The following is a 57,671-nucleotide window of genomic DNA, read 5'->3' on the forward strand; positions in this document are numbered from 1 at the left end:
CCGGTAGGATCAATGTTAGTGAGCGGATTATTATGCACATACGTATACAGATTCAAAGATAGTGGGTTTTCAAGCTCCCCCTCGTAGCTATCTTCATTCATAAAACTGTATAAGCCGGAAAGCAGAGGTATGGGCTTTCCGGCTAAATCAAATTACTTGTATTTTGTTGTTCAAGTGTAGGCACTTATTCATTATTGTTAATCTGCTATTCGACACTGAAAACCTTCCAAGTCTTACTCGGCTTCAATACGAAGAATATTCTCAATTGCGGAGATCCCATGGCCTATCCCATTCTAAAACAACATCAGAACAATAAGTTTTACAAGAACGGCTGATATTGACCTTCTGGACTCAACTTATTTTTCATAATTCGGACAAGGCTCACAACGAGAATTTACTCCGTAATTCGGCAACAACCTTTTGTAATAATTCCCTTTCTTGAGATTTAATATCCATCACTATCGTTATCGCTTCATCTAATAAATTGGGTTTATTCGTTATTGAATATTTCAAAAGAAGATTTCTTGCACTCAACGCTATTTTAGCTAATTTTTCAAAGTCTTCTATGCATGCCGTTTCTTCGTTTAATGCTTCAATATTTTTTAAGTATATAATTCTGCGGAGCATAATCGCTTTATGTTCCCACAACAAATGCAGCGGACGAATATCATAATATGTTCGCTTTTCGCGCAATTCCACCAAGTATTTAGCTATGTATTCATAGACCTCTAGCCCTAACGCAAACTGTGTTTGTTTATATCGATATGATGATGCCAAATAATCTTCCAAGTACCGAATGATCCGTTTCATATCAAACTGCGGCTTGCCATTCGAATAATTGAAAAGGTTAAAATAATAGGCCTGTATAGGCACACCTTTTTGTTGCAAAAAAGCTGTTTCTAGTTCGTCAAAAGTAATTTCGTAATCGGTATAGTGCTTCTTACCTATGAAACGAGTGTAAAAGATGTTTTGGGAAGTGTCATACCCATAGACTAGTATATTATGATCATAATTTGATACCAGGTATCTTTCAGAGTGCGGGATATAGTAGTCGTTCAGGATAGCTTCTACGTATTCGTTTCGATTAATCGCATCAATGATAAATCGTATTACTCCCCCGGGATATATTCGCACTACATCTTCCAAGAAGTCGTCATATTGCGAGAAATATGTTTCATGGAAAAAATCAAGTTGCGACAACCTATTTGTAGGTAAGTCATGAAAACATTTCAATTGAATGAAATTACTCAAAAACCAACCTTCATATTGTTCCTTTGTATCAACCATTGATAAATAATGAGCATGATGGTAATAAGAAATGATTGGCGGGTCAAATACCTCTAGAACTTTCCTCACTACTTCCACTTCCTTTTGTCAAGTTCATGAAATTCGAAAGCGCATTCGTAATAGCAAGGGCTGCATACAACAATGATGTTCAATCAGGCAAGGTTGTCTCTTTCGATGTTCTGCTTATCTACATGAACGGGAAGCCGGACAGATCCAACCAAGCATATCGTTGCGTACTCATTGTAAATAGATTCGATCTTGTCCCTCAAACGATCATAAGTCGTTGACTTATCAATCCCCTTTGCATCCTGCAATTTTGTTTGATCCCTAATTTAACGAGTATTCTTAATTTTATAATAAGTATAGCTTTTTCACAACCACTTTGTGTTCAACCTTCGCTTTCATAAATGGGCTGGTACTGGATAGCAGAAGATTTGCGTGTCAACCGAGAATAGCCTGCTTTTATTCGACATGCAAAATACCGAGAAGTCTCGCTTTTTCAAGAGGTTTTTTTTCGTTCTCCGAACGAATTGTATTGTCATCAGCGAAATAGTGAACATCGAATTGTTCGTGCATTTTGGGGATCTCTCGATATGGGTAGAGAAATGCCTTCTTCGTCTTCACCAGAAACAAGCGCCCTACCGGGGAATTAGCCGCTAACCGCCCAAGAGAATTAGACTGTGCTCCTTCTTCATTCTTATCTTTAGCCAAAGCGTTGGAGGCTGATGTTGCGCTTGCATAAGCAGGTGTGGACGATAATCCAATGACAGACAGCGCTGTCCCCCCGGCTACTTCGACTGCTGCCTTCTTCATCGCTTCCTTGGACGCTTCACTCAGCGCTTTCACCAGCATCTCATCGATCACGCTTTGCGCTTTGGCTGCTAATACTTCTCCTTCCGCCCTGGCGCCAAGTGCAGCGACATGACGAGCCCATGTTAGCACAGTTGGGACTTGCGCAGTGCCGGTCGCTTCCGCAACGAGCAGGGAATCGGCGACGGCCGAGACGGGTGTCGATACAGCACCTGTTTCAGCCATGACGCTTGTGGCCATGACAGCTGTTCTGGCCGTATTCGCTGCCGCGACCATACCGGAGGCCGTCTCCGACAAGGTGCCAATCGCAGGCGCCGTAATGGGCGCAGCCGCTCCCTCGCTCATGAGCGTGATGAGCAGCAGCCCGGTCACCAGGACAACCACCGATACGACGACGACGGTTTCTGTGGGATGATCGACCACGTATTGGGCGACTTCTTTCAATATGTGGAGATTAGCTTGATTGACTTCCTTGAATGTAAAGGCGGAGATCTGAATGAGATCCGGCAGCGCGCCTGATGCATAAGCGCCTTTCATCGTTCGGTTCAGCTTAAGCAGGTTGATCTGCGACTGCACCTTCACAAGGGCTGGCAATTGGATAGACTGCTGGTAGTATGTCTCGTCGCAGCACAAGAAGTAGCGGTCGCCGGGCTTTCCCATGAGCCTCGAATACATCACATCGCGAATCCCCGCAACACTCGCCTTGCCTTCCAGCTCGGAAGATATCGATTCGGCACGAACCTGAAGCAGCGGAACCTTTTTCAAGTCCAGCCCCTTCAAGGTTCCTCTCGGCCTGTAATCCCCGATATCGCTGCCGACAGGCGCCAATTGATCTGCATACGCCATAGCTTGCTTACGGACCTCGGCAGTCTCGCCGATTGTATGCGCGCGCAAGAAATTGCGGATGCAAAAAGCAGCCACTTCCCAGTCATCCACCTCTTTCCAATCCTGCTCCGGCCGTCTGAACGTGACACAGATCTCGTAGAGCAAGCATCCCGCGAACCTTCGCTCCACATGTATGTACATATCAAGAAACTCGACGTTGAGTTTCGGCAGAAGAATATGGATGAGGTAGAGGAAGATGGCCTGGAATTTATCGCTGACATAGATTTTCTTCTTTCTTCCCTGCGGATAAAACTCTCCCGGTTTGTAGATGCCGGCGAGTCCGTGCCGCCTATAGCTGTCCAGTAAACGTTGGACTTTCTGCTCTGCCGCCCGGATGCCCGGTTTGCTGTTAGGCTTGATATCGTAAAATTCGCTGCGTTCGCCAGTTTGTCTTTTGCGGCCGATGACGTCGCCATAGGCAAGGCGAGCAGGACTTACCCCTTTATAGGTGGAGATATCCGGCCAAGGCAGTCTTTTATCCGCCTGCAGCTTCTCTGCCAATCCTTTCAGGCTCTTGTGGCGCCGAACCAGCATATTCACGTAATCCTCCTTGCGGAGCGTATCCCACCAGTCATTGAACAAGCTGCTCTGAGGGGCATGCACATTCTGGACGATCGCGGAAGTTTCCTTGAGATAGTCAAGAACAATGGGCGCTTCGACGATCTTCAGCCCGAAGGCACTGGCATGGATCGGGGACATCTCATTCGGCGCGCCCGGATCTCCTGCATTCGCATAGATCGGCGCCATGCACCTGGTAACGGTTTTCATTTTCCACCTCGCCTATGTTCATGCATGCCAAGGCGGGCGGAAACAGCTAGAGCTTCCCGCCTGACAGGCACAGCCTCATCCGGCTTCTGATTAACCCTCTTCATCTTCGTCAAACTTATTCTGTATCTCAATATCTATGCCGCTGGTCGGCGTGTAATCGAACCAGCTCGCCACCAGAGACGCCGTTGCGGCGGCGGACATATCCGCATTGACTCCTTCACCGCCTGCTGTATGATCCGCACCTAAGGAGAGGAGATCATAGTCGTGGCTGCTGCCCGGATTCTTATAGACCAAATCATGGTTCCAGGCATCCTGGAATGGTGCGCCCGGCAGTACCGACAAGTCGGCCGGATAGGCGCGGTGGGTATCGTAATAATCTTCAATCAGCTTAATGACTTTCTGCATCGTATCCCAGGTCTTGCGCTGCTCCGGATGAAGCAGCGGCCGCGCATGCTTCTCCGGATTGGCAGGCGGGATGCTGGCATAATTCGTGCGGGCGAAGTTCGCTACCTCCTCCGCAATCGTCATATAAGGCGTCTTATCCTGGTCGGAGAACACGCCGGTATTGATCAGGTTGGTGAAGGACTCCTCAAAGCCCGGCCTGACCGGAATCACGATGCGCGCATAGCCTGCCCGAAGGAAATCCCGATGGTTGACGTCCGGATGCTCGAACAGCATCTTCTCCCGCGCCATGTCGTCCGAGCCCCAGAAATACGGATAAAGGAAATAAAGCAGGTTCTCCCATTCAACCGCATGGTGGAGATACTTGACGATGTCCCCGAATCCTGCCGCAGTCGCCCATTCGTCCTTCGAAAGCTGGCGGGCTGCGTCGGCGTTCGGCATTTCATCAGGAAGCTGGTGCTGTTCCATCTCCACCAGCTTCTTCAGGATCTTCCCTACTTCGGAAGGGGCGGGATCAAACTGTTCGCCAATGATCCAATGCAGCGTCTGGCGAATGAGCTCCTCACGCTCCAGGCGGCGCAGCGTCAGCGTGTCCTTGCCCGACAGCTCCATCCATAGCCGATCGCGTTCCGCTTGAAGTCTGGCGATTTCATCCTGCCATTTGGCAAACGCTGTATCGCGCAGCGCTGTCCAGCCTTTGGTCCGCCAAGCTTCGAGCGTCCCTTGCTCTCTAACAGCCCCCATCCCTACCGTAATGGTGACTCGGTTGACCTTCGAGTAGTACATGAAAAAACTGCCGTGCTTGCCGCTCCCTGAACCGGTCGAACTCCCTGTGAAGGTGCCGCCTTTCTCTGCGGAAGTGACGGTATAGGGACTAACCTGCAAACTCGTGGCTGGCGGGAACATCAAGCTGGGATTGTCAGGGCCTAACCACATGCCTTCAATTCGAACTCCGCTGCTGTCCATTCGATAGCCATCGGGAGCGGCAAACTCGAAAATTTCCATCCCCCCGTTAGGGTCTTGGAGAGAGCGAGTGATGCTAATCGGTATCGATTTCGGCGGCGGCGGTTCGATGACCGCTCCATATTTATCGGCCTCTGCCTTCCAATTGTCCTCGGTCAAGCCATCAAGCTTCAAAGTGAACACGAAGGGCTGGCGCACCCGCTCATCCAGCTCCCGCACCCGCCGATGCAGCGCCCACAGCCGGGCTCCCGGATTCGGAATGACGATGTCAAAGGTCAGACGCAGGCCATACCGAAACAGATCAGTCCGCCACTTCCGCATCATGCGGTAGTAGTCAATGCGCAGCGCGCGGTCATCATGCGGATTCGTAATAGTACGGAACGAGCTGTCCTCAACGCCTCGCTTCGTTTCGAGCTTGAAGGAAACCTTATGCTCTTGCCGCGTTCTGGCAGAGGCCTTCTCCGTCACTTCACGGGCACGCTGGGTGCTGTCCTTCACCACCTGCCGATTCTCCGCATTATTGTTCAGTCCTGTTGCTACGGTCATCGATACGGGGCCATAGCTTCCGCTCACCTGCGCGGAGAAGTTGAAGGCGCTGGCGTGCTTCGACTCGTTTTCCGTCGATATGGATGCATCCGTCTTTTCCGCGACACCTCGCTCGCTGTAGCTTTCGAAATAATCCTGGATAATGCGCTCGTACTCTTCGCTTGTCGTCGCCCATTCCTTGTGAGAAATCGTAACCGTTTCCTTAGGCGCAAGCGGTACCGTGTACATGAGCTCGCCGCGTTCCACGCCAACGGGATACATCTCAATTCGTTCCAGGTGAAGCTGCCCTACCGGTGCTGTCTTCATTCGCTTCTTGAATGCCTCAACGAGGAACGCCAGATTCCCTCGGTCATCCCTCTCTGCCATTAACGCGGCAATATCGGAAAGGAACCGTGAAGGAATAGGAGAGGCAAGCGAAGCAAGCGCTAAATTACTCACAGGCTTGCCTTCGTTCTCGTGCAAGATGCCTACAATGCGGATCAGCCTGCCGAAGCTCTCTTCCACCCAAGTGTTCTCAGCTGCGCCCAATTGTCGCAGGGTCCATGCTTTGGCTCTCTCGACATCCTCGGGCTTCATGCGCACTTGCCGGATGAAGTTGAGCTTCTCAAGCGCCCTGCCGCTTCTTCGGTCGTTCTCTTCCTGCTCCTCGGCTGTTTGCTCGATCATCACATAGCTGGATGAGCGCAGCACTCTCTTGCTATTGGTCAGCTCCATGGTATCCATAAACCTCCTTAAATTCTGAAAATTCATAATTTTATAAATAAATATCTACATTAAATATACCGCACTGCGGCTGAAAAAAATACAGGATAAAAAAAGCGCAACTGCGAGTCTGTTATCCGGCCGGTCGGTGCTTTGCCGATGGAACAAGAAGAAAAAAGCCTCGAAAGGCGCAAGGCCCATCAAGGCTGAGTAACTGGTCATCCAACCCATATCGCTCTCATATCTCAAGCAAGTCGGATCAAAGGTTATCGTTCCGTTAAATTTATGGTGTTCGTCTCTTTGGAAAAGGTTACTTCATACTGGAAGGCGTTCGCTACTGCCCGTAACGGAATGAAAATCCGGCTATTCTTCTCCACGGCAGGAACCTCCAGACGGTCATACAATTCACCGTTGACGTAAAGCTCGCTTTCCCCAACCTTCAGTTTGAGGGTCGTGTCATTTTTCGTAGCCGTGACTGTCTGATTGGCTCCGTCCCAGTGAATGTCCGTAACGCCCATCGCTGTCAAGGCATCGCGCAACGGCGTTAACGTCCTGCCCCGATCAACAAATGATCTGGCTCCGGATTGATTCGCCACATGCACGTCGTTGACTTGCAACTGGATCGATGGAAAAATCTCTACAATATTCTCATACGAGTTGTCCCATTCATCCTCGGGGAGCTTACCTTGTGTCAGCTGTCCGCTGTAATTGATGCCCCAGCCCCACAATGACCCGTCATGGTTGATGGCCAGCATATGCCCGGAATCATAGCTGTTATGCGAAATGGACATCCATTCCTTGCTGTCGCCAATTTTCTCGAACGCTTCTGTCCCCGCATGGAAGCCCCACCCCCAAAGCGATCCGTCTTGCTTGAGGGCTACAATCCCCAATCCATACAAGCCGTCCTGCGCAGAAACCATCTTCCAATCGTTGTCCTTGCCGACTTGCTCCGGCACCAGGAAATACGGATCGTCATCCTCGTTCTCAAAGAAGAATCCCTTAAAGCCCCAAAGCCACAATGTGCCATCGGATCGGATTGCCCAGGTTTGCGCACTCCCTGACGACACTGTTTTCCACTTGCTATCATTCAACTTTCGCGGAGTCTTCTGGAGATCTGCACTCGTATGGCCCACGCCAAGCCGTCCGCCAAACATCGCGCCCCAGCCATACATCGAGCCATCCTGTTTCAGGGCAATTGTAAATCGCTCTCCAGCAGTCACATCACTCCAATCATTGTCTCTGCCAATCTTAATCGGAACATTGCTCTGAGCGGTTGTCCCATTGCCCAGCTGACCGTTCCAATTCGCCCCCCATGCCCATAGGGTGCCATCCTGGGCCAGAGCAACATTATGAGCATAGTTAGTAGAAACCTTGCTCCACTTCGTTCCCTTGCCGATCTGCTGCAAGTCCAAACGGGTTTCCGTATGGCCAGTCCCCAATTGGCCAGCATCATTGAAGCCTGCGCTCCACATCGTTCCATCTTTTTTCACTGCTACAAAATGGTACATCCCCGCAGAGAAGTCTGTCCACTCCCCTTCCTTTCCGAGAACAGCTATGTTGGTGCCGTCAGGACTGTCAGCATTCACCTCGTATTGAGCGTCATTCCCCCAGTAATACAATGTCCCGTTTTCTGTCAACGCCATGGAATACCATTTTCCCGCGCCAGCTTTAACAAAATTCTCGTAAACATCAAGTCCATGCGCATGAATTGAAAATGTCATGAACCAGACAGGAATGCAAAGAAGCAGAATGAAAGTTTTCTTTGCCAAAAGTACAGTGTCTCTCATTTCTTGTCCCCCTTATCATTCGATGTTTTCTCTCAAGATTCGAAATCTTCAAGAAAGAGATTACAATGAGTATAACATATTGATACAATTTATAGCTGAGAGAAAAGATTGTCGCGCCTCATCGCTATCCCCTCATCATCCGTATGTTCTATGCCAGGACTCCTTCCTGTTCGACACGATGATCGCGGTCAACGTCCGCATGACGAATCCGGATGCAAGCGACAGTCAAGTGTGTGAGGCGGCGAAATCGGCTCAGATCAATCATATGTCTTGAGAGACTCTGATTCTCAGGCCACATCCACAGCTTTACAACTCTTTATACCGGAAGTAATCAAAATCCGCATGCTTTCGCGTGCCAGCCAAGTCTTGCACACAGACGCCGACGAAATTGCCTGTGAAGCGGATGAGATCCGCATAATCGTCGGACAGATGCCGAATACCAATTGCCGGACCCACATTTTTCCAAGCCTCCCCGTCCAACGAGTAGTGAAACTGCAGGCGCTCGCGATGAACAACGGCTTTCAGATAGCAGCGCTCGTTCCCCTCCACTACCACTTCCTCATCCAGCAGCTCGTCATACTGTCCGGCAATCGACTGTATAATGCCTAGAACCTTCCCCACACCCTCCAGATGGGTCAGGCGCAAGTAAACATAATCGTCTGTATCGTAATAGAGTATGAGTCCCGCCATTTGCTGAAAATGCTCAGGTTCAAATTCAACTGCCGTCTCCGCTTCGAAATGGAAGGATTGCTGGCGTCTCGCTACCAGGCTTTGCGCATGCAGCGAGCTCATCGATTCCCGTCCCGACAAGCGCAAGTAGCCTGTTCTCGCAGTCAGGGACAGCCATGACGGATCAGGCGGCAGTCTTAATGTGTTCCAATGCAGGGAAAGTTCCGACTCATCGAAGTCGTCCTTCTCCGGAATCGGCTTGACTGGGGCCGCCGGAATCGCAGGCGCCTGCACTTCAACTGAGGGCGCATTCCCGCCATCCGCCAATCGCAGCCAGCCATCTTCTGTCCAGCCGCACCGCTGCAGAGCCGTCTCCCTTCCCAATATGCAATACCGGGCTGCTGCGGGGCGTCCGCATAGATGCGCCAAATACCATTCGCCCGTATGGGTCTCGACCAATGACCCGTGGCCTGCCTTCTGCAACGGAAGCTCGGGATGCCCCTTGCTGGTGAGCATCGGTCCTGCCGGGTCCGTCTCATAAGGCCCGGTAATGGACTTCGCCCGTGCGACCGTCACCGCATGCTCATACTGGGTGCCGCCCTCAGCGGTCATCAAATAGTAGTATCCGTTGCGCTTGTACAAATGGGGCCCCTCAGTCAACCCCAATGCGGTCCCTTTGAAGATATTGTAAACCGGGCCAATAAGCTGCCGGGCTTCGACAGAATATTCCTGAAGCAGGATTCCGGCGAAAGCGTTCCTGCCCTTCCGGAAATCCCACAGCATGTTCAGCAGCCATTTGCGTCCATCCTCATCATGAAACAGCGAAGGATCGAAGCCGCTGCTGTTCAAATATACGGGATCAGACCAAGGGCCTCTGATATCCTTGGCGGTCACCAGGTAGTTGTGCGTGTCCTTGAAGGCGCCCCTTCTCGACTTGACATCCGTGTAGATCAGATAGTAGGTGCCCTCGTCATAGCTGAGGCAAGGCGCCCAGATGCCCCCTGAATTGATATTCCCGGTCATATTGAGCTGTGACAAACGCTGCAGCGGATGGGCGATCAGCTCCCAATGAACGAGATCCCTGGAATGATGGATTTGCACGCCTGGAAACCACTCGAAGGTGGAAGTCGCAATGTAATAGTCCTCTCCGACGCGCAAAAATGACGGATCCGGATTAAACCCCGGCAAGATTGGGTTGATGATAGTGCCTGCCATATACATCTCTCCTGTTTCATAGATTTGTCCAACTGTTGCAATAGAACGATTGACGCCAGATTGTCGGCTTCGCAGTCCTCACTCAATCAGAACTCATGAACCTCCGATGAACGGACCGCATCCAGAAATGCTTGCGGCGCTTTGCAAACTTGCAGCTTCCTGAAGTCTTCCTCAGGCATATGTTGCTCCAGAATAGGCAGGCATGCTTCCAAGTCGTTCTGTCTGCCTCCGATTACCGGGTCAGACAACAGGCAAAAGCCGAAGTCCGCATACAGCTTAATGGCCCGAAAACTGGAAGGCTGCGTGTGGAGATATACAGGATAGTCTTCCTTCTTAAGCCGCTGCAGGACTATGGACAGCAGCGCCCTGCCGATCCCCCTTCCCTCGTACGCTTTCACTACCTTGAACCAATGCAGCGTTTGAACCTGGTTATAGGCCTTCCAGATGAAGCAGGTACCTATCGGCTCATCTTCCGTGTTGCACACAAATAGGCAGGTTTCATAGAACAAGTCCCCTTTGCTCGCATACACATCCTCGAAATACTTCGTCATAAAATCTCGGTATTGCGCCGCAGTGTGAGGATCATCGAAGTGGATGTCCTTCCAGATGTCCAACTCGTTCTTTCTGCACGTTCTTATATGGAACCCTGGCGGCATTGTACGAGCCGCAGTCGTATTGAACGATGCACACATCATAAATAGATTAAGATCAGGTATGTCCACAGTCTTATCATCCTTCCACTAACATGAGCCCTTTACGAATGTAACGAGACAGGTATAAGTATAAAGTGAATTCTGACTATTGCCAATTCTCTTCCCTTCCTTATTTTCATAAAAAAACTGCCTTTACAACCTAAAAAATCTCTGTTATATTCCTGCTCATACTTTCATCAGCTGAAAAATAGGAAAGGATGTCCTTCTCTTGAACAATGCGAAACCTGCTGCAACCCAAGCCGAGTCGTCGAGCCCATCCGCAAGTAGAACGGTTTTCCCCATTCTGTTCGCAATCAGCATCGTTCACCTGCTGAACGATACGATGCAGTCGACGGTATCTGCCCTATTCCCGATATTGCGCGATGAGCTGAGCTTAACCTATACGCAGATCGGCATCATCGCGCTGGCGATGAATTTGACGGCATCCTTGCTCCAGCCTTTGATCGGCCAATTTGCGGATAAGCGGCCCATGCCGAGCATCCTGCCTATCGGCGTTTGCTTTACGCTTATAGGCATCGTCGGCCTTGCCCTTGCGCCCCATTATGCGTTGATCCTGCTTTCTGTTACCGCACTCGGTATCGGATCGGCGATCTTCCATCCGGAATCATCGAGAGTCGCATATTTGGCAGCAGGCCAAAGACGCGGCCTTGCGCAATCCATCTTTCAGGTAGGCGGCAATTTGGGCAGCTCGCTGGGTCCCATTATGACAGCCCTCCTGTTCGTACATATCGGGCAGTTGGGCGTGATCTGGTTCGTGTTCGTCGCGATCACCGGCATTCTGATCCAATGGTACGTAGCCAAGTGGTACAAGCAACAGCTTGCTGTGCCCAAACCGAAGGTGAAAGCGCGCGCGGGCAACAACAATCGGGCAAATAGGCCGCTTCTGTCCAAACAGCGAGTAGCGTGGGCAATGGTCATACTTATGACGCTCGTTGTTTCCAAGAACGTCTATATTTCCAGTATTACGAGCTACTATACATTTTTCTTAATTGATGATTACGGCGTGTCGATTCGCAACGCTCAGTTTTATCTGTTTGCCTTCCTGGCGGCTGCAGCCGTCGGCACATTCCTGGGTGGCCCCATGGCCGACCGCTTCGGCAGACGTACGATTATATGGTGGTCAATCTTGGGTACAGCCCCCTTCTCGCTATTGCTGCCCTACTCGAACCTCTTCTGGTCAGGGATCATGGCTGTGTTGGCCGGCTTTATTCTGTCGTCTGCGTTTTCCATTATCGTGGTCTACGCGCAGGAGCTGCTTCCGGGAAGAATCGGTTTTGTGTCCGGACTGTTCTTCGGGCTTGCTTTCGGCATAGGAGGGGTCGGTGCAGCTGTTCTCGGGGGCATTGCGGATATGACCAGCATCAGCCTGGTCATGAAGGTATCGGGCTTGCTTCCGCTGCTGGGCGTGCTGGCCATCTGGCTGCCGAAGGATGAACAGCTGCGGCAAGGGGACGCTGCCGCACAAGCGTGAGGAGCGCCCCCGTCCAGCCGGCTGTAACTGATGGAAATAGCGCGGAGAGCTCGCCGGAGCACACTACTTCCACAGGGTGATGCCAAACAGATGGATGTTCGGCAAATCCGGCAGCCGCAGTCTCACAGGGGTGCGGACGGCAGGGAACGGAATTTTCTTGGCGTACAGATTCGTCTCGGTAGGCAGTTCGCCCGTCCCTCTGCGCCTCGCCTTGGATCGCCAGGCGATGATTTCGCCGTCTACCGGCGTATATGTCCACCAGTCCGAAAAGCCGAACTTCAGATCCAGCGCGGACTGGTCATCGAACTCAACGGTCAGCGCGGATTGGTAGTCGCCGAAGGTGCTGCAGCCAAGAAGCATGATGCCCTTGCATGGACCGGCGGACAACTCGATGACCTGGCCTTCGCAGAGCAGGCTGTCATAAGCATCCAGTTCATGCGCGGGAAAGGCGAAGGACATATCGGCAGCATGAAGAATTCCTTGCGGAACGGGTTCCCGTGAGAAATAATACCCTTCCCCGTCAATATTGGCGGTGTCGGCATGATTCTCAATCGCTCTCGCCGTCAAGTAAGGAATGAGATCAACATGAATCAGCTGCTCGACAGTGAGCGCATTCGCGTCGACCGCTTCGGTGGCCGCTTCCCCTTCGCCGAGCTTGTCCTCTTTTCCCAAAAGTTCATGCAGCGCTTCCAATGCCACATTCTCTGCCTGGCTCGCTGCGATGATCTTCTCTGCCATGTCGCTCGTGATGGCGTCTTGCGCAGCCCCATCCTTCCTCCCCTGTCTGGTCTGGGAATACAGCTTGGTCAGCTGGCCGCGAATGATGGTCCATCTGTTGACCAACTGATCGAAGGCATCCGCCGAACCATGCAGGGAAGGCTTGGCGGCGCGCTCGGCCAGATAGCGCAGCATCAGCGCATAATTGCGGCGTGCCATGATGAGGGCGCCCATCCCTACAAACAGCAGGCAGTGTCCGAAAGTGGCTATCCCTCTGGTCTCTTCTTCGATGTCGACCCCGGGCAAGGCTTCAGCCAACGCCCGCATCCCTGCCGCGGTCATGCCTTGATCCAGTTCCTCCCGAACCAATTCACGCAGCCGGGCCAGAATGGCGGCATTATCCGCCACGCTCGGCTCGACGGGCTGCACCGTAATGCAGCGGTCGAATCCCTGCTCGAACAGGTCGTAGGCAAGCGTGGATTTCTCCCTTTCGAAGAAGGGATCGATGCACAGCAAGCCTTTTGTTGCCGGGTCAATGCCTATCGCAATCATCATGTGCTGGGCATCGTGCCGCAAGCCGTAATTCGGGCTCCAGGGATTGTAATGGTCGTCCTGCGCGAATATGACCGGATGACCGTCCCGCAGTTGTTCCTCCATAAGACGAATCGCTTCCTGCGGGGAAAGCTCGCGATGCAGCTTCATGCGCAAGCCGTGGAAGGTCTCCATTAACGCAAAGGCCCTCTGGAAATCCAACTGCATCCGCGTTCCGAGCGTGGGCTTGCCGGGCGATGCCGGATGAAAGGCAAACTTCAATCCCTCTGCGTGCACCATGCGGAAATCCTTGCCATACCAATGCGTCACGGTATCCAGAACGTCGTCGAAGCAATTCCCTCCGTTTTTTCTAGGTTGAATGTTCAAGTCGATCAAGTTGCAGACGCCTCCTCCAATGATTGTCTAGTAGAATGAACCCAAGGTCTACCTTCCATTGTATAATGAAAGCGCTTTATAGAACACTGCACAAATCAACGGAAAAGAACTTCATTTTCAGGTTGCGCTTGGCCCCTCTTCGCCGCGCTCCCCTCTGCCTGCTATTCCTTTTTTTCTTCAAACTCGCGCACAGGGAACTCGATTCGCACCGTCGTTCCCGCCCCAACCTCGCTCTCGATGCGAACGCCGTAGTCCTTGCCGAAATGCAGCTTGAGCCTCTGGTCTACGTTGCGAATGCCGTAGCCGAGCGGCTCGCCCGTCTTCTTGAAGATCGCCTGAATCGTATCCTCGCGCATGCCGAGTCCATTATCCGCAATTGCCATCACGATCCGCTCCTTCCCCTTGGCTGCCGTCAGTTTTATCGCAATCTCATCATCGTACCAGGCATGCTCCAGCGCGTTTTCCACGAATGGCTGCAGGATGAACTTCACTGTCTCATAGTGAAGAATGTCAGGGTCTATGTCGTACTCGATGCGAATGCGGTCCCCGTACTTGATATTCTGGATTTCAAGATAGGCTTCAATAATTTGAATCTCCTTCTCGATCGGGATGACCATCTCCCCTTTGTTCAAGGAGAGCCGATAAAATTTCGCCATGGATCGGATAATCTCATGCAGCTTCTCGATCTCTCCCAGCTTCGCCATGCGGCTGATCGAGGAGAAGGTATTGTACAGAAAGTGCGGGTTCATCTGTCCATGCAGGACCTGCAGCTCGGTTTCCTTCTTCTCCAGCTTGCTGATATACACCTCGTCAATCAGCTTCTCGATTGTGGACGCCATGTCATTGAACGCATCGCTGATCAGGGCAAATTCGTCATGGCCCCGGTATTGAATCCGCTTGTGCAGCTCCCCCTCCTTGAAGGACTTTAGCGAAGCCATCAGCTTGTGGAAGCGCTTGGAGAAATATCTCGAGATCAGCATGCTGAACAGCAAAAGAACAAGCAAGCTGACCAAGCAGATCAGAATCGTCATATTGCGCACAAGTCTGGAGTTGTCCTTGAAGGACGATACAGGGATCAACGCGACGAGTTTGGCAGGGAAATTGGATATTTCCTCCTCTATGGCCAAGTACTCGCTTGCATCCACCTGCAGGGACCCCGCATACATCATCGCGTTGTGCGAGCTGGCGAAGAGGACCTCCTGCTTCGGATCAACCACGAACAGCTGGGAGCCGGAAGCAAGCGTATTGAATTCGACATCCTCGAAGATATCCTTCAACTTCACGGTTACTTTAATCAGCCCGATGGAATCGAACGTCTCGTAATCGATCAACGGGCGCAGGAATGATATATTGTGGTACTGAAAGTCGTTGCCCACCTGTTTCCACAGGGTGCTGTTGTACGTCAGGTCCAACGCTCGATACCATGGCTCCTGCCTGATTCGGCTCGTGTGGAAAATACCGAACTGGCGGGCGCCGGACCTCAGCGCTTCCTCGGTCTCGTTATAGTAATATTCACTGAAGTTCGCTTCATCCAAATACAAGGCAAGGCGGACATTCTGCGTAGGCAGGTTGGAAGCAAGCTCCACCCGCGGAAGCACATATTGCGTTGTCACGACATAGCGGTCCCAGTCTACGAAATAGCCGGACAGATAGCGGCTCAGCACCTGATCGGCGTAAATCTCATCGGAGCTCCGCATCGCGTCATTCACCCGGAACTCCACATTTCGCTTGATCTGCTTGACGGCTGCGTCCAGGTTCTCCCGCGTATGCTGTTCAATCGATTGCACGGATGTCATGTAGGCGTAGCTGCCGATCACGATTACCGGAACAAGCATGATGAACAGATAGGAGATAAACAGCTTGTAGGAAAACGGGATGAACAGCGGTTTGCGCTTCTTGCTCATACGGGATCATCTCTGCTTTCTATAGTCGCCTGGCGTCAGGCCGACCATCTCACGGAATGTTCTGCTGAAGTAGGTCAGGCTCTTGTAACCGACTTGATCGGCGACCTCGTACACCTTCCAATGATGGTCGCGCAGCAGCTTCTTCGCTCGCTCCATTCTCCGCTTCACCACATATTCATTGAAGCTTTCCCCCTTGTAATCCTTAAAGAGAAAGCCCAAGTGGTTGGGCGAATAGGAGAAATGATTGGCTGCCTCCTTCAGGGTGATCTCGCCGGAAAGGCGTTCCTCCACATACTGCTCGATATCCTCGAACAGCTTGCGGTTCTTGCTTTGCCTCTTCGTGAAAAGCTGCTCGGAAATCTCGAAGGTCGTCCGGCGCATCCATCGCTGCATATCTGCAATCGTTTCGAATTGCTGTACGATCGCAATCGTATCCGTCTCCAATCCCAGCAGACTGCGGAAGGATTCATGGAGCGTATGCAGGTAAGTCTCCAGCTTCGTGACGATATGGATCGCATAATTGTAAACCTTCGAGGGGTGCTCAAAGCCGCTAACCAATCGAAACAATTCCTCAATGCAATCGCAGATTTGAACCAGCCTGTAGTTGGCCATGGCAGAAAAAAGCCGGTCCAGCACTTGGTTCACATCGAACGCATCCTGTTCTTCGGCATGCCGCCAAACAGCATGGGGGGACAGCAGCCTGTTGTTGCCGTGAAACATCTTGTACGCCATGAATGTCTGCGCTTGCTTGAAGGAGCGGTGAATCGCTTCGAGCTGATTCACCTCATGTCCGTAGCTGACCGTAACCGTGAAGGCGCAGGCTTGCCCGATCGCTTCAATTAATGCCGTGAGCGCTTGTTCGATTTCACGGCTGTCCTGCGTGAAGACAAGACCGAGCTGATATGGGGAGAGTTTGCACCAATAGCCCAGCCGATGCCGCTCGACTGCTTGCGCGGTTTGCTGGAGATAGGTCGCCAGCACGGCTTGCTCGGACTCCGGCAGATGCTGCTGCTTCCACGCCGCTCCATCGATCTCAATCAAGGCCGCATGGATCGGTCCTTGCGGGAACGCCACGCGATAGGCTTCCACGAAGGTTCTCAGCTGTTCCGGCTCGATGCTTCCCTCAAGCAAATGCAGGATAAAGTCATGTCGGATAAAGGAAAAGGAGTGAATGGAATTCTCGCCGGTTCGCTCCGCATCCAGCTGCGCCGTCAGCTCCTTCAGGATAGCCACGAATTCATGATCGTCCACAGGCTTGAGCACATACCCCTCCGCCTTCAGGTGCAGCGCCTGCTTCGCATAGTGAAAATCCTGATAGCCGCTGATAAAGACGGTCTTCAGCTGCGGATTGCGTTCAGCCGCCCGCTTGGCAAGCTCCAGGCCAGACAGCACCGGCATCTTGATGTCGGTGACGAGAATATCGATCTCATGGTTCTCAATGAAGCGCAATGCCGCCAGAGGCTTGTTTTCACAGCAAACCACCTCTATGTTCAACTCCTCCCACGGGATCAGCTTCCGCATTCCTTCCAGATCATAGGTCTCATCATCCACTAATACCGCTTTGTACATTGGCTTGCCCCCTTGCCGCACAGATGTTGTCTCGAGCAAGCGCTTTCAGGCTTGCAAATGAAAAAATGGGAGAAGAGGCATACCCGAAGCGTATACCTCAATCTGCCCAAAGACTATATATGGTGAACGAAAGCATTGGCGAGAAGCTGGCAAGCGTGTGAACGGCACAATAACATTTCACACGGCTGCCTCGCCATCCTGTCTATCTTTCAATCTATATTATTACTTTTGGCCCATGAGTTCCAGATTTTGCTGCCACTTGGCCGTTTTCCAATCAAGAATTTCCTGGTACCCCAGACGGTCTGCCTCTCTGGCGGCTTCTTCGATTTGCTGCGCGACCTCCTCATCGCTCTTGGAGAAGATGATTTTCGGAATCGCTTGCTTGTAATGATCTTTCAGGCGCTGCATGATGATCCCTTCGTTCGAGTTGGGAAGCGGGTCCAGATTCGAAAATTCGGTCATGTTCCTGGATGTCTTGAAGGAAACTTCGGATTGGGCAATCGTCGTCCAGTCCTGCGCTTCCTCCGGCAAGTACTCCTCGCGCTTGGCTTTCGTTGTGTCGACATAGCTTGTATGGCCATACCAGTTGAATTCGCCGATCTTCATTTCATCGTAAGCCTTCGGATCACGATTGATGTACGCCTCGTTCGGAACCGGCACGCCGCCTACGACCTCGTCATAGAACAGTCCCGGAGGACCGAAGAAGAAGATGCGCTGTCCTTCCTCGCTGATGGCCCAATTCATGAAGGAGAAGATGGCTTCCGGATCTTCCGCGTTCGTCGTAATGACATTGACATTCCAACCTAGCGTGTTGTACCCGCTCGGGAACACTTGATTCTTGTCTACGCCTTCCTTATGGAACGGCCAGATCACATCATACCCGGCTTCCGGATCTTCCGCCTGCAGCAGATTGTTCGCCTCGCGGCCAATCCCTTCGACGACCGCGTCATAGGCGCCGAATACCGCAACCTTGCCGTTCTTCAGCTTCTCCAAGATTTGATCGCGCGTCTGGGTGAAGACGTCCTGGGATGTCAACCCGCTGCGGAACAGTCTGCTGGCGAAGGTCGCCGCATCCTTGAACGCCGGATCCTTGTAAATGGACGTCAGCTCATTCCCGTTCGGGATGCCGAACACCCCACTGGGCGACAAGAACGCAGGCGTTGCCCCGTTCGCGGCGCCGCTGTAGAGCATGCCCAGCATTTGCAGCTCGGAGCCGTCGCGAATTTCTCCGAAGTCGAGCGGCACAACGTCCGGATGCTCTGCCTTCACCCGCTGCAGATATGCTTCCAGATCGGACCATGTTTCCAGAGTCGGGGAGCCCAGCTCCTTATAAATCTTCTTGTTCACCAGATAAGCCGCATTGCCGTTGCCGTTGTCGCCGCTGATGAACCAGTTCGGGATTTGATACAGCTTGCCATCGGCGCTTCTAAGCATATTCAGCGTCTCCGCGCCAATCGTCTCTACGAACTCCGGATACTTTTCCAAATAAGGATCGAGCGCAACAAGTCGGCCCGCTTCAACCAGACGCTCGACATCCTTGCCGCGATCCAGAACGATTGCGTCGGGAAGCTCGTTCGCCACAATCATGGAATTCAGCTTCTGTGCGGCAGCGCCGTTCGACTGCACTGGCACCACTTCCACGCCCAGATTTTCCGTCATCCATGCCGCATGCGGACGCTCAATCCAGGTCGGAGCGGTGAACCAATCGTAATTCACATATTGCGTGAACGTAACCGGCTTGACGCCTGTGCCCGAATCGACTCGTGCGTCGGCATCGCTTAAGCCGTTGGAATCGGCGGCATTGCTCCCCGCGCCGTCAGCCGCGTTCTCGGCGCCGCCGTTGTTGCTGGTGCAAGCGGACAGAACCATGACAGCGCTCATGATCACGATGAGCAGGGTGAACATAGTTTTTTTCTTCATGTTTGTCTCTTTCCCCTCTTTCCAGTTTGAATATATGTTAGAAGCCGACTTGCTGGCAAGTCTGCTGCATAACCGCTTGCTACTCTTTCAGCGAGCCCACGAGCACGCCCTTCACGAAAAACCGCTGCAGGAACGGATAGATGAACAGGATTGGCAAGGTGGCGACCATCATCGTAGCCATCTGGATCGAGCGAACCGTAACGGAATTCTGCACCATGCTTTGCGCATACGAGTTGAGATTAGCCATGAGCGTCGCCGTCGTGCCCTCGTTGATGATTTGTACCAGCATCGTCTGCAGCGGGATCAAATTCTGGTCATTGATGAACACCGCCGGGAAAAACCAATCGTTCCACAAGAACACGGCCGTGAACAGAGACAGCGTGGCGAAGACCGGACCCGAAATCGGCAGCACAATTCGGAAGAACACCCCGAAATTCGTGCAGCCGTCAATTTTGGCCGACTCCTCCAGCCCATCCGGCAAACCCATGAAGAACGTTCGGAAGATAATCATGTTGTACACACTGATCATGCCGTGCAGGATCAGGAAGGCGAAGGTGTTGTACAGATTCAAATGATAGACGACGATAAAGTACGGAATGAGCCCGCCGTTGAAGAACATCGTAAACACAGCGAAGATCATGTAAAACTTCTTGAACACAATGCCTTTCTTCGACAGAGCGTAAGCGAACAGCGACGTGAAGAACATCGCCATCGCCGTGCCAATCACGGTTCGCAGTATCGTAATGAAATAGGCCTGATAAATCTTCTTTTCCTTGAAGACAATCTGATAGTTTTCCAATGTGAAATCCCTCGGCCAGAAGGTCACCCCCCCGAGGGACGTGTCCGATCCGGTATTGAAGGAAAGCACAAGCGAATTCCAGAACGGATAAAAGGTAATGAAGGCGAGAAACGCAAGAATGATGTATAGGATCACCTGCATGATCTTGTCGCCCATGGTCAGCTTCATCCAGAGCACCTCCCCAAGTTCGTCATCCGGCTACCACAGGCTTGTTCGCCCCAATCTTCTGGCAATGCCGTTAGCGGCAATCAGCAGAATGATGCTCAGCATCGATTTGAACAGCCCTGCCGCAGTCGCATAAGAGAACCGCTGATTGATAATGCCCATTTGGTACACATACGTATCGATCGTCACGGCGACTGACATCAAAATGCCGTTATTCAGGTTTCGGGTCAGGACGAATACGTCCTCGAAGCCAGCATTCAGCAAATTGCCGATATTCAAGATCAGGAAAATAACAATCACCGGCGCAATGCATGGGATCGTAATCTTGAAAATTTGCTGCAGCTTGCTTGCTCCGTCTATGGAAGCTGATTCATAAAGCGAAGGATCGATGCCGACGATGGCCGCCAAGTAGACAATGGACCCGAAGCCAATCTCCTTCCACACATTGACCGTCACCAGGATGCCCCAGAAATATTCGGGAATCGACATCCAATTAATCGGCTGCTCAATCAGATTGAATCGCTGCAGCGTTTCGTTCACAGCGCCGTTGTCCACGGCAAGCATCGAGAACACCAGTCCCGACACGACCACCCAGGAGATGAAATGGGGAATGTACGTAATCGTCTGCACGACCCGCTTGAAGAACAAATGGCCGACTTCGTTCAGCATCAGGGCCAGGAGAATCGGCGCCGGGAAGCCGATCAGCAGCTTCAGGAAGCTGATCGCGAAGGTATTCCGCATAATGTTCCAGAACTCGGGGGAGTCGAAGAACATCCGGAAATGATCGAACCCGACCCACGGGCTTTCCCAGAAGCCCTTGAACAGGTTGTACTCCTGGAAGGACATGAGAATCCCCCACATCGGGGCGTAGTTGAAGATCAGCAGGAACGCGATAGCCGGCAGTATCATCAATTGGAACTCCCACTGCTGCGCGAATCGTTTCCACAGCGACTGCCGGCTCGTCTTGCCGGCGGGTACAGATAGCTCTGCCTCCAGCGCGCCGCTCTTGTTCCTTTCTGTATTGCTTCTCATTTCATCACCACACTTCTGTTTGTATCCCTATGGTAAAACACTGTCGAATCCCAAACCAGAACACCAATTAACGAAACGTGTAAAAAAACAACGGGGCTGCCGTAAACGAAAAAAAAGAGGTTATCCCTCTTTCTTGCCAAGGGATAACCTCTTGTGTAAGTTGGATTGCGCAGCTTGCTGCGGCGGGCAAATGCTAAAGTGCAGCAATGCACACCCCGAATGCGTCTGATCGGAAAATAGTCGCGAAACATGCAGGCTTTCCATGCCTGACTGGCCAGAAGGGCTAGATCGAAAAACGGGCCAGCGACTTCTGCAGCGCTTCGGACAGCTGCTCCAGCTTCTCGGCCAGCCGGACGAGCCCTTCACTGGAATTCAGCTGCTCGCTGGACAGGGAGGCCACCTGCTCGGAGGTGGCGGAAGACTCTTCGGAGACGGCGCTTACGCTGGACATTGCCTCAGACAGCGTCCGCTGCGAGTGCTCCAGTGTCCGCAGGGACGCTGTTACCTGATCCAGCTTCGCTGTGAACGCCTCCATTTCGTTGCGCACCTCATGGAACATGCTGCTCGTCTGATTCACGGAGCTAATCTGCTCCTGGAAGATCGGGTAGGCCTCGGACAATACGGCAACCGTCTCCTCCATTTCCGCCTGAATCGCATTCGTCATCTCTCCAACGGAGTCGATCGATTGCCTGGATTGGTCGGCGAGCTTGCGAATTTCGTCAGCCACTACCATGAACCCCTTGCCCGCCGCGCCTGCTCGGGCCGCTTCAATCGTAGCATTGAGCGACAAGATGTTCGTCTGCTGCGCAATCCCGTTCAGCACATCGAGAATCCGGCGAATCGACGACGTGCTTGCCTTCAGCCTGTCTACCTTCTCTACTAGAGAACGGGTCATCTGCTCGGTTTGCTCGGTCTTCCCGATGAGCGCTCCCATGAGAGAAGTCCCCTGCTCGCTAAGCTCGCGCACGCCGGCGGCAGATTGCCCCATGGCAGCGTTCGCTTTCAGGACATGCTGCATTTGATCGCCCAGTTCAATCGAAATCCCGTTGCCCCGCTCGGCCTCGGTAGCCAGCGTCATGGCGCCTTCCGCAATCTGCTCGGTCGCAAGCGAAATCTCTTTGGAGGAGTGGGAAGTTCTTCTGGACACATCTGTCAATTCGCTGGCCGTGTTCAGCACCTCCTGCGCGGATGAATTCGTCTGCTGGACCAGCTTCTGAATTTGCTCCATCATGCGATTGAAGCTTTCTCCGACCTGGCCGATTTCATCCTTGCTGCGCACTTCCGTGCGAACCGTAAGGTTGCCGCGCTCTCCTTCATTCATCAGGTTGCGAAGGCGAATGAGCGGCCCTCCGATCCAGCGCATCATGCCAATGCCGACAATGACCGAAATCAATACAGCCAGGCCGATCATGGTGAACGTGCCGTTCAGAATTTTATTCGCGCTTTGCGTCAACTCATTCACGGGCACAGCTCCGATTAAATGCCAATCCAGCCCGTCCAGCTTGCTCTGCATATACAGCAAGCCATTCCGCTGATAGGAGCGCAAGCTGTCACCCGCGCTGCTCATCGTTTCCATGTCTGCCTGTGTCACTGCTTCCAGCAGACCCTCATGCTGTTCTGTATGTGCGCCGAACAGAATTTCCCTGCTTTCATTTACGACATGCAGGCTGCCGCTGTCGCCCAGCTTCAGCTTCATCATCTGTTCGGCAAGAACGTTTTTGTTCAGCTGCAAATACAGAACGCCGCTGTTTCGGGAATAGACATCCTTCAGCAGCCTCACCACTCCGAAGGTGGAGCCGCCATTGCGGTCCTGCAGTATGTCGGGATTCATTCCCAGCCAGACTGCAGCGCCGTTGGCTTCCAATGCCTGAACAAACCAAGGCTCCTCCTGAACACTCCCATCGATCGCGAGCGTGCTGTAGCTGGATGCCAGCTCCCCGTTCATGTTGAAATAAAAAATCGCATTAATCGAGCTGTCGGACAATGCGAAGGATGCCAGCTTATTGTCCAAATTGCGCGAAGACTCCAACCGCTCGTAGCTGGATACCGAACTATCGCTCATAACGGTAATGGCATTGCTCACTTCCCTGTCTGTCACCAGCAGCATGGTCAAATCTACATACTGCTTCAATATCAGTTCCAGATTGTCTGTTACTTGCCCCAGCGCCTGTTCCGTATAGACAGTCACTTCCTCGGACAATGTAGACTTCGAGGTGTTGTATGAATAAATGCCTGCGCCAGACACCAACACGACGATAAAGACCATAAATACAGTAAACAGCTTGCCGCCAATCGTACGGAACGGATTGAACCTGGTTTTCATCTCTGAACGGAACGAGTCCGGGCTGGGCGTGGAAGGGTCGTCTGCCGCTGTAATCGCTTTCATATCTTGGCGTATCTGGGCTTGAGCGGACAGTTTCTTCTTTCGGATTGTCATAGGATGATCACCCCTCTAGCAATTTTCGATTCTATGATTGCCTATTCGACAGAGGGGGACATAATCCTTTTGTCCCATTAGGGCGAAGCTTCATCTTCTATGATTTTTAGGGGTTATGCTAAAGTTTTTAGAGTATGCCAAAGCCTAAGCAGATAAAAACGTCGACACCCAAGGAATGCCGACCGTTTCCTGCTAGTGCGGCGTTCTTATCGGCTGTATAGCTCCGGATTCTCATGCTGTACAGCTTTCTTGCGCAGGTGGCACAGCAAGAGCCCTCCGCCCAACTCTTGAGCCTGTTCATACGAAAATCCGGGCAAGGGCGCTGCTGTTTCCCGTATCCATACTACGCGGCGGGCGATACGCCCCGCTTCACTCACGATAAGCCGCAGCAACAACCGGTTGTAGGTGGGAATAATGACAGAGGCTTTCATGCTACACTCACTCCTCCTATTTTATTTTCACTTGCGGAACTACTGAACACTTGATATTTTCCTCCCTTTGCTGATAACCTTTTCACCTTGCATGTGCGGACTTCTTCACCTCCCCCTTGACCATACGGAAGTTCCATTATATTCCTTCCAGATATAAGTTCCACCTGAAATATCCAAACTCCTGCCTCTGTTTCATTTCCGTCCGCCCGTTCTTTGCCAATAAGCGATGGCCAGCTGCGTGCGGTCGCGAAGCTCCAGCTTGTCCAGCACAATCGACAGCATATTGCGCACCGTTCCGTCGCTTAAGAAAAGCTTCTTCCCGATTTCCTTGTTGGACAATCCCTGTGCCACAAGCTCTACGATGTCCAGCTCCCGGTCTGTCAAGCCTTCGAACTGTCCGACTTCGGGCTCCATAATGATCGTCTTCAGCACTTCCGTATCGAGTACGCTGATTCCCGCCGATATCGCCCTGATTTGGTCAGCCATATTGTCCACGTTGGCCGACTTGAGCAGGTAACCCTCGGCACCGGCCTGCAGAGCAAGCCTGATATTCTTCTCATCCCGGAAGGTGGTCAGCATGATAACGTGTATAGACGGATACTTCTCCTTGATGAGCCGGGTGCTTTCTATCCCGTCCATGACCGGCATCTGAATATCCATCAAGATGACGTCAGGCTGCTGCTTGTCAACAAGCGCCACGGCTTCCTCGCCGTTGCCAGCAACTCCCGTCACATCCAAATCCGCTTCCTTGCCAAGCAGCAGCTTCAGGCTCTGGCATACGAGCGGGTCGTCATCGACGATGATCAGCTTCATTGTTCCTTCCCTCCCAGAGGCAGCACACAGACGAGCAGACACCCGCCTTCACGGCTGACCGACAAGCTTCCTCCCAATGAGCGAGCCCGCATCTGCAAGCTTCTCAAGCCGCTGCCAGCCGGGGAATCGTGTGACACACTGCCGTTATCCTGTATAAGCAATCTCGCGATAGATCGCGAAACCTGCATGTCTACCTTCACCTGTGTTGCATTGCTATGTCTGGCCACGTTCGTCAGCGCTTCCTTCAGGCAGGCTTCCAGGAAGGGCCATTGATAAGCCGAAACCAGCAGCATGTCGCCCGATTTCTGAAAGTGAATGTCCGCAAACGGAAATTGATTCACGATGTTTTCCAAGTTTTCAATGCCGATTCGCGATACGGGCGTCATATTATGAACCGTCTCTCTCAGGCTCACCGTACTGCGCTCCAAGCGCTTCTTCACTTCTTCAAGCAGCTTCCGGGCCTCATCGGGATCCTGAACATATTCATAAGCTTGCAGCGCAAGGGACGCGCCTGTCAAATCGTGCCCCAGATGATCGTGAAGCTGCCTTGCAATGCGATACCTTTCCATAAGCTCTGCCTGCTGGGCTGCTGATTCGTTAGCTGCGAGCAAGTCGAGCTTGATGCGTTCCAGCTCATATCGGGCTTTCCGCTGATTATCCGCTTCCAGCCTGTACCTTCGCTCATTGTGCAACGCAATCGATGAGAACATGCCAAAAAACAGAGCCTGCAGGAGATACCAGAACAAAAAACCAGGGTTGGAAGCAAATAAAAACAAGCTGGCGAAGGGCAGCAAGGCCAGCAGCCATCTCCCTTTGAGGGCCAGCTCGAATACAGGCAGGGCCAAACCGTAGCAGCTAATCGCGGTAAACGGAGCGTAAACCAGGCATAGGGAGGCGTCAATGGCGCTAGTCCATGCCGGGAGCGCAAATCGCCAGCGCAAGCAGGCCATCACGAGCAGGAGAAGGATCAGCACCAGGGCATCGGCTGAGGACTGGCCGATCACCCACAGATGGAACAGCACGCCTATCGTGAGAAAGCGCCAACCGTTCACATACAGATGCGGCTCCATCCTCATCCTCATCTCCATCCTTCTCCCCCCGCTTCAGTGAATCTTTCTCATGCTGCCGATAATCATAAACACGATAGCGTATATCCATAAAATCACATTCACAAACAAAAATTCGCCTGACTTCCCGCCAAAGACGATCCAATTCTGGCCTTCAGCCAGCCAGTAGGTAGGGAACAAAACCGCTATGCGGGCAAGCCATTCCGGGAACATGCTCACAGGAATCATAAGGCCGCCCAGCACAGCAACCAGAAAAACAAGCGACACAAAACCAAAAAACGCCACATCCTTATTGCGGAAAAACGAGACCCATGCCAAAGCTACAGCCAAGGCGGCCAAGCTGTAAGAAATATAAAGAATCAGCAGCAGGAAAGGCTGATACAGCGGCTGTCCGTACAACACGCCTCCATAGACTACAAGCGTACACTGTGCGGCGATAATCAGCAAATAGGCCAACAGATTCTGGCTCAAGTAACGGAAATGGCTGAGCGGAGCGACCGACAGCCGCTTCATGACACCGGTCGCCCGATCCGCCTGAATGTTCAAGGTCAGCCGGATGCTGACGAACAGGAGAAGAATGCCAAAAAACTGATAGCCGTATGGGAGCAGGGGCCATGGGTCGCCTTGCGGCAAGAAGATGCAAGCTGCCGGGAACAGCGTGAGAAAGATCAAATTGGTCACGTTGCGAAAGCTTCTTTTCAGAACAAACTGAAAGACGGTCATGCCATTTTCCTCCTGCCCAATGCGAGCATAAGCAAGAACAAGAGAACGATGGCGCCTAACAGAATATTCGCCGTAAACCAAGCCTCTCCTGCATCAGACTGCTCCATCGCCTGAATGGACAGCATGGATAAGACCAGAGGGTTTCCGTAGGAGCCCATGAAATCGAAGAAAGCATTGTTCGGCATGGGAAAGAACAAACCGGCAAGCGCGATAAAGCCAACGCCATACACTTCACTTAACCGCTCCGCCAATTTGAAGTTGCGCACGGAGAAGGTGAAGATCAGGCAGACAGTGCTCGACAATACCGACATCAAGGCAATCACATAGATCGACCAAGCCCAGTTCCCCCAAGGCACCCCCAACACGAATTGAGAGTACGTCATCAGCGCCACGCCCAGCAAGATCGAAAACACCGTGCCGCACATCATGATCGAAAATGCGTACAATTCCTTTCGGAAAGGCAGCACGCCAAGCCTCATCTTGTGCGCCGTGAAAAACTCATGCTGAATATACGACATCACAATCGAACCGGCAAACAATTGAAAGCTGACGACCATGATCTTGGCTATTCCGTGCAAGGGCCGCTCGCCAGATTCCGTAACGGTGTCCGAAAGGATGATGGCGAATACCGAGATCAACACAATGGGAACGACAAGCAGCAGCAGCAAGACGATATAGTTTCTAATCATGCGAAGCGCTGTAAATTTTACTGTGGAAAGCACTCTCATTCCGCTCGCCCCCCGTCTCTCAGCTGCTTGCCCGTCAAGGTGAGGAATACATCCTCCAGGTCAGGCTTCTCCGATTGGATGCCGAGCACGCCCGTGTACTCCTTCACCAAGGATAAAATACGGTCCAAGTTGCCCGAGCCTGCTGCGGAAACAATGGTGATCCGGGTTCCGGAGAGCGATACCCGCTTCACGCCTGCAATGCTTTCCAGGCGTTCCAGCGGGAGGCGGGTCTCATCCGCAACATCGATGTGCACCCGCTCCTCATGCTGGATGGATTGGATCAATTGTTCCACTGTGCCTTCCTTAATCATCTGCCCCTGATCCATGATCACGACTCTGGAAGCAATCTCCTGTACCTCCTCCATATAGTGCGTCGTATAGAGAATCGTCGTCCCTTGCTCCCTCAATTTTTTGACCGATTCCAAAATATGATTGCGCGACTGCGGGTCGATTCCTACTGTCGGCTCATCCATGATCAGCAGTTTGGGACGATGGGTAAGCGCACAAGCGATGTTCAGCCTGCGCTTCATCCCGCCGGAAAATTTGGTCGGGAGCTTGTTCGCGTGCTCCGCCAAGCCGACAAAGGCAAGCGCCTCTTCCACCCGCTTCTTCCTCTCGCTCCCTCTCAGCCCATATACCCCGGCAAAAAATTGCAGGTTTTCCTTAGCCGTCAACTCATCGTATACGGTGATTTCCTGCGTAACCAGGCCCAGCTTCTCTTTGTTGGCATGGGAGAAAGGCTCCTTCGCGTTGCCAAACAGCTCGATCCGTCCCTGTTCGAAGGGAACCATCCCTGTCAAGGTCTGAATGAGCGTCGTTTTCCCCGCGCCGTTCGGGCCGAGCAATCCAAGTATTTCTCCCTCATAAACGGCAAGATCCGCGTAATCCAGCGCCACATGGGAGCCGTACCGCTTGACTACCCCTTGCATGGAAGCTACCAGCATCCGTTAACACCCTTTCTGCACTTATTTCCTCTAGTATGCCAACTCGTGAAAACCGGATATAGTTACATTTGTCATTTTCGATGGATGCTTGCGAATGCTTCGACGACGGGCAGGATTGACTGGAATGGAGGATGCCAGGCGAACACAGCAGAAAGAGCTGTTCCCAAGTCAACGTCATGACTTGGAGCCAGCTCCATTGCGAAGATTCATCCCCGTATGACCCTATGCGGCGAAATCTGTCACGGAATTAATCTATACATGCGAGCGCGTAGGTGCAGCCTTCCTCAACGGCGAAGCCTCCGTCCTGCACCGCCACCGCTTCCCCGCTCGACGCCGTTGCTGCGAGCGGATGCCGGTAACGGATGCGGCAGAAGCCCGACTGTTTGGCTGTGACCGTCGCCCGGACGAGCTTGCGGTCTGCCCATTCCATGGCAATCGTGTAACCGCCGCGCGCCCGCAAACCGCTCACACTGCCGCAAGCCCACGCCTCGGGCAAGGCCGGCAGCAATTCTATGCAATCCTGATGGCTTTGCAGCAGCAGCTCGATGATGCCGGCGGTGCCGCCAAAGTTGCCGTCGATCTGGAACGGCGGATGATCGTCGAACAGATTGGGCAGCGTGGATCGGCTGAGCAGCGTCTGGATGGAAGCATGCGCACGCTCCGCATCCTTCAAGCGCGCATACAGGTTGATCAGCCATGCGCAGCTCCAGCCGGTATGCGCCCCGCCGTGTGCGAGGCGGCGCTCGATGGAAGTGTTCGCTGCCGCAAGCAGTTCCGGACAGCTGTCATTGATGTCACTGCCAGGGTAGAGCCCATACAGGTGCGAGAAGTGCCGATGTCCAGGCTCCGCTTCGTCGTAATCATCCAGCCACTCCTGAAGTTGTCCATGCTTGCCGATGCGATAGGCAGGCAGCTTCGCCAGCGCAGACGCCAGCTGCTCCCGCATGGCCGGGTCCAGATCCAGCCGTGTTGCGGCTTCGATGCAATGCCGGAACAGCTCCCGCAGGATCGCCGCATCCATCGTGGCGCCGGCAGTGACGCTGCACGGCTTTCCATCGGCTGTCAGGAAGCTGTTCTCCGGCGAGGTCGAAGGGCTGGTCACCAGCAGCCCCTCCTGCTCAACCAGCCAGTCGAGCCCGAACTGGGCGGCGCCCTTCATGAGCGGGTATGCCCGCCCGCGCAGAAATTCCAGATCGCCGGTATACAAATAATGCTCCCACAGATGACGGCACAGCCATGCGCCGGCTAGCGGCCAGAAGGCCCACTTCGGGTGGCCGTCTGAAGGGCCGGCTGCGCGCCACAGATCCACGTTATGGTGAGCTGTCCAACCGCGGCAGCCGTAGTGAATGCGCGCAATCCGGCCGCCCGTTGCGCTCAGCTCCTCCACCAGGCGGAAGAGCGGCTCGTGGCATTCGCTCAATCCGCATGCCTCAGCCGGCCAATAGTTCATTTCCGTATTGATATTGGTCGTATAATCGCTGTTCCAGGGCGGCATCACATGCGGATTCCAGATGCCTTGCAGATTGGCAGGCTGAGTCCCCGGACGGGAACAGGATATGAGCAGGTATCGGCCGAAGTGGAAATAGAGCGCCTCCAGGTCCGCATCCAGCGGGGATGCGGCATAGGCTTCCAGCCTCTGGTCCGTTGACATTGCCGACAGCGCTGCATCCCTATCCCCGAGCGTTAGCCGCACCCGGTCGAACAATGCGCGATAATCCTCCGTATGCCGCTTCCGCAACGACTCATATCCGCGCCTGCGTGCGGCGGCTATAGTATCCTGCGTGCGGCGAAGCGGCGCCAGATCACCAGGCTTCGGACGGGTCTCGTAATCGCGAAAGTTCGTTTCCGCTGTAAGATAAAGCGTCACGGCCCGCGCAGCCTGAACCGTGATCCTCCCATCCGCCTCCACCGCAACACGGCCGTCTTCCGCATCGACATGCAGCCGGATTACAAATTCCGTCCCGAGATTTTGCTCGTACAGCACAGGCTCCGGATGGTTGCCGAGATGCTTGTCGGCTACATGGCTCGGGCCCCTTCCGCTCAGGACGATTTCCCGTTCGCCTTCCTGCCGGACCGTGTGGGGATGCGGCGATTCCAGGCACATTGTGAGATGAAGCGTCCCGCTGCCTTCCGCCTGCGTGCGCACGGCCATTACCTGATCCGGTTCGCTGATCCAATACTCGCGATGAACCCGTTGTTCCCCCTGAACATAACGGGTCTCGGCAACAGCTTGGTTCAGGTTCAACTCACGGCGATAATCGTTCGGCGCAGCACCCTGCGCATGCAGGATGAGTGTGCCTAACGGCTGATAGCTCTCCGTATTGCTGCCCAGCATGTGCGCCTGAACGAGCCGCTCCGCATCCGCATGCCTTCCTTCGCGGATCAACTCTCTAACCTGCCGCAAATACCTTCTTGCCTCATAATTCACCGTATCTCTCGGGAACCCTGACCATAGCGTGTCCTCATTCAGCTGGATCACATCTTTATCGGCTCCCCCGTACACCATGGCGCCCAACCTGCCATTGCCCAAGGGCAGCGCTTCCTCCCAAGCCGAGGCGGGGGAGCTGTACCACAGTTTCCATTGATCGCGACTGTCCATGTCCGCCTTCATGTCTCATCCTCCCATTCCCGTTATCCCGTGATGGATCAAGTACGCCCGCAAGTACGAAAGGGTCCTTCACAGAAGGACCCCTCCATTTTGTATGCCATTCGAGCGATTCCTTATTTCGTTACGCCCCACAAATCCAGTCTGGCTTTCAGATGCTTGGAAAATTCCGCCTCCATCTTCGGTACGTCAATGCGCTCGAAATCGTCGAGCATGGCGTCGTAGATGGCGTCGAATTCCTCAGGCTTGGCGAGAACCGCTTCTGCGATCCGCTTGTCGACCAGCTCGTCGAACTTCGCCTTGATGACCGTGTATTCCGAATCGGCCGGAATGTTCAAATTCCAGGCGCGTCCCCAAGGGGAAACCTCGAACTCCTCCTCGTCAGGGAAGAAGTCCTTCCAGAACTCCTTGCCGTACGCTGCCAAAATTTCCTTCTCGATGTCCGTATAGTTGTTGCGCACTTCCTCCGGGAAGCTTTGGGTGAAATAGTTGCCTGTGGAATCCTGGACGCCGTCTCCGTAACGCAGGGACAATAAATAGTTGCCAATGCCTGTCGTCTTCTTGTACGTGTTGCCGTCATTTCTCTTCAACTCGGCGATTTCGGGCTTCAGCACGCGCTTGCCGTCAATCACATCGTAGGTGACGCCTTCTACGCCCCAGTTTACCAGAATTTGTCCCTCTTCGGAAGCGAGATAGTCCAGAAACTTGATCGCCCGAACCGGATCTTTGCAATCGACGGTTATGCCGATGCCTTGTCCGCCGGAGAAGCCGGTCGGCATGAAGCTGGCCGTTTTGTATGTACCGTCAAGCGTGACATTGTAGTGACCGTAAGCCCGCTCCGGCTTGCCGGCGGCCTTCAAGGCGTTCTCCGCCTCTTGGATTTGCCACTTCTGATCGATCGTGCCCAGCACGCGGCCGCTCGCAATCTTCGCCTTGTATTGATCGTACTTCTGGACGAAGCTTTCGGGATCTAGCAGCCCGATATTGTTCATATGATTCAGCCAGCGGAAATATTCCCGCTCTTCCGGACGCTTGTAATGGACAATTGCCTCATAGGTTTCGGGATCGATGTAGAATTCTCCGTCATCCGGCGCGCCCGTGGCGATAAAGGCCGGGTTCGTCACCGAGATGAGGCTGCGCCAATCCTCGGCGATCAGCGTAACGCCAATCGTAGGCTGCCCGTCGATTTCCGGATATTTCTCCTTGTAAGCCTTGATCGCATTCTCGTAATCCTGCAACGTATTAATTTCCGGGTAACCCAGCTCCTTCACAACCGCGTGCTGCAGATTGAAGGTGCCGGTCGCGTCGAAGCTCTGATGGTCGATCGTCTCCAGGTTCGGAATAAAATAGATGGATTCATCCTCGCTGCTGTACTTCAACCGGTCCATCTGGTCGCCAATCATCTTCTTGATGTTCGGCGCATGCTCGTTAATCAGATCCGTCAAGTCCAGCAAGGCTCCCGCTTCGACCAGCGTTCCGCTCGTTCCCTTCGGCGCGATGAGGTCCGGATATTCGCCGGAAGCCGCAATCAGATTGATCTTCTGATCCGGATCTCCCACTGCAAATTCGATATCGAGGGTGACGCCTGTCTTCTCCTGCAATACCTTCCCGATATCGTCCTCCATGTTGTTCCATTCGTTGTTCGGATCGGGGAAGAAGGCCGTGAACGTAATCGGCTCCAGCGCATCGCCCTCCCCGTTCGCATTCGAGGAAGCATTGCCGTTGTTGCCGGTCGGCTGGTTCCCCGCCTGATTGCCGGTGTTGCAGCCGACTGCAAAAGCCAGCATGGAAGCGATCACCAGCAAGCCTGCCGCTTTGACCACCTTGAATTTCATTTGTTTTCCTCCCTTAAGTTATCTCTATTGTATTCACAGGCCGCAAGCCTGTACATACCGATAGGTTCCACGCCTCTCAGCTCTTGACAGCGCCGAGGGTAAGCCCTTTCACAAAATACCTTTGCAGGAACGGGTACACGAGCAAAATCGGCACGATGGTGACAATCGTAATCGCCATCTTGATGGAGTCCGGCGATACAAACTGTGCCTGCTGCGCCACATTGTTGAAGCGGGCCTGCTCAATGCTCGTTTGCGTGCTTTGCAATATCTTGACCAGCTCGAACTGCAGCGTCGTCAAGTGCGGCGATGATCCGTTGTACAAATACGTATCGAACCAGGAATTCCACTGGCCCACCGCAAGGAACAGCGCAATCGTAGCCAGCACAGGCTTGCAGAGCGGCAGAATAATGCGCGCATAAATGCCGAAGTCATTGGCGCCGTCCAGCTTGGCCGACTCCTGAAGCTCATGGGGCAAATTATCCATAAAGGAGCGAATGACAAATACATAGAACGCGCCGACCATGCCGGGCAGCACATACACCCAGAACGTATTGAGCAGACCCAGATCGCGGAACAGCAGGAATACCGGGATCAAGCCGCCCGACACATACAACGTCAGCAGCAAGATGACCGAGACCAGCTTTCTTGCCTGAAAATCTCTGCGGCTCAACGTGTAAGCGACCATGGAGCAGGCGATCAAGCCGAGTATAGTGCCGACGACAGTGCGCGATACGGATACAACGAAGGCCGTCAGCAGACTGTCCTTGGTCAGAATGACCTTGTAATTCTCCAACGTGAATTCTCGCGGGAAGATCGTGATGCCGCCGCGCACGGTATCCACAGAATCGTTGAACGACAAGGCCAGCACATGCAGGAACGGATACAGGGTCACGATCAGTACGACAATCATGAACAGCACGTTGCCGATATCGAATAGACGGTCGGACACATTTAATCGGGAATAAGGTTTTGATTGGGCCACAAGTCTCCCCTCCTATACGACACTCTCGTTGCTGTAGCGCTTGAACAGGGCGTTCGCGGTGAACACAAGCAGAAGCGCCACCATGGAATTGAAGATGCCGATGGCCGTACCGAACGAGAAGCGGCTGAGCTGCAGGCCATACTTCAAGGCATACAAATCCAGCACCTCGGCGTAATCGACCACCAGATGGTTGCCGAGCAAATACTGCTTCTCAAATCCGATCGATATCAGATTGCCGATGGAGAGAATGAGCAGCACGATAATAACCGCGCGGATGCCCGGCAATGTCACGTGCCAGATTTGCCTCCACCTCCCGGCTCCGTCCACCTTGGCCGCTTCGTACAGATGCGGGTCGACTGCAGATATGGCCGCGAGGAAGATGATCGAGTTCCATCCCATCTCTTTCCAGAGGTCGGACAGGACGACGATGCCCCAGAACCATTCTCCCTTCGCCATGAATTGGATGGGCTGGTCGATTGCGCCGAGCCACATCAGCAGCTGATTCAAGCCGCCGTCCTCCAGGGAAAGCATCTTGTAGACGAGACCGGCCACAACGACCCAGGATACGAAATGCGGCAGGTAGGAGATCGTTTGCGTCAAGCTCTTGAATTTCTTCCATCTCAGCTCGTTCAACAGCACCGCGAACAGGATGGGAACGGTAAAGCCGACGATCAGCCCCATCACGCTCATGGCTAACGTGTTCTTAAGCGCCAAGTAGAAGCGCTCATCCTGCAGCAGCTCGCGAAAGTGCTTCAGCCCTACCCATTCCTGCTCAAAAAACGAGCGAGCGGGCTTGTAATTCTGGAATGCGATCGTCCACCCCCACAAGGGGACATACTGAAAGACAATCACCCATGCGACGAAAGGCATGGACATCAGATACAGCAGCTTCTGCTGCTTGAAGACGAACCAGAACCGATTCGTTCCGGCCTTCCGTCCGGGAACGGGCTGCGCCGCTTGTGTATTCGCTTTCATAGCAAGACCCCTTCTCTTTCGCGTGGTACATTTATTGTAAAAGAAGGAGGGACCAGCAAATACCCGACACATTCCACCAAAAATCATATGGAAATTGCATGCGCTTTCACGGACATGCCAAAACCGCCAGAATCAACTTCGATGCTGGCGGTTTGCTCGCTGCCGCTGGGCGCGGGGCTATGATTTTTTCTTGTATGCCGAGGGCGAAACGCCTGTGTACTTTTTGAATTTCGTATGAAAATAATCCACATTCGTGTATCCGACTTGCTCGGCCGCCTGATACACCTTCATGCCTGCTTCCAGCAACTCCTTCGCCTTCTCTATGCGCACCATGTCCAAGTACGTATTGAAATATTCGCCTGTCCGGCTCTTGAACAGCTTCCCCAAATAGGCGCTGTTGTAATTGAACACATCGCCAAGCGATTCCAGCTTCAGGTGGTCCCGATAATGCCGCTGGATCAAATCGATCATCTGCCTGACTATCAGGTCGGACGAATCCTTCCCGCTCGCTGCCGCGAATGGTTCAACGTGCGCTTTCACATAGTGCAGCAGCCGGTTGAGCGTGGGCTGGCTATGAATGCCGCCAAGCCAGGCCAGCTTGTCTTCGCGGGCGGCGTCCCGCTCGGCTTGCTGCATGGATGACTTATGGATGGCCGTCGTCAGCATCCGTACGAATGCAAGCTTCACCTCCAGCTCAGACATCCCCGCATCACGCATCGCAGCGGCGGTTTGGTCCAGCAATCGGGCAGCCCCTTCCCCGCTCCCGATGCCGAGCGCGTAGGACAGCTGATTGGCCAACTCACCCACATCGATAAGCCGGCTTCCGGCTTCCCTCTCCTGCTGCCTTCCGGCTGTATAGACGCTCGCCACACCGTCATCCTCCAGGAAAAATCTTTGCTGCATCCAGCACACGGCTTCCTCATAAGAGTGCCGGATCTGCCGGAGGCTGTCCACTGGAGAGCCGGCAGCCATCGCGAGATGACCCGCCTGCCTCCCGACTGCCCGCTGGAATTTGTCCCGCAGCAAGCCCAGCTGCAGCTCCGATCTGTACGAATGGCGCAGCAGCACAGCCATGTAAGGAGCGGCATCAAAGACGCAGCCCAGCTGCTCCTGCTGCACCCGCTCCGCGATGACTCTATGCACGGATACCGGCTGCAGCCCATTCGCTTCAACCGGGTCCGCGACCTGAATAAGCAGCACTTGATAATGCGGCCAGTGCAAATCCAGCTGCTCCAGCACGTCCTGCGGCGGAAGCTCCGGATCTTCCTCGGTCAGGATCGCCTGCAGCCAAGCCTCCTTGCCCCGCAGGGCGCGGTTCTCCCTGGCCTGCTGCTCCAGCGTCTTGCGCACAGCAGTCAAGTGCTCGATTAGCTCATCCTCATCCACCGGCTTAAGTATATAGCCGTCCGCGCCGACCATCATCGCTTTTCGCGCGTACTCGAAATCCGCATAGCCGCTCAAGATGAGAAAACGCATAGCGCGATACTTCTCCCTGACCATCTGCATCAGCTCCAGCCCGTCGAGACCGGGCATGCGAATATCGACAATCATCAGATGCGGGGAACAGCGCTCCAGCTTGTCCAGCGCATCCTTGCCGTCTACCGCAACCGCGCCTATTGCGAAACCCTGCTCCTCCCAATCTATGATCGTCTGCAAGCCTTCGCGAATGAGCGGCTCATCGTCCACAATCATAACCGTAAACACACCGCTACACCTCCATGGGGATGCGAAGCCGAATCGTCGTTCCCTTCCCGACCCCGCTCTCGATTTGCAGCCCGTACGCTTGTCCATAGGTCAACCGCAGCCGTTGCTGAACGTTGTGCAGCCCGATTCTCTGGGCTTCCTGATCTCCGATGGCCTGCTGAATTTCCTCCAGCTTGTCCGACGGCATCCCGCTGCCGTTGTCCCTCACCTCAACCTGCAGATGCCCATCCGTCAAGGCTGCGCATACGGCGATCATCCCTCCTTGATGCATTCCTTCCAAGCCGTGAATGACGGCGTTTTCTACCAATGGCTGAATGATCAATGGAGGCAGCTCCACAGCATTCGCAGCAGGCTCGACGTCAATCCGGTAAGCAAGCCTTGCGTCATGCCTGAACTTCTGGATTTCCAGATAACAGCGCACAATCTCGAGCTCCTCTTTCAACGCGATGGGCCTGCCTGTAATTTCCAGGTTTTTGCGCATCAGCTTGCCGAGCGTTTTCACCGTTTGCGCGATTTCCTTCTCCCCGCGAATATGCGCCTTCATGCGGATCGACTCAAGCGCATTGTACAGGAAATGCGGGTTGATCTGGCTGGCGAGCATCTTCAGCTTGATTTCGTTCTGCCTCAGCTCTAGCTGATTTTGCTGCTCCTGGGAAGTCCGAATTTCCTCCATCAAATTTTTGATGCTGTATACCATCTGGTTGAATTGTCTCGAGATTTGCCCAATTTCGTCATGTCCGTCCACTTCGATGACAGAATTGAAGTTGCCGATCGAAACCTTGCCAATCTGCTTGCTCAGCCGCAGGAAACGCTTCGTCAGCATCATGCATATGAGCGAGATAAGAATGACGGAAACGGCAAAGCTGACCGCGATTACCGTAAAGCCGATCGTACCGATCCGATCGGCATCGCCGACTATGCTGTTGATCGGCAGGATCGTTGCAATTTGCAGCTGGTTGTAGCTGTTCTCCGGCATAATTGCCTCCACAAACACCTTCGAGCGCTCTCCCTTCACGCTCATCTCGTAAGCCCCTGGCGACAGTCCGGAAATTTCGCCCAGGTCTGTTTCCTCCAGTCTCGCACCAAGCATGCCTGGAAGATTGGAGGCAACCACAACCTGATGCTCGTCCAGCAGTATCGTATCGAACGGCTCCTGGCGCAGGATCGAGTTCAAGTAGTTGGTATCCAGCCCGATCAGCAGGACGCCCGTTTTGTTATATGCGCGGAAATAAATGCTGCGCACCAGGCTTAAGGAGTCCTTGGAGAAATAATGGGATTCTTTGAAATAATACCACCCGATTCGCCCCACGTTCTGGATGGCGGACTGGTACCAGAATGTCTGCGCAGTCACGGCATCCAAGGGATAGAACTCCCAGTTGTTGAGCAAGGTAGGGTTGTCGATGTACAGCTTGATGCTGTTAATCTCTTGGTTAAAGTCGAGATATGTGCGAAAGGTATCGTACTGCTGATAGGCTTCGGTGATCTCGTAATGGCTCTGGTATGCCCGATTTGCCAGTTCCTCCAGCTTCGCGTCCAGCGAGATCCGGTGCGACAAGTCCATCGGCACTCCCAGCGCCTCAGCCGTTCGCTGCTTGACCCGTTCCACGTTCTGATTGCTCTGCTCGTATGCGTTGTCCAGCGCCATCTGCCGGTACGCATTCACCATAAAGAAGCCGATCAGCATCAGCGGCACAATTACCGCAACAATATAGGAAAGGATCATTTTGTTGCGCAGCTTCATATCATTCAGCTTGCGTATGAGCTTACGGATCATGCATGCTTCCTCCAAACAGGCTTCGCCCTTCAGGGAACAAGCGCCGCCATTGTTCCTACTCTTACATTCCCCGAAAGCGTTCTCATTCCTGCACGGCCCGCTTGGCTTTCTTCGCCTGTACCTTCATACTAAAGCGTTTTCCGCTATTCTGAAATATGAGAAAATGGCCGTATATATAAGAATATGGAAGTCATGGGAAGGCGCCTAGTCCGCAATTCCCAAGCTTTTCGCTAATTGTCTATGGATTTGTTGGCCAATTGCTAGGGTAGTTGGGTGCGCCAGTATTTCGGTATAATGGGGGATATGCTGCAGCCACGCTATTTTTGTATGCGGTTACATTTAATCCGAATGGAGGTTGCCTGACATGTCCACAGATTCTGTCTCCTGCTCGTTCCAGGATCACCGGCTTCCGTTAGAGGAGCGGGTGAACGATCTTGTCTCCCGGCTTACACAGGAGGAGAAGGTTCTGCTCCTCTGTCAATATCAAGCGGAAATTCCCCGGCTCGGGATCAAGCCGTACAAGCACGGCACAGAAGCCGCCCATGGCATTGCCTGGCTCGGCGAAGCGACGACCTTCCCGCAGCCGATCGGCTTGGCCTGCACCTGGAACAAGCAACTGCTAAGGCGAATCGGCAGTGTAATCGGGGACGAGGCGCGCGGCTTCTTCCGCAGAAACCCTGCTTTGCACGGCTTGACGTTATGGGCGCCGACAGTCGATCTGGAACGCGATCCGCGATGGGGACGCACAGAGGAAGCGTACGGCGAAGATCCGTTCCTTGCAGGCAAGCTGGCGTCCGCCCTTGTGCAGGGAATGCAGGGCGACCATCCCTTCTATTTGAAGGCGGTCGCTACTTTGAAGCATTTCCTTGGCAACAACAATGAGATCGATCGGGCCGCGTGCTCGATCAGCATCGATCCGCGCAATATGCGGGAATATTATTTGCGGGTTTTCGAGCGTCCTTTCAAGGAAGGCGGCGCGCTCTCGATGATGACGTCCTACAACGCGGTTAATGGAATTCCGACGAACCTGAATCCGGACATTCGGCGTATTGTGAAGGATGAGTGGGGGATGAACGGCTTCATCGTAAGCGATGCGGGCGATGTGTTGGGCACAGTCCGCGACCACCGCTATATGTCGAGCGACAAGGAAGCGGTTGCCGCTTCCATTCGCAGCGGGATTGACAGCATTACCGACGATCACGCCATCTCGCAGCAGGCGATTCGCGATGCGCTTGCGGACGGCCTGCTGAGCGAGAATGACCTCGACACGGCTCTGCGCAACACCTTCCGCGTCCGCTTCCGCTTGGGCGAGTTCGACCCGGAGGAGCTGAACCCGTACGCAGCCATCCCCGAATCTGTCATTTGCCGCGAGGAGCATGCGCAGGTGTCGGTGCAGGCAGCAAGAGAGAATATCGTCCTGCTTAAGAACGAGCAAGGCGCGCTGCCGCTTGACGCGTCAAGGCTGTCCAAGGTGGCGGTCATCGGGCCGCTGGCGGACGCCGTTTATCGCGATTGGTACAGCGGAAGCTTTCCTTATGCCGTTACCCCGCTGGAAGGCATCCGCGCCAGATTGGGTGAAGCCGCGGTAGGCCACGCCAGCGGGTCGTCGGTTATGAAGCTGAAGTGTGCCCGAACCGGACACTATGTGCGCTTGTCCCCTGAAGGCCGCTTGGTCGCGGATACCGCGAAGGCTGAGCATGCCGAAGCCTTCGTGCTGACAGACTGGGGCTGGGACAGCCATACGCTGCAAGCGAAGACGACAGGCAAGTTCGTCACGACTGACGATGCCCATATGTACGCAACTGCAGATGAGATATTTGGCTGGTTTACGAAGGAAGTCGTGCACGTGTACCCGGCCGATCAGGACAGCATTGCCCTCACCACCTGGAATCGGCTGCCCGTCTGCTGTTCCGAGGACGGCAGCCTGGCGGTACTGACAGCGAACGGCCAGCCGGAGCTTGGGCCTGTCGGGATCGCCGGTGCAGTCAGCGCCGCGGACCGCGAGGAGTTGGCTGCCGCTGCCCGGCAGGGCGAACGCTTCGTGATGGAGATCGTCTCCGACGGCTTGGCGCTGGCGGCTGATGCGGCTGCAGAGGCAGACTCGGCTATTGTCGTAGTCGGCAACCACCCGCTGATTAACGGCAAGGAGACGATCGATCGCCCGGATATTACGCTCGCCGCCTCGCAGGAACGGCTCATCCGTGAAGTGCATGCGCGCAATCCGAACACAATCGTCATCGTAGTCGGCAGCTACCCGTATGCCCTGAATCCAGTCAATGCCGAAATCCCGGCCATTCTGTACACGTCGCATGCAGGGCAAGAGCTCGGACGGGCGCTGGCCGATGCGCTATTCGGCGATGCGCCGCCTGCCGGACGGCTGAACTTCACCTGGTACCGCTCTGTGGACCAGCTGCCTGACTTGATGGATTACGATATCATTCGCGGGGAGCGGACGTACCAGTACTTTACCGGAGAGCCGCTGTATCCGTTCGGCCATGGCCTCACCTATTCGCCGTTCGCTTACAGCTCGCTGCGGCTGAGCGCTTCGCGGATCTCGGCCGACGAAAGTCTGCGCGTCGCTGTTCGTGTGACGAACCAAGGGCCGTACGCAAGCGATGAAGTCGTGCAGCTTTATGTCCGCGCCGGCCAATCCAGAGTGAAGCGGCCGCTGAAGCAGCTGGCCGGCTTCGAGCGCGTGCATATCGCCGCAGGCGAAACGAAGGAGATTGCCTTCAAGCTTCCTGCCGCCGAGCTTGCGATCTGGGATGTAACCCGGGAGCGCTTCTGCGTGGAGAGCGGCAGGTATACGCTGATGGTCGGCAGGTCTTCCGCCGATATCCAGCTGAGCGAATCGTTCGACATAGTCGGCGAGACGATTCCGAACCGTGACCTCATGCGGGCTACGAAAGCTTTCAATTATGATGATTACTCTGCCTGCATCCTGCATGAAGGCGAGAACGGGCTCAGCTGCGTTGCCGCCACGCAGGAAGAGGGCGCATGGCTCTGCTATCGGTCAGCTGCCTTCGGACAGCCTGTTCAGTCCATCGCCCTGCGCGCCGCCTCGACCTGCGGCGGCTCCTTGGAAATCCGGCTCGCCGCACCCGACGGGGCACTCGCAGGCACCTGCACAATCCCCGGCGCAGAAGCTGGTGGCACGTGGCAGAGCTTGACGGGCAGTGTGCATATCCCGGCAGGGGTGCACGATGTGTATTTCAAGCTGCATGGAGAGGTGCGGCTGACGACCTTTCAGTTTCTGTCCTGACCCCTGCACGATGTTCTGAACAATCGGCGGCACAATTAAAAAGGGTTGGGCGGAATGTCTTATTCCTGCCCAACCCTTGGATCTTCTTCGGCCTAGTTCGGGAAGAGTATCGGACGGCGTTTCCTCCAGAGTGACTGTTGACTGCCCCGCAATCGGGTACGCTTCCGTGATTCCGTACCTCGATGATTCCATGAAGGACACCATGCCGCTCTTTTGCAGAGTACACACGCTCGAGATTGGCTTGCCGGGAGTCCAACAGAAGTCTAACGGAAGTCACAGCCCTTATTGGCCTCATTATTGCCGTTTCCCCGCTCTAACGGAACTCACAGCTCTTAATCGACGGATTGGGGGACATTCAGGCACAATATCGCAGCAATATGGTCGCTGGGTTCCGTTACAATTCCAAATGAGTCCAACTTAATCAATTAACGCCTCCCATTTCCGTTAGCATGCAGCTGCCCCGATATGTTGGAGGATTCCTCCTCTTATTTGTATGGATCTATCGTCTGGATCGTCCCGTCCTCGTTGTACTTCAGCTCTGTGTACTTGATACAGCGCTTATGGTTCACGCCATTGGACAGCGAGCAGTCGTGATAGAACAAATACCATTTGTCCTCGAACTGAATGATCGAGTGATGCGTCGTCCAGCCAATGACCGGGGTCAGGATTGTACCCTTGAAGGTGAAAGGTCCAATCGGGCTGTCGCCCACCGCATAGACCAGCTTGTGCGTGCTGCCTGTAGAATAGGAAAGATAGTACTTCCCGTTGTACTTGTGCATCCACGGTCCCTCGAAATATCTCCGGTCCTCGTCACCGGCCAGGATAGGCTTGCCTTGCTCGTCGACGATGGAAATTTCCTGCGGACTGCTTGCAAATTCGAGCATGTCCTCGCTCAGCAGCGCCACACGCGGACCAAGCGCAGGCTGATCGCCGGCAGGACCGTCTGCATCCGGCAAGAATGAGCCCGTCTGCCACTTCTCCAACTGACCGCCCCATAAGCCGCCGAAATACATGTAAGCGCGTTGATCATCGTCCACGAACACAGCCGGATCAATGCTGAAGCTGCCTTCTATATAATTCGGCTGCGGCTTGAACGGCCCCGCCGGCGATGAGCTTGTCGCTACGCCAATCCGGAAAATCCCTTCATGATCCCGCGCAGGAAAATACAAATAATACGTATCATGCTTGCGAGCGGCATCCGGCGCCCAAAGCTGTTTGGAAGCCCACGGTATATCCTTCAAGTGAAGAGCCTGCCCGTGATCGACCACCGGGGATTCGAAATTGTCCATCGACAGAACATGATAATCTTCCATCAAATATTGATCCCCATTATCATTGCTGGGCCCGTCATGCTCGAAGTCGTGAGAGGGATAAATATAAATTTTGCCCTCAAAAACATGTGCAGAAGGATCCGCGGTATAGATGTGCGTCACTAACGGTTGGTTTGGTTTCGGTATGTTCTTCATTTCGCAACTCCTTCATTCATATTCCATCAAGATATTCCTTACTATCATACTTGTATGAATAAAGGAACAACATGTATTCTTCTATGATTTCTTGCAGTTTTCTATACCAACCGGAAAGTGAAAATTACCGCAATTCCTGCACCGGCGGACTGTCCTCCTTCGATGAAGGCTTCACCAAAGCGGATGTTCGGTACTGATTCGGACTGACACTGAAGGTTTTGCGAAATACCCTGCTGAAATACGTATAATCGGTATATCCCGATCGTTCGGCGATTTCATAAATTTTCATATTGGTTTCGCGAAGCAGCCTCCTCGCATGATGCATGCGGATTTGCGACAAATGCTGGGAAAAGGTGCGTCCGGTTTGCGAAGTGAACAGGGCACTCAGATAATTCGGGGTAATCTCCATTCGCTTGGCCAGCTGGGCAAGCGATAGACCCGGATCTGTGTATTCCTCCTCCATGCAGCGGATCGCGTCGCGAATGATGCGATGGATGAAATCACGCGACCGCCAAGCGGATAAAGGCTCGTTCAGGAATGTCTGCTTGCTGGCGCGATACAGCTTGGCTGCCTCAGCAATGTCCGAGGTAACGCCCTCCAGAGAGACGGCCACGCCTGTCTGGAGTTTCTTCTCCAGCACTGACTTGCACAGCCCCACATAGTCCTCCATGGGCGGCACAGTAAACTGGTTGGAAAAAACTACGACATTCAGAATCGGCTCCCTTATCACCACTACAACCGTACCGAGCGCATCCAAGGCTTCTTCTAACGAAAGCTTTGCCGAGAATCGGGTTGTCTTGTCCCAGAACGTCTCTTCCAAGAAATGCACTGTATATACCCCAATCCAGCGAAAATGCGGCAACCATGCCTCATCGCGCGAGATTGCCGCAGTATGGCGGCTGTCCGCGAACAGTTCCTTGACTTTTTTCTCCATGAAGCTTCTTTCCCTAAATTGCAGTTGATCACGGGGCAGGACGAGCTCCTGCGGTCCCGCATCGACATTGCGTTCAGCCAGCGCCCATTCAACGAGGATCGTCGTTAACTGCAGGCCAACAACCCGATTCGTCGCCTCCATCCCGGCTGGAGGAGCGGATTGCTCCAGCGAGCGCACAAAAGGCTCCAGGCAGCGCCGTATTTTGCCATTCATCTCTGTACCTGATGCAATCAAGGTGCAATCCAGCTGTGCGAGCAGAGGGTAGAGCACCTCGTCATCCATATCCACATGCAGGCTCATGTAGGTCATCGCGCCGTCGCCGCCGTTTCTGCTTGAATGCTGCGCCCATGGCGGAATATACAAGATATCTCCGGCGCGCTGCTTCCATTCCTTATCGCCAATAACAGTCGCTTGCTCCCCTTCCAGCACCAGATTAATCTCAAGAAAGTGATGGGCGTGCATGGGATACTGCCAGCCCGGATCCACCATTCGCCAATGGGTGCCGTGAAGCTGAAAGCGAAAGAGATAATCCGGAATCGCAAATTCCTGTATGCTGTTCTCATATTTGCGGACGGTTGCTTTGCCCTCCATGTCATCACCTCGTTGGTATTATCGTGTGGACGCCACTATCATTAGGCTCTTTGGCTCCGGGACGAGCCGCGAACGCTTGCCTGCCATTCACTTGCATGCATGGAGTGTTCCACGAAGGTAACAAAAGCCTATACGTTAACTTCTACTTGCAACTATCGGAATCCTCCATGTCTGACTGCCAGTTCCTTGACAACCGTTTATGCCAGCAAAAAAATCCATCTACTCCCCAACTAAAAAAGAATAGACAAACGGTCATCCGCCGCCCCGTCCCCTGACGTTTCCAGCGGCCGTTTTAACGTGCAGGCCCGAGATTATGCTCCGCCCTTTCAGTCGTTTACGACAACCTCTATATGCCCGTAAACTAGTTTGCCAACTGTATGCTTGCCCTCTTTCCGTTATACCGAGATTACTCTCAAGAAAAAACCATGGATTTCCGATAAATAGATTATATTAGGAAGAAAGGAGAGAGGGTATGAATGCTTCACGAGCAGTAGACGCGTCTGGCAAGCTAACAGCTGAATTTGCTGCATATACAAAACTTACAGTTGCTAACCGTTTAATAAGCCAGATTCAAGGCCAAGCTCCAACTAAGACTACTTCCATGTCGTTCGAGGAATTTATGGACGCTTTGGAAAAGAATACAGCAGGGAAACCGGAGTATGCCAGACCAGTTCCCAAAACAGAAATCTCGAACAACCAAATCTACGCGCAGCATCACGGCTATGGGAATTTTCAACAAGTCCGGTTCAGCATAATTGAGGAAGCATATGCGCTAGGGCTTGTCGACCGAAATGGAGTCTTGATTTCTTCATTTGATTCCAAGGGCTGACACTTTGCATAAAGTTCAAGAATATATGATAAAAAGACTGCCTCCCGTACAGCCGTAGTGTGCCTGCGGGGGCAGTCTTTATTTGCAAATTGTTCATCAACTCCTGGCGTCAGCGAGCTATTCCTTCACCTTCAGCCGAATGACATGCCACGAGTGGTTGGCCAGCCGGGCTGTAACCTTCCCGTCCCGGACTTCGGCATTTCCCCGGTTATGGGGCTTCACCGCCTCGTGCTGCTGCGTGTTCACCGCCTTGAGGTCGTCGCCCTCCAGCACGATATGCTCCAGCAGCTCGCAGTGGCCAAAGCTGCGCAGATCGCAGTCGAGCACCAAGCTGTCCTCCAAGCTGCGATTAAGTGCGAACACGGTTACTTCTCCCTTCTCCGGATGGAAGACGGCAACCGAGTCCAGATAAGGGACGTCTGTGAACGCCTTCGCATCGTACTTCGGCGAGGAGATGACAGGCTGCAGCGCGATGCCTCTGCCATATAAGGAGACATGCATATACGGATAGTAAATCGTCTGCTTCCAAGCGTCGCCGCCATTGTCTGTCATAATCGGCGCGATGACGTTGACGAGCTGAGCCATGCACGCCATTCTCACCCGATCCGAATGCTTCAACAGGGTAATCAGCAAGCTTCCTACGAGGAGAGCGTCTTCGAAGTTATACACGTCCTCCAATTGCGGAGGCGCAATCGACCATGGCTCGATCTTCTTGTCGGCCTCATTGGAATGAAACCACACATTCCATTCATCGAAGCTTAGCTGCATCGTCTTCTTGCTGCGGGTTTTCGCCTTGATGTAGTCGCAGGTGGCGATCACCGTTCGAATAAAATGATCCATCTCCATGGCAGAAGCCAAATAACTGGCGGAGTCATTGTCGCGATTGCCGAAATACTGGTGCAGGGAAATATAATCGGCAGCCTCATACGTATGCTCGAGAATGGTTGCCTCCCATTGCGGGAACGTAGGCATGGACGCGCTTGAGCTGCCGCAGGCGACGAGCTCGATCGTCGGATCGACCCATTTCATCACCTTCGCCGTCTCCAAAGCGAGACGTCCGTATTCTTCGGCTGTCTTGTGGCCGATTTGCCAAGGGCCGTCCATCTCATTGCCCAGGCACCATGTTTTGATGCGATGCGGCTCCGAGTATCCGTGTTTTTTTCTCAGATCGCTGTAGTAAGTTCCCCCTGGATGATTGCAGTATTCCACGAGATTTCTGGCTTCCTCGATGCCCCTTGTGCCCAAGTTGACCGCCATCATGACTTCGGCATTGACCTTTTTGGCCCAGTCGACGAATTCATTCGTCCCTACCTCGTTCGTCTCAATCGTCCGCCATGCCAGCTCCAGCCGTCTCGGGCGCTCGCCCTTCGGCCCTACGCCGTCCTCCCAGTTGTAGCCGGACACCATGTTGCCGCCGGGATACCGTATGATCGGCACCTGCAGCTGCCGCACAAGGTCGATAACGTCCTTCCGGAACCCCTGTTCATCTGCCATCGGATGCCCGGGCTCGTATATGCCGCCATACACCGCTCTCCCAAGGTGCTCAATAAAGGAGCCATAGATGCGGTTATCAATGTCCGCGATGGTGAAATCCTTGTCTACAATCATCTTAGCTTGAAGCGTATTCGCCATTTTTTTCACCCTTTGTTTTATGTTTTTATAAATCATTTTATATTAACATACTAGTTGCCTCCTTTCTTTTTGTCAACATGAACTGGCCTCATTCCTGAAACTCTTCGCCGTAAGCTGCTTTTCATTCCCTTTCTTTTATTTTATAATTATCTAAATTAGTTTGTGGAAGGGATGGAAATCGGGTTGATCCATATCAAAGAACTGCGGCAAGGGCTCCCCATCTTCAAGGCCCTCAGCTCAGAAATCCGTATTGAAATACTCGGGCTTCTGACGAAATATGACAGCCTGAATTTGAACGAGCTTGCAGAAAAGCTGAATCTGACGAACGGCGCCGTCACGATGCACATCAAAAAGCTGGAAGAGAGCGGCTTGATCGATATTTCCACCGCCGTCGGCAAGCACGGCATACAGAAAATTTGCTATCTCCACGAAGATTTGCTCACGGTCGACCTGAAGGGCAAAGAGGCGGACAATTTGTATGAATACGAGATCAAGGTTGGGCATTACAGCGATTATGAAGCAGAGCCTACGTGCGGACTTGCCACGAAAGACGCGATTATCGGGGAATTCGACGATCCCCGCTACTTCGCAGACCCGCAACGCATCCACGCGAGTATCATCTGGCTGAGCAAAGGATACTTGGAGTATCGCATCCCTAATTATTTGAAAGCCAACCAGCAGTTCAGCGAGCTTCAATTCATTATGGAACTCGGTTCGGAAGCTCCCGGCTATAACAACAACTGGCCTTCCGATATTTCCTTTTCCATCAACGGTGTCAAGCTGGGAACTTGGACGTCCCCCGGCGATTTCGGCGGGGTCAAGGGGAGCTGCAGTCCGGATTGGTGGCCTCTTTATCTGAACCAATATGGGATGAACAAGCTGCTGCGTGTCAACAAGGAGGGCTCCTTCATCGACGGCTTCCGCATTTCGGATGTCACCATCGATCAGCTCGCGCTTTCGCATGCCGCAGATATCAAATTTCGCCTGATTGCTGACGATGCGGACCATGCCGGCGGCCTGACGATCTATGGCAAGCATTTCGGCAATTACCAGCAGGACATCATCGTCAGAGTGCTCTACGATGTAGCGCGCACCTAAATGGATAGCCAGGCGCTGCCGATGTTCCGGCGACTTGCGCTGGATGCCGCGTCCGGCGGTTGTGGGCATCTGTTCTTGGCAGAGGTCACTGAACTTCCTCTTTTCCGTACAATGGTCTCCGGTCCATGATCTCCGGTCCTTGACCATGCAATGACCCTCTGATCCTTGACCATTTACAAGTGTTGTTCCAGGAGTGGAGATTGGTCTCCCCCTGGGGAATTCCGATAAAGGAGTGTGATGCAGGGTGACATTTGCGCTGAGCGAATCGATTGAAGTGTTGGAACGCACACCGGGGACACTCGCCTCCTTCGTATCCGGCTTGTCGGATGGCTGGCTGGCGTGCAGAGAAGGGGAAGGAACGTGGAACGTGCAAGAGGTGATCGATCATCTCATTGAAGGGGAGAGGCATAATTGGATGCCCCGTCTGGAGATGATGCTGCAGGACGGGGAGCCGCAGCTGTTCCCGCCGTTCGACCGTTTCGCCCACTTGGATAAACAGGAAGCCGCCGGAATTCAGCAAAGCTTGGATACCTTCAGCATACTCCGCGCGCAAAATGTGGCCAGACTCAAGGCTTGCATCACCACTGACGAACTGTTGGCGCGAAAGGGCAAGCATCCGGCGTTCGGAACGGTGACCATAAAACAGCTGCTCGCTACTTGGGTCGTACACGACTTGACTCACATGGCGCAAATCACAAGGGTCATGGCCAAGCGGTACCAGGAGGACGTCGGCCCTTGGCGCGAATACTTGGGGATTTTGCAGGAACGGCAGGGCTGGTCGGCTGACTAGCAGCCGGATCCATTTGGGGGTGGATGCTGCAGGTGCTGGAATTCACATACGTGAATCGATTGGATGACGCTGTGTGACGAAGTTTATCCCTCGGAACCGATTAGATCATGCTGCGCGGTGAAGTCCATTCATGCGTACCCGTTAGATCATGCTGCGTGCTGAAGTCCATTCGTGCGTACCGATCATCGCAGCTTGGTGCTGAACTCGCCCCTATGTGCTGGAACCCCTTGCCCTGGGTAAACCCCTGCCATTTTTGAAGTGATACTGGCTCATGATGTTAAGTTGGGGGTGCGGGCAATAGGGTTTATGTAGCACTACCATTAATTAATGGTAGCAACTTCATGTAATGATTGCGAATCGAGCGCGGTTTCGCCGATTATTGTACTTTTTACTATTAATAGTTACTCTAGCTTCCTCTAATTATAGTAAATGGGTAATAAACAGGCTGGATGACGCTAGTTTTCTTAAAATTAGTGAGTTTCCTACCATAAATTTATAGTAGGCCTACCATTCCTATCATTACTGCCATCCCAATCATCTCAATCATTCCAGCCATTCCAGCCATTCCAGCCATTCCTATCTTTAATGCCATCTCTATCAGATCAACACGCCGCCATACTTAAAAGGAGCCGGCCGCACTCAAAATGGCAGGTCCCAAAGACCTGCCATAGAGACCCGCCAATGACCTGCCAATGACCTGCCAATGACTTGCAAATGACTTGCAAATGACCTACCCATGACTTGCAAATGACCTGCCAATGACTTGCCATAGTAACTGCATGCATAACCGCCGATAATGATCGCCAACTTCTTATGAAGGCAATTGCAGAGCCAGGGCGCATCAATCAATGGTTGGCGTCATCTATATGCCCACTAACGGGTAATGTTAACTAGAGCTGCGAGGATACTCAAAGCTGAGGCCTCCTGATTGACCACCTGCCCGCAGAGCTTGCTCAACGAGAGGATACGCCGGATGCCTCCCCGCCTCAACGGGTTGGCAGACTCGTCCCATCGCTCAGCGCCAGCCACCGCGGGCTGTAATATCCTCTGCGCCTTCTATGGCGTAGCCTTCGCAAATAAAGCCCGGCACCTCTGTGCCGTCCTCCAGCTCGACCTTGCCGATGCCAAGCGGTGCCGGGATCAGTGCTGCGAATGCCCCGAACGTGGCAAGCGGCATTTCCCACACCTCGAGCCGCAGGGACCCGCCGCCAGCGGCGGACTTAATCAATCCTGGCTTGGCCGGTGTGGTCGGCAGCTTGAGCATGCGGTACTTAGCCGCAGTCCGATCCTCCCGCACAAAGCGGGCGCCGTGCTCGCGCATTTGCTTCTCCAGCGGGAAGCCCCGCATATGCAGGCCGCATACGGCGACCAGTGTAGTCGGCTGCTTCTTAAGGAAGTGCCGCGCCGCTTCCGCCGCAAGCCCTTCCTGCTCGGCCAAGGCGAAGAACGTCACGCCGAACGGCAAATCGGGAGCCGCCTCATCACCGGGAACAGCCACCGCGCTGAGATCCAGCAAGTTGCAGTGATTCGTATAGCGTCCCATGGCGTTATTGGCGGCGATTGGATCTTGCCGAACCTCCTCGCGCGACCACGTTCCGCCGCAGGTTGGCAGCATCAGCACGCCGCCCCGCAGCAGCTCTCTCGCTTGCCGCTTCAACTCCTGCAGCTTGTGCATGGCTTGGAACACGGAGGCCGCATCCCACTGGTCCCCGCCGCCGCTGCGCAGGATTCGTTCAGTTACCGGGAACGTCTTGCCCGGATGGTTCATCACAAATTCCCCCAAGTCAGACCAACGTTCCGCAACCCACGGCCCCTCGTACAGGATCGCCGCCGCCTCCGCGAACAGGGCCAAATTCACGCGTTCGACCGGAGCCTGCATCGCCTCCAACTTCGCCAGCGCCGCCTCCCAGGCTTGCCTGTACGCATCGGCGAACGGGCCGTAGAATTCGAGCGGCTCGTCAGGGACAAGCCACTTGGCAGGCTGAGCTGCGGGTGTGCGGACTACAGGACGCGACCACGGGTCTAGAGCGTCCACGCCGCGAACACACGCATCTACGGTCAGCGCTTCCTCCAGCGTATGCGTGAAGACCGTCACGCAGTCAAGACTGGCGCAAGCCGGGACGACACCGCGTGTCGGCCAGGCGCCGAGGCTCGGCTTATAGCCGACCAGCCCGTTCAAGGCTGCAGGCACCCGGCCGGAACCCGCCGTATCTGTGCCCAGTGCGAACACCGCATGCCCCCTCGCGACAGCGACGGCCGAGCCGGAGCTGGAACCGCCGCTAATCAGCTCGCTGCGCAAGGCGTTATGCGTTTCGCCGAACGGACTGCGCGTGCCTACCAGTCCGGTGGCGAACTGGTCCAGGTTGGTTTTGCCAAGCGGCAAAGCTCCGGCATCTATCAGCCTCTGCACCACTGTCGCATGCTCTCCCGGCGTATAGGCATAGTCCGGGCAGGCTGCCGTAGTCGGCACGCCCGCTAGGTCGATATTGTCCTTGATCGCAAACGGTATCCCCCACAACGGATGCCGCGCAGGGTCCATCCGATCCAGCCGGTCCAAATACGGCCGCAGACGGTCCATTGTAGGTGGCGTTATCCATATATGCATCTCCTTGTCTTCATGGACACGCCTGATGATTTCCTGCACAACCTCTGCCGGAGTAATGTCCTTCCTCGCGTACATGTCCCGCAGTTCGTCCACCGTCCACTGACGCGGCAATTCAGTCGCTATCATGTGCAAGCACCTGCTTTCTTTACGTAATGTTTATTCTGTCTGGAGCATGCTTGTATAGCTGTCCTCCTCTATTCTCGCCGGGCGCATTTCATACAATTTCACGGCCAAGTGCAGCTGCAGCAGATGATCGCCGTTATCCGCATCGATGCCAAGAATGCCGCAAATCCGCTCAATCCGGTAAGTCACCGTATTATAATGGGTGAACAGCTCCTCGGAGGTCCGCTTGGCGTTGCGGTTGTGCTTGAAATAGACTCTTAGCGTCTCCATCAGCATCGTGCCGTTTTTCTGCTCGTATTCCAGCAGCGGCACGATGAAGCGGTCGCGGAATGCCGTCACTTCTTCCGTGTCCGGGAGCAAATACAGCAGCTGGTAAACACCCAGCTGAGCATAATCGATCCAACCCTCCCGCAGGTCGCAAATCGAGGCGATGTGGTAGATTTTTCTCGCCTGCTGGTAGCTGGCATGAACCTGATCCGGCCGCCCCACCGGATTGCCGAGACATAACGAATAGCGGCCCGCTGCAGCAAATGCGGCATCCAGCTCTGCCAAAATCCCCTTGGCCGCTTGCTCGACACTGCCTTGAGGTGTTGGCGATAGCAGGAAGACAAGCGTCCCCTCCAGCAAGGTCACGTGAATCGCGCGCTCTGCGAACCGGCGGCGCAGGCGCTTGACAGCCAGCTGCAGCTCCTTCACCGCAGGCTTCTCCGCCAGCCAGCGAAGGACGCCGACGTGCATGCTCCGCTCCGCGCCTAACGGGCAGCCGCACGCCTCCGCCCTCAGCTTCAAGTCCTCAAGCGTTACGATGCGTCCGCTCAGCCAATCCTGCAAGAACTGATCGACATACTTCGCCTCTACTTCTTTGCGCGCGTTCGCATTGATCATTTCCAATCCGACCAATATGCCGACGCGGTCAATGGTGAGCTGGTCCACCATCGTATATTCCTCGTTCCATTCCAGCAGAAGCAGCAGGCTGTTGCTGCCCTGCTTATTATCGATGCGAGACGGGTAAACGCGAATGCGCCGCTCCCCGACCGTCATGAAGCTGACGCCCAGATTGCTGTCTCCCCGCAGCTGATCCCAGACGAGCCGCTCCCCCATCTGCCTGACCGCTTCCTCAGCCTGGGGAGAGAGCAGCACATGCTCCTCTTCATCCAGCAAGATGACCGGATTGCCCAGCATGCGGTCGAGCTCGCCGAGGAATTCTTCAATCCCTTTCCCGCTGAGCAATTGCTGCGACAGCTTCTGAAAGCGGCTTTGCAAAAGCGACAGCTCCCGCGCTTCCTGGACAAGCACCCGCTCCATAATGTCGCGGACAACATCCGAGAACACCGTCGAAGCAGGCAGTTCGAATATCGGGAAGTCCAGCTGATCGGCAGCGTCCAGCGCCTGCTGCGGAATCCGGTCAATGAAGCGCTTCGTCTTCAGACCGAGCGCCGATACGCCCTTGGCTGCAAGCTGCGGAATCATGTCTGCGATGGCATCCGGCCGATCCCGAAACGGGAAACCGCTAGTAATCAGGAATTCCCCGGGCCTCACCCAGTCGATTACATCCGGCACTTCCATGACGTTCACACGCGTGATCGCACGATGCAAACCCTTCTTCCCCGCCAGAACAACGGCTTCCTGGAAGTCAGGAATCAACAGGACATCCCCGCACGTAAAACCGGTTTGCTTGCCTTTTCCCATCGCTGATCCCCGCCTATCTGATTTGGGCTGAATAGATATCCGCTACAAGCGTAGTGCCAAAAAACGAATTTGCCGGCGCCTGCTCGTCGACAGGCACAAAAATGCTGATCTGCTCAGATGGCGCATCGCCCGCATTCGCCACAGAATGCACCACGCCAGCCGGAACATGGAACGTGTCCCCGGACTTGAATGTTTGCCACTCGCCATTGCAAAGCAGCTTTACTGTGCCGACAGTAATATGAATAATCTCCACTACATCGTGGTAATGCGGCAGCACTTGTCCGCCTACGTCGATTTTTTCCCACAATATCGAGCTCATCCGCATGCCCATCGCGTCCGCCTGTTCAGCCGATACAATTTCCCTGTGATACAAGTGAATATGATTCTCCATCAGCCTCCAGGGCATGGCATCCCCTTGCAGTACTTCTGTTGCCGTTTGACGCGTTTTCATCCGAATCATCCTCCCGGTTCTCATTGATCGTTGTTTGCTCTCTTGAAGATGGCTGCTACCGGTCCTCCGCCTGCCGGACCTTGATGCTCGGCTCCGCCAGATACGTAGATCATCGGATCTCCGCACACATAGGCCAGGACGCCGCCCACTACAGCCCGGGCATGGCGGGTATGGTTGATGTCTGAGTCATTGAGCATCGTATGACGGCGTTCCCGCACAAATCCGCTCGGGTCCGCTTCCGCCTTGGCCAGCACCTGAACAAGCTCGGCATCCGGATGCTTGTCGATGATGCGCCGCAGCGCATCGCCGTCGATGGCGTCCTGCATCACTTCATGTTCGATAAAAAACGGTCCGTTCGCCCCGCTCGCATTGCCAAAGACGATCACCTCGCAGCAGGCCAGCTCGCTTCCCGCAGAAGTAGAGGCCACGCTGCTGAACTTGTCCCAAGACTGGCAAATATCCTCATCCGTCAACGACGCTCCATCCACCTCGCCGAGCGCGAGCGCGACGCCCAGAGCGGAGGCTCCGCGGGAATAGCCCATGGATTTATAAGTATCCTCTGTGACAACATCCTTCCCCTGGCGCTCCGCTTCGTGAATCACATCGGTTGTCAGCAGCGGGCACTTGACCTGAACGAAGTGCACATCGGCAGCCCGCTCGATTCCCGCTTCCCGCATTGCCTCGAGCACCGCTTCCGATACAAGCTGCAGCTGCGTCATCCGGCCGATCTCCTCCGGCTCGAAATCCCGCGTATGCGCAACCCCGATCGCAAGCGATTTCTCATCCGGCGACGACGTCTCTGTCGCTTCCAGCGAACGGCTCATGATAGTAAAGTGAGGTGTCAGCACGCCTTCAGTCCCGCCAGACATGACGTATGAAATGTGCGCAGCCGACTTGCCGACTGCTTCCTCCATATAGGCTCGGAACGCGCTTACCGCATAGCCGCGCGTGAAGTCATTCACGCAGCCGTTCCCTTCCGTCTTGCCCAGTACAGCGATCACTTCGTCCGGCTTGAGCCGTCCCGCCTCCACTAATGCCCGCACACCCTTCATGTCGTGAGGAGCGGATGCCGGAACTCTTATCACTTCACATCTCATATCTCATCAATCCTTTGCCAGAAGATCAGCTTTTTCTCTATCCATGCAATTGTCCAGAACAGCAGCAAGCCGCAAGCCGCCGAAGCCAAAATAGCCGAGAACATGACAGGCGTATCCATATGATAGGAGGAGATGAGAACGACGTACCCCAGCCCCTTGTTCGCCCCGACAAATTCCCCGACAATCGCGCCGACAATCGCAAGCGAGCTGGAAATTTTCAATGCGGACATGACGTAAGGCAGGCTGGTTGGCAGCCGCAGCTTCCAGAACATATCCCATTTCGATCCTTTATAAGTGGAGAACAGCTCCCATGCCTCGTACTCAATTGCCTTCAGCCCCTTGACACTGTTGACGAGAATCGGAAAAAAGCAAATCAGCATAGAGGCGACAACCTTCGACGAATACCCGGTGCCCATCCAAACGACCAACAGCGGAGCCAGCGCGACAAGCGGTGTCGTCTTCAAGGCAATGGCCAAGGGAAACGCGCCTTTCTCAATCGGTTTGGAATGGACGAAAATAATCGCCGTGAGCAAACCGAGCACATTCGCAATCAAGAAGCCGACCAAGGCTTCCATCAGCGTCACAAGCATATGCGAACCGAGATTGGCGTCTACGGCCGCGATGACAGAAGACGGGGCCGGCAGCAGATAGAGGGGAATGTCCAGCGCTCGGACCGCCAATTCCCACAACAGCACGAAGACGAGGGCAAATCCAAGCGGATACAAGCTGTTTTTCCATTTTTCACTCATTGGTGCTTCACCCTCTTCCTCAGTTCTTTGACCGTCTGGTAAAATGCCGGCAGCTCCTCCATGCCCACTTCGCGCGGACGCGGCAGGGGAACGGTCAGGATGTCCTCGACTCCTGCCGGCCTCGGCGACATCATGACGACCCGGTCGGACATGATAACCGATTCCTGAATCGAGTGGGTGACCATCACGACCGAGCTCAAGCTGGTCGTCGGGCTCTCCCACAGGCGCAGCAGCTCGAAGTTGAGCTTCTCTCTTGTGAACTCGTCCAATGCGCCAAACGGCTCATCCATCAGCAGAATCGTCGGATCTGCCGCAAGCGCCCGCGCAATGGAAATCCGCTGCTGCATGCCGCCGCTCAATTGATGCGGATAATGGTTCGTGAAATCCTGCAGGCCGACCAGTTCCAAAGAAGCCTCCGCCTTCTCCCGACGCTCCTGCTTGCCCAGCTTCTTCTTGTTCGGTCCCATCTTGAGCGTCAGCTCGATGTTCTGTCTGGCTGTCAGCCAAGGCATCAGAACCGGCTTCTGGAACACGATGCCGATGGACGGCTTGGCTGCCGCATAGACGACTTTCCCGCCAGGATTCGGCGCAAGCAGCTCCAGCATGAGCCGCAGCAGGGTGGACTTGCCGCACCCGCTGGGACCGAGGATCGATACAAATTCATTCTCGTAAATGTCTAGCGACACATGCTTCAACACATGAACGTCTCCGAAAGAGAGGGAGCAATTCACCAGGGAAACCGCGATTTCGCGGGTTTCCGAGGGTGCCACTGCCATGTCTTGCTGCCACACTTCCATCTCCTGCGCTTCGCCAGTATGCACTTGCATGCTCATTCCTCCCTACTCGATAAATTCGTTCGTGAACACGTGCTCCACCTGCTGCGCTTCCTTCAAAAATCCTAGCTCAAGCAGGCTTGCCTGCAGCGATTCCCATTCATTCGCTTCCATCTTGCCCAACGGACGATTTTCCGGCTGCAGCATCGGTATGCTCGCATTCATCATATTGACCTCATGCTCCAACGTGAGGTTGTTGCTGTATGCCAAACCGTAGGCTGCCGCCTCTTCCGGATTATCCAGCGCAAACTCCCAACCCTTCATGGAAGCCTGCACAAAGCTGCGCACCAGCTCCGGCTCATTTTCAATCAGCTCTTGCTTAGCAAATAGCGTATCTGCATAAAAGTTAATGCCATAATCGCCAGGCACAATGGTATTCACTTCATGGCCGAGCTCTTCTACCGCCAGCACCTCATTGATGACATACCCCGGCCATGCTTGCACCTGACCGCTCAGCAACGGGCTCATGTCGTATTTGATCGGCATTTCCTCGATGGAGGACGGATCGATGCCGGCGCTCTCAACCATGGCCCGGTAAGTCAGCTCCTCGTTGCCGCCCAACTTGATGCCGACTTTCTTGCCCACGAGGTCTTCCAACGTTTCAACGCCGGATTCCTTCAGGGCGAACAGCACAAACGGCGTATCCCGATAGATGGTAGCGAGCGCGGTAACCGGCACGCCCTTCTCACGACCAAGCAAGATTTGGTCTGCTCCCGTTACGCCGAAGTCCTCGCTGCCGGAGGCAACCATCTGAACGGCCGGGAAGTCTGCGCCGCCGGGACGAATCTCCACATCCAAGCCCGCTTCCTTATAGTAACCCTGCTCCACTGCTGCGTAGAAACCGGCAAACTGCGCTTGGTGTATCCACTTCAGACGCAGCACCACTTTTCTCAGCGGCGCTTCCTCCTCCTTCACTTCAGACGCGCCCTCGGCCGCGCCGCCGTTCCCGGAAGGATTGCCGCCGCACGCAGCCAGCAAAAGCGCCATTGCCGTCAGTAGAACCAGAATCATCTGCTTTTTGCTTCTTTTCATCGTAATCCACTCCTGTTGTCTATTGTATATTTGGCGAAACACTCGCTTATAGCTGCTCCAAAGCCTTCAGCACATGATCCGAACGGCTCACACTTCCGAAGACGCCTCCCTGCATGGTCACCATATGAAGCGCGGCACGGTGGTTCCCTTCGTCTGTTGCTCCCGTGCAATCCTCCAGAATCAGGCACTCATACCCTCTGTCATTAGCCTCGCGCATCGTC

General features: G+C 54.0%; 41 protein-coding genes (1 of these 41 running past the window's edge). 5 read left to right on the forward strand and 36 right to left on the reverse strand.

Features of this window, described 5'->3' with window-relative positions; translation table 11 throughout:
* Positions 1-381: 381 nt before the first annotated feature.
* From XYCOK13_RS16840 to XYCOK13_RS16865, 6 genes are all read right to left on the reverse strand, one after another.
* Positions 382-1,356 carry a hypothetical protein gene (locus XYCOK13_RS16840; RefSeq protein ID WP_213413407.1) on the reverse strand — a complete coding sequence of 325 codons (975 nt, stop codon included), beginning with the start codon at positions 1,354-1,356 and terminating at the stop codon, positions 382-384.
* Between the two features lie 393 nt (positions 1,357-1,749).
* Positions 1,750-3,750 (reverse strand): hypothetical protein, encoded by a 2,001-nt coding sequence (locus XYCOK13_RS16845; RefSeq protein ID WP_213413408.1) that lies wholly within the window; start codon positions 3,748-3,750, stop codon positions 1,750-1,752.
* Between the two features lie 90 nt (positions 3,751-3,840).
* Positions 3,841-6,375: a type II secretion system protein GspG gene (locus XYCOK13_RS16850; RefSeq protein ID WP_213413409.1), complete on the reverse strand. Its 2,535-nt coding sequence runs from the start codon at positions 6,373-6,375 to the stop codon at positions 3,841-3,843.
* A 254-nt stretch (positions 6,376-6,629) separates the two neighbouring features.
* Positions 6,630-8,150: an RCC1 domain-containing protein gene (locus tag XYCOK13_RS16855; RefSeq protein ID WP_444545990.1), complete on the reverse strand. Its 1,521-nt coding sequence runs from the start codon at positions 8,148-8,150 to the stop codon at positions 6,630-6,632.
* A 306-nt stretch (positions 8,151-8,456) separates the two neighbouring features.
* Positions 8,457-10,034: a glycoside hydrolase family 43 protein gene (locus XYCOK13_RS16860; RefSeq protein ID WP_244865222.1), complete on the reverse strand. Its 1,578-nt coding sequence runs from the start codon at positions 10,032-10,034 to the stop codon at positions 8,457-8,459.
* Between the two features lie 86 nt (positions 10,035-10,120).
* Positions 10,121-10,756 carry a GNAT family N-acetyltransferase gene (locus XYCOK13_RS16865; RefSeq protein WP_244865223.1) on the reverse strand — a complete coding sequence of 212 codons (636 nt, stop codon included), beginning with the start codon at positions 10,754-10,756 and terminating at the stop codon, positions 10,121-10,123.
* 199 nt (positions 10,757-10,955) lie between these two features.
* Here XYCOK13_RS16865 and XYCOK13_RS16870 point away from each other — a divergent pair, with 199 nt between their 5' ends.
* Entirely contained in the window at positions 10,956-12,218 is a 1,263-nt protein-coding gene (locus XYCOK13_RS16870; protein ID WP_213413412.1) for an MFS transporter, read from the forward strand.
* A gap of 63 nt (positions 12,219-12,281) precedes the next feature.
* Here XYCOK13_RS16870 and XYCOK13_RS16875 read toward each other — a convergent pair whose 3' ends face one another.
* From XYCOK13_RS16875 to XYCOK13_RS16965, 19 genes are all read right to left on the reverse strand, one after another.
* Positions 12,282-13,862 carry a beta-sandwich domain-containing protein gene (locus XYCOK13_RS16875; RefSeq protein ID WP_213413413.1) on the reverse strand — a complete coding sequence of 527 codons (1,581 nt, stop codon included), beginning with the start codon at positions 13,860-13,862 and terminating at the stop codon, positions 12,282-12,284.
* Between the two features lie 161 nt (positions 13,863-14,023).
* A complete protein-coding gene (locus tag XYCOK13_RS16880) occupies positions 14,024-15,766 on the reverse strand; it encodes a sensor histidine kinase (protein ID WP_213413414.1) in 1,743 nt (580 codons plus the stop codon).
* A 6-nt stretch (positions 15,767-15,772) separates the two neighbouring features.
* Entirely contained in the window at positions 15,773-17,335 is a 1,563-nt protein-coding gene (locus XYCOK13_RS16885) for a helix-turn-helix domain-containing protein (protein WP_213413415.1), read from the reverse strand.
* Positions 17,336-17,557: 222 nt separating this feature from the next.
* Positions 17,558-19,255, reverse strand: a complete 1,698-nt coding sequence (locus tag XYCOK13_RS16890; RefSeq protein ID WP_244865224.1) for an extracellular solute-binding protein — start codon at positions 19,253-19,255, stop codon at positions 17,558-17,560.
* A gap of 79 nt (positions 19,256-19,334) precedes the next feature.
* The gene (locus tag XYCOK13_RS16895) at positions 19,335-20,222 is read right to left on the reverse strand and encodes a carbohydrate ABC transporter permease (protein ID WP_213413416.1); all 888 of its coding nucleotides are present in this window, start codon (positions 20,220-20,222) and stop codon (positions 19,335-19,337) included.
* A gap of 30 nt (positions 20,223-20,252) precedes the next feature.
* On the reverse strand, positions 20,253-21,251 hold the full coding sequence (locus XYCOK13_RS16900; protein WP_213413417.1) for an ABC transporter permease: 999 nt from the start codon (positions 21,249-21,251) through the stop codon (positions 20,253-20,255).
* Between the two features lie 283 nt (positions 21,252-21,534).
* Positions 21,535-23,688 (reverse strand): methyl-accepting chemotaxis protein, encoded by a 2,154-nt coding sequence (locus XYCOK13_RS16905; RefSeq protein ID WP_213413418.1) that lies wholly within the window; start codon positions 23,686-23,688, stop codon positions 21,535-21,537.
* A gap of 206 nt (positions 23,689-23,894) precedes the next feature.
* Positions 23,895-24,119 (reverse strand): hypothetical protein, encoded by a 225-nt coding sequence (locus XYCOK13_RS16910; protein WP_213413419.1) that lies wholly within the window; start codon positions 24,117-24,119, stop codon positions 23,895-23,897.
* A gap of 192 nt (positions 24,120-24,311) precedes the next feature.
* Positions 24,312-24,932 carry a response regulator gene (locus XYCOK13_RS16915; RefSeq protein WP_213413420.1) on the reverse strand — a complete coding sequence of 207 codons (621 nt, stop codon included), beginning with the start codon at positions 24,930-24,932 and terminating at the stop codon, positions 24,312-24,314.
* Positions 24,929-26,014: a sensor histidine kinase gene (locus XYCOK13_RS16920; protein WP_213413421.1), complete on the reverse strand. Its 1,086-nt coding sequence runs from the start codon at positions 26,012-26,014 to the stop codon at positions 24,929-24,931. The genes XYCOK13_RS16915 and XYCOK13_RS16920 overlap by 4 nt, the downstream gene beginning before the upstream one ends.
* A 21-nt stretch (positions 26,015-26,035) precedes the next feature.
* Entirely contained in the window at positions 26,036-26,722 is a 687-nt protein-coding gene (locus XYCOK13_RS16925) for an ABC transporter permease (protein ID WP_213413422.1), read from the reverse strand.
* Positions 26,719-27,450 (reverse strand): multidrug ABC transporter permease, encoded by a 732-nt coding sequence (locus XYCOK13_RS16930; protein WP_213413423.1) that lies wholly within the window; start codon positions 27,448-27,450, stop codon positions 26,719-26,721. The genes XYCOK13_RS16925 and XYCOK13_RS16930 overlap by 4 nt, the downstream gene beginning before the upstream one ends.
* Entirely contained in the window at positions 27,447-28,394 is a 948-nt protein-coding gene (locus tag XYCOK13_RS16935) for an ABC transporter ATP-binding protein (protein ID WP_213413424.1), read from the reverse strand. Before XYCOK13_RS16935 ends, XYCOK13_RS16930 begins: the two co-directional genes overlap by 4 nt.
* A gap of 247 nt (positions 28,395-28,641) precedes the next feature.
* Positions 28,642-31,005, reverse strand: a complete 2,364-nt coding sequence (locus tag XYCOK13_RS16940; RefSeq protein ID WP_244865225.1) for a glycoside hydrolase family 95 protein — start codon at positions 31,003-31,005, stop codon at positions 28,642-28,644.
* A 110-nt stretch (positions 31,006-31,115) separates the two neighbouring features.
* Positions 31,116-32,834, reverse strand: a complete 1,719-nt coding sequence (locus XYCOK13_RS16945) for an ABC transporter substrate-binding protein (RefSeq protein ID WP_213413425.1) — start codon at positions 32,832-32,834, stop codon at positions 31,116-31,118.
* Positions 32,835-32,910: 76 nt separating this feature from the next.
* Positions 32,911-33,816 (reverse strand): carbohydrate ABC transporter permease, encoded by a 906-nt coding sequence (locus XYCOK13_RS16950; protein WP_244865226.1) that lies wholly within the window; start codon positions 33,814-33,816, stop codon positions 32,911-32,913.
* 12 nt (positions 33,817-33,828) lie between these two features.
* On the reverse strand, positions 33,829-34,791 hold the full coding sequence (locus XYCOK13_RS16955) for an ABC transporter permease (protein WP_213413426.1): 963 nt from the start codon (positions 34,789-34,791) through the stop codon (positions 33,829-33,831).
* A 177-nt stretch (positions 34,792-34,968) separates the two neighbouring features.
* Positions 34,969-36,495 carry a response regulator transcription factor gene (locus XYCOK13_RS16960; RefSeq protein ID WP_213413427.1) on the reverse strand — a complete coding sequence of 509 codons (1,527 nt, stop codon included), beginning with the start codon at positions 36,493-36,495 and terminating at the stop codon, positions 34,969-34,971.
* Positions 36,496-36,499: 4 nt separating this feature from the next.
* Positions 36,500-38,269 carry a cache domain-containing sensor histidine kinase gene (locus tag XYCOK13_RS16965; RefSeq protein WP_213413428.1) on the reverse strand — a complete coding sequence of 590 codons (1,770 nt, stop codon included), beginning with the start codon at positions 38,267-38,269 and terminating at the stop codon, positions 36,500-36,502.
* A gap of 364 nt (positions 38,270-38,633) precedes the next feature.
* Between XYCOK13_RS16965 and XYCOK13_RS16970 the strand changes: the two genes are divergently transcribed.
* Positions 38,634-41,531 carry a glycoside hydrolase family 3 protein gene (locus tag XYCOK13_RS16970; RefSeq protein ID WP_213413429.1) on the forward strand — a complete coding sequence of 966 codons (2,898 nt, stop codon included), beginning with the start codon at positions 38,634-38,636 and terminating at the stop codon, positions 41,529-41,531.
* Between the two features lie 485 nt (positions 41,532-42,016).
* Here XYCOK13_RS16970 and XYCOK13_RS16975 read toward each other — a convergent pair whose 3' ends face one another.
* Both XYCOK13_RS16975 and XYCOK13_RS16980 read right to left on the reverse strand, forming a co-directional pair.
* The gene (locus XYCOK13_RS16975; protein ID WP_213413430.1) at positions 42,017-42,997 is read right to left on the reverse strand and encodes a glycoside hydrolase family 43 protein; all 981 of its coding nucleotides are present in this window, start codon (positions 42,995-42,997) and stop codon (positions 42,017-42,019) included.
* 124 nt (positions 42,998-43,121) lie between these two features.
* Complete coding sequence (locus XYCOK13_RS16980; RefSeq protein ID WP_213413431.1) at positions 43,122-44,522, reverse strand: AraC family transcriptional regulator; 1,401 nt, start codon at positions 44,520-44,522, stop codon at positions 43,122-43,124.
* 472 nt (positions 44,523-44,994) lie between these two features.
* Here XYCOK13_RS16980 and XYCOK13_RS16985 point away from each other — a divergent pair, with 472 nt between their 5' ends.
* Positions 44,995-45,351 carry a YolB family phage-derived protein gene (locus XYCOK13_RS16985; RefSeq protein ID WP_213413432.1) on the forward strand — a complete coding sequence of 119 codons (357 nt, stop codon included), beginning with the start codon at positions 44,995-44,997 and terminating at the stop codon, positions 45,349-45,351.
* Positions 45,352-45,468: 117 nt separating this feature from the next.
* On the opposite strand, the gene arfA is transcribed toward XYCOK13_RS16985, so the two are convergent.
* Positions 45,469-46,983, reverse strand: a complete 1,515-nt coding sequence (gene arfA / locus XYCOK13_RS16990; RefSeq protein WP_244865227.1) for an arabinosylfuranosidase ArfA — start codon at positions 46,981-46,983, stop codon at positions 45,469-45,471.
* A 183-nt stretch (positions 46,984-47,166) separates the two neighbouring features.
* On the opposite strand from arfA, the gene XYCOK13_RS16995 reads away from it, so the two are divergent.
* Both XYCOK13_RS16995 and XYCOK13_RS17000 read left to right on the forward strand, forming a co-directional pair.
* The gene (locus XYCOK13_RS16995) at positions 47,167-48,081 is read left to right on the forward strand and encodes an ArsR/SmtB family transcription factor (RefSeq protein WP_213413434.1); all 915 of its coding nucleotides are present in this window, start codon (positions 47,167-47,169) and stop codon (positions 48,079-48,081) included.
* Positions 48,082-48,325: 244 nt separating this feature from the next.
* On the forward strand, positions 48,326-48,871 hold the full coding sequence (locus XYCOK13_RS17000) for a DinB family protein (RefSeq protein ID WP_213413435.1): 546 nt from the start codon (positions 48,326-48,328) through the stop codon (positions 48,869-48,871).
* A 1,015-nt stretch (positions 48,872-49,886) separates the two neighbouring features.
* Here the strand turns inward: XYCOK13_RS17000 and XYCOK13_RS17005 are convergent.
* The 8 genes in view from XYCOK13_RS17005 to biuH are tightly spaced (at most 46 nt apart) and all read right to left on the reverse strand, a layout consistent with a single transcriptional unit that may run on beyond the window.
* Entirely contained in the window at positions 49,887-51,602 is a 1,716-nt protein-coding gene (locus XYCOK13_RS17005) for an allophanate hydrolase (RefSeq protein WP_213413436.1), read from the reverse strand.
* Between the two features lie 30 nt (positions 51,603-51,632).
* Positions 51,633-53,288, reverse strand: a complete 1,656-nt coding sequence (locus XYCOK13_RS17010) for a PucR family transcriptional regulator (RefSeq protein WP_213413437.1) — start codon at positions 53,286-53,288, stop codon at positions 51,633-51,635.
* 13 nt (positions 53,289-53,301) lie between these two features.
* Positions 53,302-53,739 carry a cupin domain-containing protein gene (locus XYCOK13_RS17015; RefSeq protein ID WP_213413438.1) on the reverse strand — a complete coding sequence of 146 codons (438 nt, stop codon included), beginning with the start codon at positions 53,737-53,739 and terminating at the stop codon, positions 53,302-53,304.
* A gap of 20 nt (positions 53,740-53,759) precedes the next feature.
* Complete coding sequence (atzD, locus tag XYCOK13_RS17020) at positions 53,760-54,836, reverse strand: cyanuric acid amidohydrolase (protein WP_213413439.1); 1,077 nt, start codon at positions 54,834-54,836, stop codon at positions 53,760-53,762.
* The gene (locus XYCOK13_RS17025) at positions 54,833-55,585 is read right to left on the reverse strand and encodes an ABC transporter permease (RefSeq protein WP_213413440.1); all 753 of its coding nucleotides are present in this window, start codon (positions 55,583-55,585) and stop codon (positions 54,833-54,835) included. Before XYCOK13_RS17025 ends, atzD begins: the two co-directional genes overlap by 4 nt.
* On the reverse strand, positions 55,582-56,412 hold the full coding sequence (locus XYCOK13_RS17030) for an ABC transporter ATP-binding protein (protein WP_244865228.1): 831 nt from the start codon (positions 56,410-56,412) through the stop codon (positions 55,582-55,584). Before XYCOK13_RS17030 ends, XYCOK13_RS17025 begins: the two co-directional genes overlap by 4 nt.
* A 12-nt stretch (positions 56,413-56,424) precedes the next feature.
* A complete protein-coding gene (locus XYCOK13_RS17035; protein WP_213413441.1) occupies positions 56,425-57,450 on the reverse strand; it encodes an ABC transporter substrate-binding protein in 1,026 nt (341 codons plus the stop codon).
* A gap of 46 nt (positions 57,451-57,496) precedes the next feature.
* A protein-coding gene (biuH, locus tag XYCOK13_RS17040) for a biuret amidohydrolase (protein WP_213413442.1) crosses the window boundary here: on the reverse strand, positions 57,497-57,671 show its 3' end. Its footprint extends 506 nt past the window's final position; 175 of the gene's 681 nt are visible here — the last part of the coding sequence; its start codon lies beyond the right edge, outside the window; it ends in the stop codon at positions 57,497-57,499.

Origin of the sequence: Xylanibacillus composti (assembly GCF_018403685.1) — a bacterium.
GTDB lineage: Bacteria > Bacillota > Bacilli > Paenibacillales > K13 > Xylanibacillus > Xylanibacillus composti.

Bases quoted from the DNA above. Each gene is read 5' to 3' on its own strand.
- XYCOK13_RS16895 (WP_213413416.1), bottom strand. From the start codon at position 20,222: ATGAAGCTGACCATGGGCGACAAGATCATGCAGGTGATCCTATACATC.
- XYCOK13_RS16860 (WP_244865222.1), bottom strand. From the start codon at position 10,034: ATGGCAGGCACTATCATCAACCCAATCTTGCCGGGGTTTAATCCGGAT.
- XYCOK13_RS16885 (WP_213413415.1), bottom strand. From the start codon at position 17,335: ATGTACAAAGCGGTATTAGTGGATGATGAGACCTATGATCTGGAAGGA.
- XYCOK13_RS16855 (WP_444545990.1), bottom strand. From the start codon at position 8,150: ATGAGAGACACTGTACTTTTGGCAAAGAAAACTTTCATTCTGCTTCTT.
- XYCOK13_RS17035 (WP_213413441.1), bottom strand. From the start codon at position 57,450: ATGAAAAGAAGCAAAAAGCAGATGATTCTGGTTCTACTGACGGCAATG.
- XYCOK13_RS16935 (WP_213413424.1), bottom strand. From the start codon at position 28,394: ATGCTGGTAGCTTCCATGCAAGGGGTAGTCAAGCGGTACGGCTCCCAT.
- XYCOK13_RS16930 (WP_213413423.1), bottom strand. From the start codon at position 27,450: ATGAGAGTGCTTTCCACAGTAAAATTTACAGCGCTTCGCATGATTAGA.
- XYCOK13_RS16910 (WP_213413419.1), bottom strand. From the start codon at position 24,119: ATGAAAGCCTCTGTCATTATTCCCACCTACAACCGGTTGTTGCTGCGG.
- XYCOK13_RS16890 (WP_244865224.1), bottom strand. From the start codon at position 19,255: ATGAAGAAAAAAACTATGTTCACCCTGCTCATCGTGATCATGAGCGCT.
- XYCOK13_RS17010 (WP_213413437.1), bottom strand. From the start codon at position 53,288: ATGGGAAAAGGCAAGCAAACCGGTTTTACGTGCGGGGATGTCCTGTTG.
- XYCOK13_RS16975 (WP_213413430.1), bottom strand. From the start codon at position 42,997: ATGAAGAACATACCGAAACCAAACCAACCGTTAGTGACGCACATCTAT.
- XYCOK13_RS17005 (WP_213413436.1), bottom strand. From the start codon at position 51,602: ATGATAGCGACTGAATTGCCGCGTCAGTGGACGGTGGACGAACTGCGG.
- XYCOK13_RS16965 (WP_213413428.1), bottom strand. From the start codon at position 38,269: ATGATCCGTAAGCTCATACGCAAGCTGAATGATATGAAGCTGCGCAAC.
- XYCOK13_RS16970 (WP_213413429.1), top strand. From the start codon at position 38,634: ATGTCCACAGATTCTGTCTCCTGCTCGTTCCAGGATCACCGGCTTCCG.
- XYCOK13_RS16940 (WP_244865225.1), bottom strand. From the start codon at position 31,005: ATGAAGGCGGACATGGACAGTCGCGATCAATGGAAACTGTGGTACAGC.
- XYCOK13_RS16905 (WP_213413418.1), bottom strand. From the start codon at position 23,688: ATGACAATCCGAAAGAAGAAACTGTCCGCTCAAGCCCAGATACGCCAA.
- XYCOK13_RS16915 (WP_213413420.1), bottom strand. From the start codon at position 24,932: ATGAAGCTGATCATCGTCGATGACGACCCGCTCGTATGCCAGAGCCTG.
- arfA (WP_244865227.1), bottom strand. From the start codon at position 46,983: ATGGCGAATACGCTTCAAGCTAAGATGATTGTAGACAAGGATTTCACC.
- XYCOK13_RS16980 (WP_213413431.1), bottom strand. From the start codon at position 44,522: ATGGAGGGCAAAGCAACCGTCCGCAAATATGAGAACAGCATACAGGAA.
- XYCOK13_RS17015 (WP_213413438.1), bottom strand. From the start codon at position 53,739: ATGAAAACGCGTCAAACGGCAACAGAAGTACTGCAAGGGGATGCCATG.
- XYCOK13_RS17030 (WP_244865228.1), bottom strand. From the start codon at position 56,412: ATGCAAGTGCATACTGGCGAAGCGCAGGAGATGGAAGTGTGGCAGCAA.
- XYCOK13_RS16925 (WP_213413422.1), bottom strand. From the start codon at position 26,722: ATGACCGTCTTTCAGTTTGTTCTGAAAAGAAGCTTTCGCAACGTGACC.
- XYCOK13_RS16920 (WP_213413421.1), bottom strand. From the start codon at position 26,014: ATGAGGATGAGGATGGAGCCGCATCTGTATGTGAACGGTTGGCGCTTT.
- XYCOK13_RS16850 (WP_213413409.1), bottom strand. From the start codon at position 6,375: ATGGAGCTGACCAATAGCAAGAGAGTGCTGCGCTCATCCAGCTATGTG.
- XYCOK13_RS16945 (WP_213413425.1), bottom strand. From the start codon at position 32,834: ATGAAATTCAAGGTGGTCAAAGCGGCAGGCTTGCTGGTGATCGCTTCC.
- XYCOK13_RS16880 (WP_213413414.1), bottom strand. From the start codon at position 15,766: ATGAGCAAGAAGCGCAAACCGCTGTTCATCCCGTTTTCCTACAAGCTG.
- XYCOK13_RS17025 (WP_213413440.1), bottom strand. From the start codon at position 55,585: ATGAGTGAAAAATGGAAAAACAGCTTGTATCCGCTTGGATTTGCCCTC.
- XYCOK13_RS16900 (WP_213413417.1), bottom strand. From the start codon at position 21,251: ATGAGAAGCAATACAGAAAGGAACAAGAGCGGCGCGCTGGAGGCAGAG.
- XYCOK13_RS16985 (WP_213413432.1), top strand. From the start codon at position 44,995: ATGAATGCTTCACGAGCAGTAGACGCGTCTGGCAAGCTAACAGCTGAA.
- XYCOK13_RS16955 (WP_213413426.1), bottom strand. From the start codon at position 34,791: ATGAAAGCGAATACACAAGCGGCGCAGCCCGTTCCCGGACGGAAGGCC.
- atzD (WP_213413439.1), bottom strand. From the start codon at position 54,836: ATGAGATGTGAAGTGATAAGAGTTCCGGCATCCGCTCCTCACGACATG.
- XYCOK13_RS16845 (WP_213413408.1), bottom strand. From the start codon at position 3,750: ATGAAAACCGTTACCAGGTGCATGGCGCCGATCTATGCGAATGCAGGA.